Source organism: Streptococcus sp. LMAG:39 (genome assembly GCF_008680485.1).
GTDB lineage: Bacteria > Bacillota > Bacilli > Lactobacillales > Streptococcaceae > Streptococcus > Streptococcus pasteurianus.
This window is the reverse complement of sequence record NZ_NALE01000001.1, coordinates 1,415,001-1,472,671: the sequence shown is the minus strand read 5'-3', so window position 1 is coordinate 1,472,671 and position 57,671 is coordinate 1,415,001. Positions and strand designations below refer to the sequence as shown.

The 57,671-nt window shown below is 38.8% G+C and carries 49 protein-coding genes, 4 tRNA genes and 3 rRNA genes (1 of these 56 only partly in view); 7 read left to right on the top strand and 49 right to left on the bottom strand.

Translation table 11 applies throughout. The features are described from left to right. Positions 1-168 carry the 3' portion of a hypothetical protein gene (locus tag CCC20_RS07525; RefSeq protein ID WP_117479781.1) on the top strand. It extends 96 nt beyond the left edge of the window, so 168 of the gene's 264 nt are visible here — the last part of the coding sequence; the start codon falls outside the window, past its left edge; the stop codon is at positions 166-168. 878 nt (positions 169-1,046) lie between these two features. Here CCC20_RS07525 and CCC20_RS07520 read toward each other — a convergent pair. The 11 genes from CCC20_RS07520 to CCC20_RS07470 form a co-directional block, all read right to left on the bottom strand. Further along, the gene (locus CCC20_RS07520) at positions 1,047-1,532 is read right to left on the bottom strand and encodes a sigma-70 RNA polymerase sigma factor region 4 domain-containing protein (protein WP_043910355.1); all 486 of its coding nucleotides are present in this window, start codon (positions 1,530-1,532) and stop codon (positions 1,047-1,049) included. Positions 1,533-1,691: 159 nt separating this feature from the next. Beyond that, a tRNA-Asn gene (locus CCC20_RS07515) sits at positions 1,692-1,765 on the bottom strand. A 5-nt stretch (positions 1,766-1,770) separates the two neighbouring features. Then, positions 1,771-1,886 (bottom strand): 5S ribosomal RNA (gene rrf, locus CCC20_RS07510). An 82-nt stretch (positions 1,887-1,968) separates the two neighbouring features. Further along, a 23S ribosomal RNA gene (locus CCC20_RS07505) occupies positions 1,969-4,869 on the bottom strand. Positions 4,870-5,013: 144 nt separating this feature from the next. Beyond that, a tRNA-Ala gene (locus tag CCC20_RS07500) sits at positions 5,014-5,086 on the bottom strand. A gap of 55 nt (positions 5,087-5,141) precedes the next feature. Then, positions 5,142-6,690 (bottom strand): 16S ribosomal RNA (locus CCC20_RS07495). Together the 16S, 23S and 5S rRNA genes with 2 tRNA genes alongside form the textbook arrangement of a ribosomal RNA operon. A 499-nt stretch (positions 6,691-7,189) precedes the next feature. Continuing rightward, a complete protein-coding gene (locus CCC20_RS07490; protein ID WP_058692739.1) occupies positions 7,190-8,119 on the bottom strand; it encodes an ABC transporter ATP-binding protein in 930 nt (309 codons plus the stop codon). Continuing rightward, positions 8,119-9,165, bottom strand: coding sequence for an ABC transporter ATP-binding protein (locus CCC20_RS07485; protein ID WP_058692738.1), 1,047 nt, complete (start codon positions 9,163-9,165; stop codon positions 8,119-8,121). Before CCC20_RS07485 ends, CCC20_RS07490 begins: the two co-directional genes overlap by 1 nt. Positions 9,166-9,176: 11 nt before the next feature. Further along, the gene (locus tag CCC20_RS07480) at positions 9,177-10,208 is read right to left on the bottom strand and encodes an ABC transporter permease (protein WP_013851463.1); all 1,032 of its coding nucleotides are present in this window, start codon (positions 10,206-10,208) and stop codon (positions 9,177-9,179) included. Between the two features lie 10 nt (positions 10,209-10,218). Then, positions 10,219-11,133, bottom strand: a complete 915-nt coding sequence (locus tag CCC20_RS07475) for an ABC transporter permease (RefSeq protein WP_003063307.1) — start codon at positions 11,131-11,133, stop codon at positions 10,219-10,221. Positions 11,134-11,242: 109 nt separating this feature from the next. After that, complete coding sequence (locus tag CCC20_RS07470) at positions 11,243-12,898, bottom strand: peptide ABC transporter substrate-binding protein (RefSeq protein ID WP_287179814.1); 1,656 nt, start codon at positions 12,896-12,898, stop codon at positions 11,243-11,245. Between the two features lie 174 nt (positions 12,899-13,072). On the opposite strand from CCC20_RS07470, the gene pbp3 reads away from it, so the two are divergent. Next, positions 13,073-14,311: a D-alanyl-D-alanine carboxypeptidase PBP3 gene (pbp3, locus tag CCC20_RS07465; protein ID WP_058692737.1), complete on the top strand. Its 1,239-nt coding sequence runs from the start codon at positions 13,073-13,075 to the stop codon at positions 14,309-14,311. 48 nt (positions 14,312-14,359) lie between these two features. On the opposite strand, the gene sufB is transcribed toward pbp3, so the two are convergent. From sufB to CCC20_RS07420, 9 genes are all read right to left on the bottom strand, one after another. Then, positions 14,360-15,778 (bottom strand): Fe-S cluster assembly protein SufB, encoded by a 1,419-nt coding sequence (gene sufB, locus CCC20_RS07460; RefSeq protein WP_003063304.1) that lies wholly within the window; start codon positions 15,776-15,778, stop codon positions 14,360-14,362. A 12-nt stretch (positions 15,779-15,790) separates the two neighbouring features. Next, positions 15,791-16,228: a Fe-S cluster assembly sulfur transfer protein SufU gene (gene sufU, locus CCC20_RS07455; RefSeq protein ID WP_003063303.1), complete on the bottom strand. Its 438-nt coding sequence runs from the start codon at positions 16,226-16,228 to the stop codon at positions 15,791-15,793. Beyond that, positions 16,215-17,447, bottom strand: a complete 1,233-nt coding sequence (locus CCC20_RS07450) for a cysteine desulfurase (protein WP_285395020.1) — start codon at positions 17,445-17,447, stop codon at positions 16,215-16,217. Before CCC20_RS07450 ends, sufU begins: the two co-directional genes overlap by 14 nt. A gap of 1 nt (position 17,448) precedes the next feature. Beyond that, on the bottom strand, positions 17,449-18,711 hold the full coding sequence (sufD, locus tag CCC20_RS07445; protein WP_285395022.1) for a Fe-S cluster assembly protein SufD: 1,263 nt from the start codon (positions 18,709-18,711) through the stop codon (positions 17,449-17,451). 73 nt (positions 18,712-18,784) lie between these two features. Further along, positions 18,785-19,555: a Fe-S cluster assembly ATPase SufC gene (sufC, locus tag CCC20_RS07440; RefSeq protein ID WP_003063299.1), complete on the bottom strand. Its 771-nt coding sequence runs from the start codon at positions 19,553-19,555 to the stop codon at positions 18,785-18,787. Positions 19,556-19,668: 113 nt separating this feature from the next. Beyond that, a complete protein-coding gene (locus CCC20_RS07435; protein ID WP_003063296.1) occupies positions 19,669-20,832 on the bottom strand; it encodes a glycosyltransferase family 4 protein in 1,164 nt (387 codons plus the stop codon). A gap of 1 nt (position 20,833) precedes the next feature. Further along, entirely contained in the window at positions 20,834-21,589 is a 756-nt protein-coding gene (gene mecA / locus CCC20_RS07430; RefSeq protein WP_003063294.1) for an adaptor protein MecA, read from the bottom strand. Positions 21,590-21,689: 100 nt separating this feature from the next. Next, positions 21,690-22,529 (bottom strand): undecaprenyl-diphosphate phosphatase, encoded by an 840-nt coding sequence (locus tag CCC20_RS07425; protein WP_058692733.1) that lies wholly within the window; start codon positions 22,527-22,529, stop codon positions 21,690-21,692. Positions 22,530-22,580: 51 nt separating this feature from the next. Beyond that, positions 22,581-24,476, bottom strand: a complete 1,896-nt coding sequence (locus CCC20_RS07420) for a DUF2207 domain-containing protein (RefSeq protein ID WP_058692732.1) — start codon at positions 24,474-24,476, stop codon at positions 22,581-22,583. A 132-nt stretch (positions 24,477-24,608) separates the two neighbouring features. Here CCC20_RS07420 and CCC20_RS07415 point away from each other — a divergent pair, with 132 nt between their 5' ends. The 4 genes from CCC20_RS07415 to CCC20_RS07400 all read left to right on the top strand — a co-directional run bounded on the left by CCC20_RS07415 (position 24,609) and on the right by CCC20_RS07400 (position 27,918). Further along, the gene (locus tag CCC20_RS07415) at positions 24,609-26,180 is read left to right on the top strand and encodes an ABC transporter permease subunit (protein ID WP_270620163.1); all 1,572 of its coding nucleotides are present in this window, start codon (positions 24,609-24,611) and stop codon (positions 26,178-26,180) included. Then, positions 26,180-26,920, top strand: a complete 741-nt coding sequence (locus tag CCC20_RS07410; protein WP_003063284.1) for an amino acid ABC transporter ATP-binding protein — start codon at positions 26,180-26,182, stop codon at positions 26,918-26,920. Before CCC20_RS07415 ends, CCC20_RS07410 begins: the two co-directional genes overlap by 1 nt. A gap of 174 nt (positions 26,921-27,094) precedes the next feature. Further along, positions 27,095-27,703, top strand: coding sequence for a VanZ family protein (locus CCC20_RS07405; protein WP_013851458.1), 609 nt, complete (start codon positions 27,095-27,097; stop codon positions 27,701-27,703). A gap of 95 nt (positions 27,704-27,798) precedes the next feature. Continuing rightward, complete coding sequence (locus CCC20_RS07400) at positions 27,799-27,918, top strand: putative metal homeostasis protein (protein ID WP_003063277.1); 120 nt, start codon at positions 27,799-27,801, stop codon at positions 27,916-27,918. A gap of 89 nt (positions 27,919-28,007) precedes the next feature. Here CCC20_RS07400 and CCC20_RS07395 read toward each other — a convergent pair whose 3' ends face one another. The 16 genes from CCC20_RS07395 to tig form a co-directional block, all read right to left on the bottom strand. After that, a complete protein-coding gene (locus tag CCC20_RS07395) occupies positions 28,008-28,892 on the bottom strand; it encodes an SPFH domain-containing protein (protein ID WP_003063275.1) in 885 nt (294 codons plus the stop codon). 214 nt (positions 28,893-29,106) lie between these two features. Next, positions 29,107-30,357, bottom strand: coding sequence for a threonine ammonia-lyase IlvA (ilvA, locus tag CCC20_RS07390; RefSeq protein ID WP_013851457.1), 1,251 nt, complete (start codon positions 30,355-30,357; stop codon positions 29,107-29,109). A 132-nt stretch (positions 30,358-30,489) separates the two neighbouring features. Beyond that, on the bottom strand, positions 30,490-31,512 hold the full coding sequence (gene ilvC, locus CCC20_RS07385) for a ketol-acid reductoisomerase (RefSeq protein WP_013851456.1): 1,023 nt from the start codon (positions 31,510-31,512) through the stop codon (positions 30,490-30,492). Between the two features lie 69 nt (positions 31,513-31,581). Beyond that, the gene (gene ilvN / locus CCC20_RS07380) at positions 31,582-32,064 is read right to left on the bottom strand and encodes an acetolactate synthase small subunit (RefSeq protein WP_003063269.1); all 483 of its coding nucleotides are present in this window, start codon (positions 32,062-32,064) and stop codon (positions 31,582-31,584) included. Then, positions 32,057-33,760 carry an acetolactate synthase large subunit gene (locus CCC20_RS07375; protein WP_285395026.1) on the bottom strand — a complete coding sequence of 568 codons (1,704 nt, stop codon included), beginning with the start codon at positions 33,758-33,760 and terminating at the stop codon, positions 32,057-32,059. Before CCC20_RS07375 ends, ilvN begins: the two co-directional genes overlap by 8 nt. A 133-nt stretch (positions 33,761-33,893) precedes the next feature. Further along, on the bottom strand, positions 33,894-35,615 hold the full coding sequence (ilvD, locus tag CCC20_RS07370) for a dihydroxy-acid dehydratase (RefSeq protein ID WP_003063266.1): 1,722 nt from the start codon (positions 35,613-35,615) through the stop codon (positions 33,894-33,896). A gap of 265 nt (positions 35,616-35,880) precedes the next feature. Beyond that, positions 35,881-37,545, bottom strand: a complete 1,665-nt coding sequence (locus CCC20_RS07365; RefSeq protein WP_003063264.1) for a DAK2 domain-containing protein — start codon at positions 37,543-37,545, stop codon at positions 35,881-35,883. Then, entirely contained in the window at positions 37,545-37,910 is a 366-nt protein-coding gene (locus tag CCC20_RS07360) for an Asp23/Gls24 family envelope stress response protein (protein WP_003063261.1), read from the bottom strand. Before CCC20_RS07360 ends, CCC20_RS07365 begins: the two co-directional genes overlap by 1 nt. 116 nt (positions 37,911-38,026) lie before the next feature. Continuing rightward, on the bottom strand, positions 38,027-38,215 hold the full coding sequence (gene rpmB, locus CCC20_RS07355) for a 50S ribosomal protein L28 (RefSeq protein ID WP_003063259.1): 189 nt from the start codon (positions 38,213-38,215) through the stop codon (positions 38,027-38,029). Between the two features lie 219 nt (positions 38,216-38,434). Further along, a tRNA-Thr gene (locus CCC20_RS07350) sits at positions 38,435-38,507 on the bottom strand. A 103-nt stretch (positions 38,508-38,610) separates the two neighbouring features. After that, positions 38,611-39,492, bottom strand: a complete 882-nt coding sequence (locus CCC20_RS07345; RefSeq protein ID WP_003063246.1) for a class II fructose-bisphosphate aldolase — start codon at positions 39,490-39,492, stop codon at positions 38,611-38,613. A 213-nt stretch (positions 39,493-39,705) separates the two neighbouring features. Further along, positions 39,706-39,791 (bottom strand) — tRNA-Leu (locus CCC20_RS07340). A gap of 52 nt (positions 39,792-39,843) precedes the next feature. Beyond that, a complete protein-coding gene (locus CCC20_RS07335; protein WP_003063243.1) occupies positions 39,844-40,779 on the bottom strand; it encodes an alpha/beta hydrolase in 936 nt (311 codons plus the stop codon). Positions 40,780-40,896: 117 nt separating this feature from the next. Beyond that, positions 40,897-42,501, bottom strand: a complete 1,605-nt coding sequence (pyrG, locus tag CCC20_RS07330; protein ID WP_003063241.1) for a CTP synthase — start codon at positions 42,499-42,501, stop codon at positions 40,897-40,899. A gap of 272 nt (positions 42,502-42,773) precedes the next feature. Next, entirely contained in the window at positions 42,774-43,346 is a 573-nt protein-coding gene (rpoE, locus tag CCC20_RS07325; protein WP_003063238.1) for a DNA-directed RNA polymerase subunit delta, read from the bottom strand. A 191-nt stretch (positions 43,347-43,537) separates the two neighbouring features. Further along, complete coding sequence (gene tig / locus CCC20_RS07320) at positions 43,538-44,821, bottom strand: trigger factor (RefSeq protein WP_003063235.1); 1,284 nt, start codon at positions 44,819-44,821, stop codon at positions 43,538-43,540. 247 nt (positions 44,822-45,068) lie between these two features. On the opposite strand from tig, the gene CCC20_RS07315 reads away from it, so the two are divergent. Further along, positions 45,069-45,911, top strand: a complete 843-nt coding sequence (locus CCC20_RS07315; protein ID WP_285395029.1) for a mechanosensitive ion channel family protein — start codon at positions 45,069-45,071, stop codon at positions 45,909-45,911. 47 nt (positions 45,912-45,958) lie between these two features. On the opposite strand, the gene CCC20_RS07310 is transcribed toward CCC20_RS07315, so the two are convergent. The 13 genes from CCC20_RS07310 to CCC20_RS07250 form a co-directional block, all read right to left on the bottom strand. After that, positions 45,959-46,522 carry a TIGR01440 family protein gene (locus CCC20_RS07310; RefSeq protein ID WP_502705561.1) on the bottom strand — a complete coding sequence of 188 codons (564 nt, stop codon included), beginning with the start codon at positions 46,520-46,522 and terminating at the stop codon, positions 45,959-45,961. Positions 46,523-46,550: 28 nt separating this feature from the next. Next, entirely contained in the window at positions 46,551-47,018 is a 468-nt protein-coding gene (locus CCC20_RS07305) for an ECF transporter S component (RefSeq protein WP_285395030.1), read from the bottom strand. Then, complete coding sequence (locus tag CCC20_RS07300) at positions 47,005-47,772, bottom strand: bifunctional hydroxymethylpyrimidine kinase/phosphomethylpyrimidine kinase (protein ID WP_003063221.1); 768 nt, start codon at positions 47,770-47,772, stop codon at positions 47,005-47,007. Before CCC20_RS07300 ends, CCC20_RS07305 begins: the two co-directional genes overlap by 14 nt. Then, positions 47,762-48,511, bottom strand: a complete 750-nt coding sequence (truA, locus tag CCC20_RS07295) for a tRNA pseudouridine(38-40) synthase TruA (RefSeq protein ID WP_285395032.1) — start codon at positions 48,509-48,511, stop codon at positions 47,762-47,764. Before truA ends, CCC20_RS07300 begins: the two co-directional genes overlap by 11 nt. Before the next feature lie 118 nt (positions 48,512-48,629). Next, positions 48,630-49,769, bottom strand: a complete 1,140-nt coding sequence (gene dnaJ / locus CCC20_RS07290) for a molecular chaperone DnaJ (protein WP_117567478.1) — start codon at positions 49,767-49,769, stop codon at positions 48,630-48,632. Between the two features lie 340 nt (positions 49,770-50,109). After that, positions 50,110-51,939 (bottom strand): molecular chaperone DnaK, encoded by a 1,830-nt coding sequence (gene dnaK, locus CCC20_RS07285; RefSeq protein WP_144356641.1) that lies wholly within the window; start codon positions 51,937-51,939, stop codon positions 50,110-50,112. Between the two features lie 81 nt (positions 51,940-52,020). After that, the gene (grpE, locus tag CCC20_RS07280) at positions 52,021-52,560 is read right to left on the bottom strand and encodes a nucleotide exchange factor GrpE (RefSeq protein ID WP_003063213.1); all 540 of its coding nucleotides are present in this window, start codon (positions 52,558-52,560) and stop codon (positions 52,021-52,023) included. A 42-nt stretch (positions 52,561-52,602) separates the two neighbouring features. Further along, the gene (gene hrcA, locus CCC20_RS07275; protein WP_287179789.1) at positions 52,603-53,637 is read right to left on the bottom strand and encodes a heat-inducible transcriptional repressor HrcA; all 1,035 of its coding nucleotides are present in this window, start codon (positions 53,635-53,637) and stop codon (positions 52,603-52,605) included. Between the two features lie 134 nt (positions 53,638-53,771). Further along, positions 53,772-54,353 carry a glycoside hydrolase family 73 protein gene (locus tag CCC20_RS07270; protein ID WP_003063210.1) on the bottom strand — a complete coding sequence of 194 codons (582 nt, stop codon included), beginning with the start codon at positions 54,351-54,353 and terminating at the stop codon, positions 53,772-53,774. After that, positions 54,350-55,123: a M15 family metallopeptidase gene (locus CCC20_RS07265; RefSeq protein ID WP_058692717.1), complete on the bottom strand. Its 774-nt coding sequence runs from the start codon at positions 55,121-55,123 to the stop codon at positions 54,350-54,352. The genes CCC20_RS07270 and CCC20_RS07265 overlap by 4 nt, the downstream gene beginning before the upstream one ends. Beyond that, complete coding sequence (locus CCC20_RS07260) at positions 55,107-55,811, bottom strand: histidine phosphatase family protein (RefSeq protein WP_041973320.1); 705 nt, start codon at positions 55,809-55,811, stop codon at positions 55,107-55,109. Before CCC20_RS07260 ends, CCC20_RS07265 begins: the two co-directional genes overlap by 17 nt. 217 nt (positions 55,812-56,028) lie before the next feature. Continuing rightward, positions 56,029-57,366 (bottom strand): PFL family protein, encoded by a 1,338-nt coding sequence (locus CCC20_RS07255; RefSeq protein ID WP_058692716.1) that lies wholly within the window; start codon positions 57,364-57,366, stop codon positions 56,029-56,031. Positions 57,367-57,377: 11 nt separating this feature from the next. Next, entirely contained in the window at positions 57,378-57,644 is a 267-nt protein-coding gene (locus CCC20_RS07250; protein WP_003063199.1) for an ACT domain-containing protein, read from the bottom strand. Positions 57,645-57,671: the final 27 nt, after the last annotated feature.

Below are 57,671 nucleotides of genomic sequence, written 5' to 3'. Positions count from 1 at the left end.
AGCTCAACTGATGCTAGCAGTACTGGTGATAATTCTGGTTCAGAAAAAGACTATCCTTTGAACAATTTGTTTGCTGCCAATGGAGCAAGCTACCAATCACAAGAAATTCCTAATGCTCTAAACTACATTAACATTGAAGCTAACACTAATAAATATGGCTTTGTTTAGAAGAAATCTATTGCTAACTTCTCTCTTAAACTTCAAGAAACGATACGAAACACTTTGCAAAAGGGAAAGACAGCCATAAAGTGAAACATCGAAAACTGACGAATGATTTTTTAAAATATGAACAGCATCAAGAAACGTTTGTAGAACACAGTAGTTTTTCGAAGACCGATACAAACTCTACCTTTATGCAGATAAAAGAAAACAATATGGGGTTGGGACTTTTTTACTAAATGATTAACTCAAAGCAAGCGACAATCTTCAAATTAACACAGAAAATCAATTTGTTCTCCATTATAGTATTTTTAAAATCCAACTGATACCAAAACCCCATTTTCATTTTTAGAAACCTATCCGCATGTTTTAAAAGGATTATCGCTGAGGCAGGTGAATTTACAAATCTCCTGATGGCTAGGAGCATCCATTTTCACACACCTAGATTAGGAAAACAGCAACAGGTTTTGAACAAGAAATCAATATCGTAGTTTACAACCAAATGTTTCCCTCAAAAAGCTATTTATGTCAATGGCAGCTATCAAGAGTTGAAATACCAAGAAAGTCAAGCATTTCTATCTGAAGAAAGCAGTCAGATTTTCGCACAACACAAAGGTAATGTGAAACTGGTCTTCAGCCAGATAAAGGCTCTCAGGTTACAATGTTTGTAACCTGAGAGCAAAAAAACAAATAACCATTAATATAGGATTGGGGCTTACGCCCAATAACCACCTTAAATACAACAGAAACACGAAGAGAACTAAAAAATAGAGACTCATACAAAAGGTGACTCTCTATTTTTTAGTTCTCAATCCTTTTTATCTCAGGCTCTTTTTGCATCTATATTATTCTATAGCCTTGTACTCTCCAAATAATGTTTTCAATATTTAGAAATTATTTTTAAACTCGTTAAAGAAGGGCTCAATCTGGGCTAGAAAAGCCTTTTTTCCCTCAAAGCGTTCCCCACGCATCACCTTCGCCAATTTCTCTCGTGCCTCTATTCCCAGTCGCTGCTCAACCGCTTGCAGCCGCTCCTGATAAGCCACATAATCCGCCAGATCCAGAAAACTTGTTTGTGCTAAACAATGCCCCACATCACTAATTTCCTCATATGGTAGCTGATTAAACTTGCGTTTCAGGCTTTCCTGATGACGAATCACATCCTTGAGATAGTTGGAAAACTTTGTTTTAAAATAAGAATAAAGGGACAACTCATCCTGCAACACGTCTGGCTTTTCTTGTAAAAGGCGGAAAAGAACCACCCGTCCCTCTTGTAACCAATCATCGTAGTCCCACAATTTAACAAAATAGTGACGACGCAATTTAAGTACAATCGGTTTAACTTTTTCAAAATAGGCTTCAAATGCTTCCATCATTTTCAAATCTCCTTAGAACTTAATTTCCCTACTTAAAAGGTATCACCATTATAAAAAGAAAAGTACAAAAAGACCATGACATTTTTGTCATGGTCAAAAAACTATGAAGTAACATAAAAAAGCAACAGCCTAGAACTGTCACTACCGTTTTTCTTACTCCGCCAGTAGGACTCGAACCTACGACATCATGATTAACAGTCATGCGCTACTACCAACTGAGCTATGGCGGATAAAAGCTAAGCGACTACCATATCTAACAGGGGGCAACCCCCAACTACTTCAGGCGTTCTAGGGCTTAACTGCTGTGTTCGGCATGGGAACAGGTGTATCTCCTAGGCTATCATCACTTAACTCTGATTGATTATCCAATCAAAATTGAATACCTATATATTCTAACAAGTTTCCGACACGCTGTCAATTCTTCTCAGTTACTTTGGATAAGTCCTCGAGCTATTAGTATTAGTCCGCTACATGTGTCACCACACTTCCACTCCTAACCTATCTACCTGATCATCTCTCAGGGCTCTTACTGATATTAAATCATGGGAAATCTCATCTTGAGGTGGGCTTCACACTTAGATGCTTTCAGCGTTTATCCCTTCCCTACATAGCTACCCAGCGATGCCTTTGGCAAGACAACTGGTACACCAGCGGTAAGTCCACTCTGGTCCTCTCGTACTAGGAGCAGATCCTCTCAAATTTCCTACGCCCGCGACGGATAGGGACCGAACTGTCTCACGACGTTCTGAACCCAGCTCGCGTGCCGCTTTAATGGGCGAACAGCCCAACCCTTGGGACCGACTACAGCCCCAGGATGCGACGAGCCGACATCGAGGTGCCAAACCTCCCCGTCGATGTGAACTCTTGGGGGAGATAAGCCTGTTATCCCCAGGGTAGCTTTTATCCGTTGAGCGATGGCCCTTCCATGCGGAACCACCGGATCACTAAGCCCGACTTTCGTCCCTGCTCGAGTTGTAGCTCTCGCAGTCAAGCTCCCTTATACCTTTACACTCTGCGAATGATTTCCAACCATTCTGAGGGAACCTTTGGGCGCCTCCGTTACCTTTTAGGAGGCGACCGCCCCAGTCAAACTGCCCGTCAGACACTGTCTCCGATAGGGATCACCTATCTAGGTTAGAGTAGCCATAACACAAGGGTAGTATCCCAACAACGCCTCCACCGAAACTAGCGTCCCGATTTCATAGGCTCCTACCTATCCTGTACATGTGGTACAGATACTCAATATCAAACTGCAGTAAAGCTCCATGGGGTCTTTCCGTCCTGTCGCGGGTAACCTGCATCTTCACAGGTACTAAAATTTCACCGAGTCTCTCGTTGAGACAGTGCCCAAATCATTACGCCTTTCGTGCGGGTCGGAACTTACCCGACAAGGAATTTCGCTACCTTAGGACCGTTATAGTTACGGCCGCCGTTTACTGGGGCTTCAATTCACACCTTCGCTTACGCTAAGCGCTCCTCTTAACCTTCCAGCACCGGGCAGGCGTCACCCCCTATACATCATCTTACGATTTAGCAGAGAGCTGTGTTTTTGATAAACAGTTGCTTGGGCCTATTCACTGCGGCTGACTTAAAGCCAGCGCCCCTTCTCCCGAAGTTACGGGGCCATTTTGCCGAGTTCCTTAACGAGAGTTCTCTCGCTCACCTGAGGCTACTCGCCTCGACTACCTGTGTCGGTTTGCGGTACGGGTAGAGTATAATTAACGCTAGAAGCTTTTCTTGGCAGTGTGACATCACTAACTTCGCTACTTAACTTCGCTCCCCATCACAGCTCAATGTTAGAGATACAAGCATTTGACTCATATCACACCTCACTGCTTAGACGTGCTCTTCCAATCGCACGCTTTAGTTAGCCTACTGCGTCCCTCCTTCACTATATACTCTAGTACAGGAATATCAACCTGTTGGCCATCGGATACACCTTTCGGTCTCTCCTTAGGTCCCGACTAACCCAGGGCGGACGAGCCTTCCCCTGGAAACCTTAGTCTTACGGTGGACAGGATTCTCACCTGTCTTTCGCTACTCATACCGGCATTCTCACTTCTATGCGTTCCAGCGCTCCTCACGGTACACCTTCTTCACACATAGAACGCTCTCCTACCATACCTATAATAGGTATCCACAGCTTCGGTAATATGTTTTAGCCCCGGTACATTTTCGGCGCAGGGTCACTCGACTAGTGAGCTATTACGCACTCTTTGAATGAATAGCTGCTTCTAAGCTAACATCCTAGTTGTCTGTGCAACCCCACATCCTTTTCCACTTAACATATATTTTGGGACCTTAGCTGGTGGTCTGGGCTGTTTCCCTTTCGACTACGGATCTTAGCACTCGCAGTCTGACTGCCGATTATATCTCATTGGCATTCGGAGTTTATCTGATATTGGTAATCCGGGATGGACCCCTCAATCAAACAGTGCTCTACCTCCAAGAGACTTAACATCGACGCTAGCCCTAAAGCTATTTCGGAGAGAACCAGCTATCTCCAAGTTCGTTTGGAATTTCTCCGCTACCCACAAGTCATCCAAGCACTTTTCAACGTGCCCTGGTTCGGGCCTCCAGTGAGTTTTACCTCACCTTCACCCTGCTCATGGGTAGGTCACATGGTTTCGGGTCTACGACATGATACTAAAGCGCCCTATTAAGACTCGGTTTCCCTACGGCTCCGTCTCTTCAACTTAACCTCGCATCATATCGTAACTCGCCGGTTCATTCTACAAAAGGCACGCTCTCACCCATTAACGGGCTCGAACTTGTTGTAGGCACACGGTTTCAGGTTCTATTTCACTCCCCTCCCGGGGTGCTTTTCACCTTTCCCTCACGGTACTGGTTCACTATCGGTCACTAGAGAGTATTTAGGGTTGGGAGATGGTCCTCCCGGATTCCGACGAGATTTCTCGTGTCTCGCCGTACTCAGGATACTGCTAGGGTTTAAGATTATTTCGATTACGAGGCTATTACTCTCTTTGGCTTACCTTCCCAGGTAATTCTTCTATAATCTTGCGTCCCACAACGCAGTCCTACAACCCCGATGTGTAAACACATCGGTTTGCCCTCTTGCCGTTTCGCTCGCCGCTACTAAGGCAATCGCGTTTGCTTTCTCTTCCTGCAGCTACTTAGATGTTTCAGTTCACTGCGTCTTCCTCTTCATTACCTTAACAGTAATGAGTGACATGCTTCACATGCCGGGTTCCCCCATTCGGACATCTCTGGATCAATGTTTACTTACAACTCCCCAAAGCATTTCGTCGTTAGTCACGTCCTTCATCGGCTTCTAGTGCCAAGGCATCCACCGTGCACCCTTATTAACTTAACCTTATTTTGGTCTATTGACCTTAAACTCATTAAATCACAGCGTTTCGGTTTATTTCTTGTTACTTTCTACAATTATTTCTAATTGTGGAATTTGATATAGATATTCAATTTTCAATGGACAATCACTTTGAATCTTTCGATTCAATGGAGCCTAGCGGGATCGAACCGCTGACCTCCTGCGTGCAAAGCAGGCGCTCTCCCAGCTGAGCTAAGGCCCCACAAGACCTCTCAAAACTAAACAAGACTACCAAACGTGCTTCCGTTTTTCCTTAGAAAGGAGGTGATCCAGCCGCACCTTCCGATACGGCTACCTTGTTACGACTTCACCCCAATCATCTATCCCACCTTAGGCGGCTGGCTCCTAAATGGTTACCTCACCGACTTCGGGTGTTACAAACTCTCGTGGTGTGACGGGCGGTGTGTACAAGGCCCGGGAACGTATTCACCGCGGCGTGCTGATCCGCGATTACTAGCGATTCCGACTTCATGTAGGCGAGTTGCAGCCTACAATCCGAACTGAGATTGGCTTTAAGAGATTTGCTTGCCGTCACCGACTTGCGACTCGTTGTACCAACCATTGTAGCACGTGTGTAGCCCAGGTCATAAGGGGCATGATGATTTGACGTCATCCCCACCTTCCTCCGGTTTATTACCGGCAGTCTCGCTAGAGTGCCCAACTAAATGATGGCAACTAACAATAGGGGTTGCGCTCGTTGCGGGACTTAACCCAACATCTCACGACACGAGCTGACGACAACCATGCACCACCTGTCACCGATGTTCCGAAGAAACTTTCTATCTCTAGAAATAGCATCGGGATGTCAAGACCTGGTAAGGTTCTTCGCGTTGCTTCGAATTAAACCACATGCTCCACCGCTTGTGCGGGCCCCCGTCAATTCCTTTGAGTTTCAACCTTGCGGTCGTACTCCCCAGGCGGAGTGCTTAATGCGTTAGCTGCGGCACTAAGCCCCGGAAAGGGCCTAACACCTAGCACTCATCGTTTACGGCGTGGACTACCAGGGTATCTAATCCTGTTTGCTCCCCACGCTTTCGAGCCTCAGCGTCAGTTACAGACCAGAGAGCCGCTTTCGCCACCGGTGTTCCTCCATATATCTACGCATTTCACCGCTACACATGGAATTCCACTCTCCCCTTCTGCACTCAAGTTTAACAGTTTCCAAAGCGAACAATGGTTAAGCCACTGCCTTTAACTTCAGACTTATTAAACCGCCTGCGCTCGCTTTACGCCCAATAAATCCGGACAACGCTCGGGACCTACGTATTACCGCGGCTGCTGGCACGTAGTTAGCCGTCCCTTTCTGGTAAGTTACCGTCACTGTGTGAACTTTCCACTCTCACACACGTTCTTCTCTTACAACAGAGCTTTACGATCCGAAAACCTTCTTCACTCACGCGGCGTTGCTCGGTCAGGGTTGCCCCCATTGCCGAAGATTCCCTACTGCTGCCTCCCGTAGGAGTCTGGGCCGTGTCTCAGTCCCAGTGTGGCCGATCACCCTCTCAGGTCGGCTATGTATCGTCGCCTTGGTGGGCCGTTACCCCACCAACTAGCTAATACAACGCAGGTCCATCTACTAGTGATGCAATTGCATCTTTCAAGCATCTAACATGTGTTAAACACTGTTATGCGGTATTAGCTATCGTTTCCAATAGTTATCCCCCGCTAGTAGGCAGGTTACCTACGCGTTACTCACCCGTTCGCAACTCCTTCTACTCTAGCAAGCTAAAGTAGTCAGCGTTCTACTTGCATGTATTAGGCACGCCGCCAGCGTTCGTCCTGAGCCAGGATCAAACTCTCATTTAATCTTGTTCTCATTCTGTCACTGACAGATTTATTTCTTAACAGGTCGATTTCTCAACCCGCACGTTTGGTTCGTCTTGTTCAGTTTTCAAAGGTCTTTGTCTCTCGTGAGACAACTTCTATATTCTATCAAATCTAAAACAGCTTGTCAACTACTTTTTTAAAGTTTTTTTCAAATCTGTTTCAATCTGATTACTGCTGAACATCTCGGACAACAGCTATATTAGTGTATCATCTCAAACTTACTTTGTCAACTTCTTTTTTAGATTTTCTGTAAGCCTGACTCCTGCTCTCTTACGACAGCTCAACTAGTATACTAAACTTAAGATAAACTGTCAACTACTTCTATCAACTTTTTTAAGTGTGGCTTGTCCCCCTCACGGGATGTAGTAGAGAATATGACTAAGGAGATTGTGGAAAAGGTGTAGGGGAGGCGTAAAAAGGGCGATTGGAGGCTGAAATTTAGATATGCAAAAAAGAGAAGGAAAACCTTCTCTTTGTCTTATAATTCTTTTTTATAAGCTTCTGCTTCTGCTTCTGTACAAAGAACAAAGTGTCCAGGTGTAATTTCACGCATTTCACGTGGTTGGCCATCTAGTTCTACACTTGGATCGTACTCTTCATGGATACGATTTCTTTCAGACTCTGGGTCTGGTTCTGGAATTGCAGTCAACAAGCTCTTAGTATATGGGTGAATTGGATGATTATAAACATCATCAGATGTTCCAATTTCAAGCATTTTACCCCAGTGCATAACCCCAATACGATCTGAGATGTATTTAACCATTGACAAATCGTGAGCGATAAAGAGATATGTTAAACCCTGTTCTCTTTGAAGTTTTTGCATAAGGTTAACAACTTGAGCTTGGATTGACACGTCAAGGGCTGAAATTGGTTCATCGGCAATGATGAACTTTGGTTCAACGGCAAGAGCACGAGCGATACCAATACGTTGACGTTGTCCACCTGAAAATTCATGTGGATAGCGTGTTGAATGGTCTTTGTTAAGTCCAACTAAAGCAAGTAAATCTTGAACTTTTTGGTCACGCTCTTCTTTACTGCTAACTAATTTATGGATGTCAAGTCCTTCCGCAACAATGTCACGAATTTTCATACGACCATTAAGACTAGCTTGTGGGTCTTGGAAAATCATTTGAGCATTTTTACGGAATTCGTGCAATTCTTTCCCTTTAAGGTGAGAGATAGTTTCACCATCAAAATCAATTTCACCTTTATTAATGTCATACAATTTCAAAATAGCACGACCAACGGTTGTCTTACCAGAACCTGATTCTCCAACAAGACCGAAAACTTCACCTTCGTAAATATCAAAACTGATATTATCAATAGCTTTTACTTCGTTCTTTTTACCTTCGTTAAAAGTCAATGATACATTTTTAAGTTCAACAAGCTTTTTTCTATTTTCAGTCATCAAGCTTTTCTCCCTTCAAGTTCTTTCCATTTTGCCCAACGTTTTTGAATTGGTAATGGTGGTGTTACTTTAGGTGCACGTTCATCTAACAACCATGTAGCTGCAAAATGCGTATCACTAACTTTAAACATTGGTGGTTCTTCCTCGTAGTCAATATCTAAAGCAAACTCATTACGTGGTGCAAAAGCATCACCTTTTGGTGGATTGAGGAGATCTGGCGGTGTACCTGGGATAGATTGAAGACTTCCTGCTTCAGTATCTGTTGTTGGCATTGAATTCAAAAGCCCCCAAGTATATGGATGTTGTGGGTTATAGAATACTTCATCTACTGTTCCATATTCAATAATCTTACCAGCATACATAACGGCAACACGATCAGCCATGCCCGCAACAACACCAAGGTCATGTGTGATAAAGACGATTGACGAACCACGTTCTTTTTGAATTTGTTTCATCAAATTCAAAATTTGTGCTTGAATGGTTACGTCCAAGGCTGTTGTAGGTTCATCAGCAATCAAAATATCTGGGTTTGCTGCCAAGGCAATCGCAATAACAGCACGTTGACGCATACCACCTGACCATTGGTGCGGATAATCATTAATATGTTCTTCTGCGTTTGGAATACCAACATTTTTCATGAGTTCCAAAGCACGTTTTAAAGCTTCTTGTTTAGAAACTTTTTCATGAATCATAATTGGTTCAGCTATTTGTTGACCAATTTTCATTGTTGGGTCAAGACTTGTCATAGGGTCTTGGAAAATCATTGCAATTTCATTTCCACGAACCTTAATCCATTCATCTTCTTTTAATTCTATTAATTTTTTACCTTTAAAATCGATGTCTCCTGTAACTTCTGCATTTGAAGCTGACAAGCCCATCAACGTTTTTGTTGTTACAGATTTACCTGAACCTGACTCACCAACAATGGCAAGCGTTTCGCCTTCTTTTAAGTCAAAGCTGACATCACGAATAGCTTTAATTTCCCCAGCATAGGTATGGAAATCTACACGGAGGTTTTTAACTTGTAAAATTGTTTCTTCAGTCATAGTTTTTCCTCCTAACGATCACCAGATTTTGGATCGAATGCATCACGAAGTCCATCACCTAATAAGATGAAGGCAAGTGAGATCAATACCAAAGCAAGGGCTGGTAAAATAACTTGATAAGGGTAATATTGTAAATATTCTTGGGCATCAGTAATCAATGAACCAAGTGATGCTGTAGGTGGTTTCACCCCAAGGTTGATAGCTGAAAGAACAGCTTCGTACATGATGGCACTCGGAACTGTCATCATGATTTGAACAATAATAATCCCTGAAATATTTGGAAGAATATGTTTAAAAGCAATTTTTGGCGCACTTTCACCCAATGAACGAGCTGCAAGAACAAACTCTTGTTCACGATAAGAAAGTGTTAAGTTACGCACTTGACGAGCCATTGAAGTCCAACCGACAATAGCAATTGAAATGATGATTGATGTGACACCATTACCAAGCAAAAGCCCTAGCATTGTTACAATAACCAAGTTAGGAATTGATGAAATAACTTCAATGATACGTTGCATAATCATATCGACTTTACCGCCGACATAACCTGAAATTAAACCGTATGTTACACCAATCAAGAGGTCAATCAAAGTAGCTACGATTGCGATAAGAAGGGAAATACGAACACCGACAATAATACGTTTGGCGATACTACGTCCCAAATTATCAGTACCTAAAATGAATTTTGTTCCTTCTGGTACACCTTGGTCAGCATAAACATCTGTTGCTTCTGTACTCCCAGAATAAGTAATTGTCCCATTCCAGAATGGAAGATTATCGCTAATTTTGGGTGGAAGGTTACGATATGTTGTAACTTCTTTTGTGTTAAATGCATTAGCATCATCACGCGGAACTAACACGACTGAAATCATTGAAAAGACAATCAAGATAGCCAAGAACCACATTGAAACGACAGCTAATTTATTTTTTTTCAAACGACGCCAAGCATCTTGCATGAAAGAAAGAGCAGGCTTTTCGATTTTTTCTTGTGAGCTGGCTGAACCAACACCAACAAGTTTAAATTCTCTATTTTTTTCTGCCATATTATTCTCCTTACTGCAAGCGTACACGAGGGTCAACAATACTTGTTGCAATATCTGTTACCAAAATGGCAACCATCAACATCATTGCATATACAATAGTTGTCCCCATGATTACTGGGTAGTCTTTAGCTGGAATAGATGTGACAAATTGTTGACCAATTCCTGGAATTGAGAAAATTTGTTCAATCAATGCTGAACCTGTCAAAAGGTTTGCTGCCATAGGTCCAACCAAAGTTAAGACTGGAATCATTGAGTTACGGTAAGCGTGCTTACGAGTTACTTGACGTTTAGTCAACCCTTTAGCAGTTGCTAATTGGATATAATCTGAACTCAATGTTTCAATCATTTGTCCCCTGAAGAAACGTGTTACTTGAGCAAATACTGGAATTGCCAAGGCAAGTGATGGCATGACAGTCTGTGCAAATGTTCCCCAACCAGCAAGTGGGAATAGGCTCCATTTGAAACCAAGAAGTACCAAAAGGAAAAGACCGATAATGAATGAAGGCACAGAAATACCTAATGTTGAGATAACACTAAGGACGCCGTCAATCCAGTTATTTTTGTTACGTGCTGAAGCAGCACCAACCAAAATACCAGCAATAAACCCAATAACAAGCGCTTGAACACCAAGTTGGATAGAAACGCCCAAACGTTGTGAAATCAAACGTGATACCGGTTGGTTAATTGATTGGTAACTTGTACCAAAGTCACCGTGAAGAACATTCCAAAGATAAGTAAGGTATTGTTGCCATACTGGCTTATCCAAACCATATTGTTTGTTCATTAGAGCAATCATCTCATCAGTCAGTTTGGGATTATTGTAAGGTGTCCCAGGCATAACTTGCATGAGGAAAAACGATAGGGTGACCACGACCCAGAGTGTTATAAGCAGAATCGCAACACGTTTAAGAATGTATTTTACCATAATATTTCCTTCTCTTTATTGCTTTTGTTGGCAGGAGAAAAAATTTCCTGTCAACAAAAGCAAGAATTGGTCGCAACCAATTCTTGCCCAATATAGTCACTATTAAAGATTAATCCTCTTTATAAGCGTATGTAAAGTCAACTTGTAATCCAGTAGAATTACGAACAAGTCCCTTGATTGATGGGTTTTGAAGTGATTTTGTACTGCGGAAGTAAAGTGGGTTATAGTGAGCATTGTTATAAAGCTCTGCTTCCGCTGTCTTATAATCTTCAGCTGCTGCTGCTGGATCTAAAGCATCTGTTGTAAGAGCTTTTTGATAGGCAGCGTCATAAGTAGCATCAGAAATTTTACCATAGTTATATGAAGAAGTTGAAGTAAATAATCCGTAGAAAGTAGATCCTTCTGGGTAATCACCAGTCCAAAGTGTCATTACAATATCAAAGTTTTGATTTTTTGAATCTTGTAGACGTTGTTTGAAAGTCACAAGTTTTTCTTCAACTGTTAAACCAGGTAGAGCATCTTCCCAAGTTTGCTTGATATAGTCTACTGTCGCTTTAGCAACTGGCGAATCAGAATCTGCTGTAATCGTTAAAGTAACTGAGTCAGTTCCAAGTTCAGCTAAACCTTCTTTAAAAAGCTTATCAGCTTCTTTTTCATCATAACTATAATCAGCGGCCACATATTTAGACAAATCAGTTCCATCTGGTAACGTTTCTAACCCCGTAGGAGCTAGTGCATTAGCCACTGTAGAACCTGTATCAATAGCTGCTTTGACAATACCTTCACGGTCAGTTGCTAAATTAAGCGCTTGACGAATTTTTGTATTTGTCAAGGCTTCTGTTGAACCTGATTCATTGTAAACCATGTAAGCTGTTGTTGCTTCAGGAACATCTACAACATCATCACGGTTTTTATTAGCGTTGTAGATTGCATCTGTTCCTGAAATGCTAGCTGTATCAAGCTCACCGTCTTTATACATTTGTACGGCTGTGTCAGCTTTCTTAACAGTTTGAACGTTTACTTTCTTCGTTTTAACATTATCAGCATCCCAATAATATTTGTTTTTCACAAGTGTAAATGTCCCACTTGTTCCATTCCAATCTTCAACTGTATATGGACCAGAATACAACGCTTTTTCAGAAGTTGTTGCGTAATCATCTCCAGTTTTTTCAACAAATTCTTTGCTTTGTGGCATAAAGTTAGCGAACGAAAGTAGGCTCATAAACTGTGGCGATGGGCTAGATAGTGTAAAGATGACTTTATTCCCATCAGCTTTGACTCCTAGCTCGTCAACACCTTTTGTTCCAGCAATAACCTCATCAGCATTTAAGACATGTGCATCTGATACAAGATAAGCATACTCTGAAGCTGTTGATGGATCAACAATACGTTGCCATGTATAAACGAAATCTTCGGCTGTTAAGTCACTACCATCAGACCATTTTAAATTATCACGCAATGTTGCTGTATAAGTCAAACCATCATCAGATACCTCTACTTTTTCAGCCAAATCCGGCTGTAAGTCTCCGTCCTCATCACGACGAAGAAGGTTACTTCCTGAATTTCCGATAGCAATTGATGAATAAGCATCCGTAACTTTCGAAATATCCAAAGTGCTAATTTCTGTTGGTGTATACCAATTAATTTCATCACTACTTGATGATGACGATGAACTACTACCTCCACAGGCTGCTAAAGATGCTGCTGAAAATAGGGTAATCGCCCCCAATCCAATGCGCTTCCATGCTTTACGTTTTAATGACATGTGACGCTCCTCCTGATATTCTCTCTAAAATTATATTATTTGACAAATAGAATTATATCATAAACTTTTCTTAAAGAAAATACTTTTGTCAGAATTTTTTGTCAGATTATCTAACACGATAATTATATGGTATAATCATAATGATTAATTTTTTTACAAAGGATGGAACTTCTAATGAAGAAGATTTTTGCGTTTTTTGCAATTTTTCTGACTTTTCTTGCAGTAGGAAGCAAAGTTAGCGCAGATGATGATTTTGATGTATCTGCCGAACACGCTATTGCTGTTGAAGCTACCACAGGAAAAGTATTGTATGAAAAAGATGCAACCACACCTGACGGAATTGCATCTATGACCAAGATTTTAACTGTTTACTTAGTTTATAAGGCTATTGATGAAGGAAAAATTTCTTGGGATACCAAAGTTTCTATTTCAGATTATGCTTATAATTTGACAGCGAATTCTGATGCTAGTAATGTTCCTATGGAAGCACGCGAATATACGGTTGAACAACTTGTAAATGCAGCAATGGTCGCTAGTGCAAACAGCGCAGCTATTGCCCTTGCAGAACAAATCGGCGGTACTGAAAGTAAATTTGTCGATATGATGAAAGCACAATTGGAAGCATGGGGCATCACAGATGCCACAATTGTCAATGCCTCTGGTCTTAATAATAGTTATCTTGGTGATAATATCTACCCAGGTTCAAGTTCAACTGATGAAAATATGATGAGCGCTCGAGATGTTGCTATTATTGCTCAGCACTTAATCACTGAGTATCCCGATATTTTAAAAATCACAAGTCAAACAACTGCTGACTTTGATGGCACTACGATGAATACCTACAACTATATGTTAGAAGGTATGCCATATGAACGCTCAGGGGTTGACGGTCTTAAAACAGGTACGACAGAATTAGCTGGCGCTTCTTTTGTGGCTACTTCAACTGAAAATGGTATGCGTATTATTTCTGTTGTTATGAATGCAGATGGTTGGGAAGATGATGAATACGCTCGTTTTGAAGCAACAAATGACTTGCTAGATTATGTCAAATCAAACTATGAAATGGTGACACTTGTTAAAGCAGGGAAATCTTACCAAAGTAGTAAAGCTACGGTTAATGACGGTAAAGCAAAATCAGTTGCTGCTGTCGCTTCTGAAGATTTAAAAGTTGTCCGTCGTATTAATACTGATGTTTCTGCTGATTTTTCAACTAATGCAGACGGCTATGATGCTCCTATTACTAAAGGGCAAAAAGTTGGAACCATTACTTATAATGACACCCAAATTGTAGGAACTGGTTATCTTGATTCTGAACCAAGTGTAACTGCAGTTGCTAAGACAGATGTTGATAGAAGTATTTTCTTCAAGGTATGGTGGAATCACTTCGTCACTTTTGTTAATGAAAAACTTTAATTTTCATATATAAAAGAGGCAAGCCTTTGGCTTGTCTCTTTTAGTCTATTACCCAACAGAACCTTCCATTTCATAACTAATCAATCGATTAAGTTCAACGGCGTATTCCATTGGTAATTCTTTTGTGAATGGTTCAACAAATCCCATAACAATCATCTCTGTTGCTTCTTGTTCTGAAAGACCTCGGCTCATAAGATAATAAAGTTGTTCTTCTGAGATTTTTGAAACTTTAGCTTCATGCTCAAGTGCAACTTGTGAATTATGAATTTCGTTGAAAGGGATGGTATCTGAACGCGAAATATCATCCATGATAATGGTATCACATTCAATATGACTAACTGATTTTTTAGATTCCTTATTGAAAGTCACTTGACCACGATAGTCAACTTTTCCACCACCTTTGGCAATGGACTTTGAAACAATCGAAGATGAGGTGTGTGGTGCATTGTGAATCATTTTTGCACCTGTGTCTTGGTGTTGCCCTTTATTAGCAAAAGCAATTGACAACATTGTGCCACGCGCACCTTCGCCGTCAAGGTAAACAGATGGGTATTTCATGGTTGTTTTCGCACCAAGGTTACCGTCAATCCATTCAACAGTTGCATTTTTCTTGGCTGTGGCACGTTTTGTTACCAAGTTATACACGTTGTCCGACCAGTTTTGAATCGTTGAATAACGCATATAACTGCCTTCAAGTGCAAAAATTTCAACGATAGCGGCATGCAAACTTGCTGATGAATAATTTGGCGCGGTACATCCTTCGACATAATGAACACTTGCCCCCTCATCAACGATAATCAATGTTCGTTCGAATTGCCCTGTTGCTTCATTGTTAATACGGAAATAAGTTTGCAAAGGGATATCGACCTTAACCCCTTTTGGCACGTAGATGAATGTTCCACCTGACCAAAACGCTGAATTCAAAGCTGCTAATTTGTTATCCGTTGGCGGAACTAGCTTAGCAAAATATTTTTTAAAGAGGTCAGGATACTCTTTCAAAGCAGAATCCGTATCTGTGAAAATGATCCCTAACTTATCGTACTCATCTTTCATGTTATGATAAACGACTTCTGATTCGTACTGAGCTGACGCTCCTGCGAGGTAGGCACGTTCAGCTTCAGGAATTCCGATACGTTCAAACGTTTCTTTAATTTTATCTGGAACATCATCCCATGAACGCGCTGGTCTGTCAGAAGCTTTTTGATAATAATTAATCTCATCAAAATTAATATCTGACAAATCAGGTCCCCAATCTTGCATTGGCATTTTATTAAAAATTTCCAATGATTTCAAGCGGAACTCAAGCATCCATTCTGGTTCGCCTTTTTCTGCTGACATTTCACGAACAACAGCTTCGCTGATTCCTTTTCCTGTGGAAAAAATAGGTGTTACATCGTCATGAAAGCCAAATTGATAATCACCGATATCAATTGGCTTTGGAGTTATTTTTTCATTTTTTTCAGGCATCTAGTTACCTTTCTAATCCTTACTATCGTTTTCAATAGCTTTTTTCAGAGCATTCCAAGCAAGTGTTGAACACTTGATTCGCTGCGGAAATTTTGAAACCCCTGCCAAAAAACTAGCTTCGCCTAGTCTTTTTTGAGCATCATCTTTTTCACCTTGAACCATTTTTGAAAAAATCTCAGCCAGTTCAAGCGCTTCTTCTTTTGTTTTACCGATAACGGCATCTGTCATCATGCTTGATGAAGCTGTCGAAATGGTACAACCATCACCTGCAAAGGCGATATCCGAAATACGATCACCGTCAAACTTCACTGATAAAGAAATCACATCGCCACAAGTTGGATTGTTAAGATTGACTTGGTCAACATCTTCTAATTTTCCATGGTGATGTGGACTTTTGGAGTGGTCAGAAACTACCGCCATATAAAGACTATCTAATCTAGAAAGTGCCATTGAAAAACTCCTTTGTTTTAAGAATTGCTTCTACCAGTTTATCACAATCTTCTTTCGTATTATAGATATAAAAACTTGCACGCACAGCTGAATGAATACCAAGATAAGTAATCAATGGTTGTGCACAATGGTGTCCTGCACGCACAGCGACACCTTCATAATCTAATGCCGTTGCCACATCGTGTGGGTGTAAGCCATCTAAGTTAAAGGCAATTACTCCCATGTGTTGACTTGGGTCTTGTGGTCCGTAAACCGTCAAACCATCAATAGCTTGCAATTTCGGAAGGACGTAATTTACTAATTCTTGTTCGTGAGCATGTACGGCGTCCATACCAATATTGGTTAAGTAATCAATAGCTGCTCCCAAAGTAATAGCTCCCGCAATATTGGGTGTTCCTGCTTCAAACTTCCATGGTAATTCTTTCCATGTTGCCTCTTGTTCATAGACAAAATCAATCATTTCGCCACCAAATTCAACTGGTGACATTTGATTAAGCAATTCTTCTTTACCATAAAGGACACCAATACCCGTTGGTCCTAGCATTTTATGTCCCGAAAAAGCAAAGAAATCGCAGTCCAAATCTTGAATATCAATGCTCATGTGAGGTGCTGATTGCGCACCGTCAACAACCATATATGCCCCAACTTGGTGAGCTAGCTCTGCTATTTTTTTGACAGGTTGAATTGAACCAAGGACATTTGAAACGTGGGCAACACTAACAAATTTTGTTTTGGGTGACAATTTACTTTGCAAGTCTGCCATGTCAAGTTGTCCGTCTTTGAGGTAAGCGTAGACTAATTTTGCTCCCGTTTTACGGCAAGCTTCTTGCCATGGAATGACATTTGAATGGTGTTCCATGATTGAAATGAGAACTTCATCGTCTTTTTGGAGCACTTCTTCTGCAAAACCTGCTACCCAGTTTAGTCCAGTTGTAGTGCCTCGTGTGAAAAGAATTTCTTTTGTTGACTTGGCATTAATAAATTGGCGTGCCTTTTCACGACTAGCTTCGTAAGCAGCCGTTGCACGTTCAGCCAAAGTATGAACACCACGGTGAACATTGGCATTTGTCTTATGGTAATAGTCGTTAAGTGTATCAAGAACTTGTTGTGGTTTCTGTGTTGTTGCCGCATTGTCAAGGTAAACTAATGGTTCATCATTGACAATTTGGTCAAGAATAGGAAAGTCTTGATAAATGTTATGCGCATCTAATGCTGACATTCTAACGATTCTCCAATTTACGGTCTAATACCGCAATCATTTCATCACGGACTTCTTTTACAGGAATTTCCGTAATAACAGCGCCCAAGAAACCACGAATAACCAAGCGCTCTGCTGTATCCTTATCAAGTCCACGACTCATCAAATAATACATATCTTCGGGGTCAACTTGTCCAATTGAAGCCGCATGACCTGCCGTTACATCATTTTCATCAATTAACAAAATTGGATTGGCGTCAGAACGTGCTTTATCAGAAAGCATTAAAACATGGCTTTCTTGTTGTGCATCTGCTCCTTTTGCTCCCTTGATAATATGTCCAATACCGTTAAATGTCAGTGTTCCACGTTCTAAAATAACACCATGTTGTAAAATATGACCAATTGAATTGCAGCCGTAGTTTGTCACACGTGTATCCACACCTTGGACTTGACGTCCTGATGATGCTGCAACAACTTTAAGATTGGCATGGCTACCATTTCCATACAAATCTGAATCGAAATCAGCGATAACATTGCCTTCATTCATGATACCGAGTGCCCAATCGACACTAGCATCTTTACCGTGGCGAGCACGACGACTAATGTATGTTGTGACATTCTCACCCAGACGGTCAATAGCTGAAAATTTTATTTGGCTATCATCAAGTGCAATAACCTCGACGCTGATATTCGCTGTTGCTTGAGCATCACCCTCGCCAATTGTTTCAAAGCGTTCCAAATAATTAATGCGACTATTGCGCCCTGCAATGATTAAAATATGCTTGTTAAACGGCACATCACTAGCTTTATCTTGATAAAATAAGCCTTCGATTGGCTCTTCAATCTCAATATTATCAGGAACGTAAAGAACAGCTGCGCTATTAAAATAAGCGGTGTGATAAGCAGCTAACTTATCTTCTTTAAAATCACGCGCTGCTCCAAAATACTTTTCAATAATATCAGGAATTTCTTCCAAAGCTGTATAGAAATCGGTGAAAATAACACCTTTATTAATCAAATCAGTTGGTAATTGTTCTAAAACGGTTTGTGTACCGACTTGAACAAGTTTTGGATTGTCTCCAAGTGCTGTGAAATCAGGGACATTAGCAAGTGCTTGGTCCTCTGAAATCGTCCCATCACCTAAGTTCCAGCGGTGAAATTTAACACGGTTGATTTCAGGTAATGTCAATTTATCTATATTATCAAAGGCAGTCAAACGACGTTCTTGTAGCCATAAAGGTTCTGCCTTTGTTTGTGAAAAATTTAGGATAGATTCTTTCGTCATAATTTGATGTTTACTCCTTTTCATAGTCATCATACGAGTATCGTCTGCCAAAAGCAGACTTTGACATCATCAATTACACTTCTTCTTCGTATTTTAGTCCAAGTTCTTCTGCAATTTTTGCATAGCCTTCTTTTTCAAGACGGGCAGCAAGTTCAGCATCACCTGAAAGAACAACACGTCCATCCATCATAATATGCACCACATCTGGTGTAATATAGTTGAGAAGTCGTTGATAGTGAGTGATAATCATAGCTCCAAAATTATCGCCACGCATAGCGTTAACACCTTTTGAAACAATTTTAAGAGCATCGATATCAAGTCCTGAATCAATTTCGTCAAGAAGTGCAAATTTAGGTTCGAGCATTAGCAATTGAAGAATTTCATTACGTTTTTTCTCACCACCTGAGAAACCTTCGTTAAGGTAACGTTCTGCCATTTCTTCTTTCATGCCAAGAAATTCCATTTTTTCATCAAGCTTTGTGATGAAATCCATAACTGAAATTTTATCGTCATCTTCTTTTCCAGCATTCATAGCTGCACGGATAAATTCAGCATTGGTAATTCCTGGAATTTCAGATGGGTATTGCATAGCAAGAAAAAGCCCAAGACGTGCACGTTCGTCAACTTCGAGTTCAAGGATATTTTCACCGTCAAGCAAAATTTCGCCTTGAGTAACCTCATAATTTGGATTTCCCATAATAGCTGCTGATAAAGTTGATTTACCAGTACCATTAGGTCCCATAATCGCAGCAATCTCTCCAGTCTTAAGGGTTAGATTGACACCTTTTAAAATTTCTTTATCTTCAATAGAAACATGAAGATCTTTTATTTCAAGTACAGACATGTGTACATTCCTCCAATTAATCAAATACGACAGTAACTTTTTTCTGAAAATTACCGCAGTTCTATAGGGTTACTAGTCATTATATCAAAAAAAAGCCATAATAGGCTTTTCAATCACTTATTATTTTTGCGATTTTTCCATTTTAGCATGGTTGCTTGGCGATAATCGCTATTTCCGATAAATTTAAGCGTATCAAAGAGTGGTGTACGCCCTACTCCCCAAATTTCTAGCCCTTCAATAAAGACTTCTAAAGCAAAGGCAACACCAACCATTAAAAGCACACCGCCAAGACGGCTAGAGACATTTAGCAACAAGGCGATAAGTGAAAAGAGAATGGCAATACCATAAACCACTAAAACTGCTCCACGATGCGTGAATCCCATTGCCAAAAGGCGGTGATGCAAGTGCATCTTGTCTGCTTCCGTCGCTGGACGCCCTGACAATTTACGACGAATAATCGCCACAGTAGTATCTAGTATTGGTACACCAAGAATGATAACTGGCGTTACCACGGCAACAGCTGTTGAATTTTTCAACCCTTGTAATGATAAAACACCAATCATAAAACCTATAAACAGAGCACCCGTGTCTCCCAGATAAATAATCGCAGGGTTGTAGTTATAAGGGAAGAAACCTGCAATACAAGCAATCAAAAGTAAGATTGTCAACGTTAGGTAAAAATCAGTTTGCGGTAAAAAGAAATACGAAACCAAAGCCATTGTAACAAGGCTAATGATTGATACACCACTAACCAAACCATCTAAACCGTCAATCAAATTCATTGCATTGGTAATCGAAATAATCCAAAAGACGGTTAAAAAGAAAGTAATTACTGAATTAAACTCGAGCAAAGGACCGCCAAACGGTATTTTAAAACTATCAAATCGGAAATCTGTAAATGCCCAGACAACAACAGCTCCAAGAATAATGCCTGCCATTTTTGTCTTAGGTTTCAATTCGTAAATATCATCGATAAAACCAATCGTTGTGATAATCAATCCACCAATAACGACTGGCAAAATATAATCAAAATAAGATGTTGTCCATATCGGCTCTTTCAAAACCCTTGGCATTAGAATTAAGGCTGAAATCAAGAAAGAGATAAAAATTGCTAATCCACCGCTGCTTGGCATAGGTACTTCGTTGACACGTCTAGCATTTGGATTATCAACAGCTCCAACACGAAATGCAATAAAACGAACAATCGGTGTCAAAAATAATGATAGTAAGAAAGCGCCGATTAAAACAAGAACATATTCAATTGTAAAGGGTGCCATATTATACCAACTCAATCATTTTTAATTTTACAACAGCGTCATCTGCTAACATTTCAAGACCGTGCTCTTGCAAATAAGCACGCGTTTTTGTACCTGTGCTAGCATATTCCAACAAACGAGCATACATCAAATTCGCATAGTATGACGGATGATTTTGTAAATCAAGTAAAATGGTCATGTGGTAAAGACCACCATCTTTGTAGAGTTCTGATGCTTCAACCGGAAAATCAATTGCTTTAGCAAAGGCTACTACAGCTTCAAGCGTTTGAAAATCAAAGACATAATGAACATAGTCAGATGGATTAATGTCATCTTCTGATGGTTCTGTTTGAGCTTGTTCTGTGAGAACCTCCTCAACAGCACTTTCCATCATTTCTTCAATTTTTCCTAATTTTTCATGCGCTTCAGTATCACCTTTAGAAAGCATTGTTTGTTCCAATGTTTTGAAAAATTCCTCAGGTGACATGTTTGACACGTCGTCAAATGCAGCTAAATCTTCAAAATTAATTTCTTTATTAATTTCAGATTTTGTAACAAAGACATCAATACGGTCTTTTCTTGGTGTCACACGGAAACTAAGCATTCCGCTATCTTTGAAATTATCTGGTAAATCTAATTCGTCCATTACTGAGTAGAAGAACTCCTCTGTCTTTTCTTGTGGAATCAAAAAATCTTTCAACTCCATGCCACGTTCTTCCAAATCTTCCATACTAATCGTTATTTTTAGCGTTGTCTCGCTAATCTGTTTCATTTCCATACTAATTACCTCGCACGAGTAGTCATTTTATTATACAAGAAAAGTCGGACTTTTTCAATTTTTACGCTATAAAAGCAGCCCTTGAGAGGCTGCTTAGTTATTAAAAGATAGCTTTCAAGATACTATAAACAATAAGAATCGAACCTAAAACGATACGATATTTACCGAAAATAGTGAAATCATGTTTTTTAACATAATCAGTCAAGAAGCGGATAACGTAAAGGCTGACAAGGAATGCTGTTACACTAGCAACCATTAAAATTAAAAATTGACTGAAACTAAGAACATTTCCATCTAGGAAGAACTTAACTGCCTTCAAGCCACTATAACCAAACATTGTTGGGATAGCAAGGAAGAAAGTAAAGTCAGCAGCAACTGAACGACTTGTTCCCACAATAATTGCCCCTAGAATTGTAGCACCTGAGCGACTTGTCCCTGGAATAATACTAAGAACTTGGAAGCAACCAATCCAAAAAGCGGTTAAATAAGGCATACGAGCAAGTTCAGTAACCTGCGGTTCAACATTAGCATTGCGTTTTTCAATCCAGATAAAAGCAATCCCATAAACAATCAAAGCAATGGCGATTGGAACCATGTGATTAAAATGTGCTTCAAACCAATCATCAAGCGGCAACGCAATCAAAATTGATGGAATACAAGCAATAACAACTTTTAACCATAATTGCCATGTTAATTGGACTTCACGCGCTGTTTTACCAGGTTGAAATGGGTTCAAACGTTTAAAGTAAATTACGATAACAGCCAATATTGCTCCCAATTGGATAACAATATTGAACATATCCAAAAACGCTTTGCTTTGGTTCAAACTGATAAATTCTTGAACCAAAATCAAGTGTCCTGTACTTGAAACAGGTAACCACTCTGTAATTCCCTCAACTATCCCTAAAAAGATAGCCTTTAGTAGTTCGAAAAATAACATAAGTTCTCCTTAAATTTATATCTCTTCAATTATAGCAGATTTGAAGCGTTTTTAAAACGCTCCGCCTCCACCGCCGCCTCCGCCGCCAGAAAATCCTCCACCGCCACCTGAGCCGGAGCTACCAGAGGAAACGGAAAAATGAGCAGCCATGTTCGCATTGTGACTAGCTAGACCTAGCTGATGAGTATGCATACCAATCATATAACCTAGTTCTTGATTGGTTAAAATAACTGATTCATTTGCAAGCTTGATAGCATTAAAATCAAGGTATTTTTGCACCCGTTTAGCATAACCAAATAAAGTAGCATAAACCAAGATACGATTCCAAACAACGACACCTTGAATATCAACTTTATCAAATTTATCAATGTCACGCATCATATTGGTAAAGCTAACCCATGCTTGCACACGTTGTTGACCCTCAGCTGTTATCGTTCCATGTTCGGTAGAATAATGCGTTTTTCGGTTAATGTAAAACAGCATGAAAATCACAATTGCTAGTAAAGTACCGTATATGAGAAAAATCCAATGCTCCTGCATAAATGAGTAGACACCGCTTAAAGTTACTACGAGCATTGCTACCAGTAGGAAGCGACGTGCCAACGAAATGGTACTCTTAGTTCCTTCAGATAATTCTTGACGAATAGCTGGTAAGTTTTGACTCGTCACCTCTTTTTCCACTAACTTATTAATGCTATTCAATTTAGCATTGTATCGGCGATTAAAATCATTTCCTATCTTATTAAGCTTGCTTTCTAGTGTTTTACCTTTATATTGTTTTTTATACTTATTCAGCAAAGTATCATCAAAATGGTAATCAGCAAAAAGATCATCAATAATTATTTTCTCTTTTCCACCAAATGCCATATCAATCACTTCGGCTTCATAATCCATCATCGGCATATCAAGATGACAGAACAACTCCTTATTATCAACGCTAATAACCTTACGGTCAATCAAATCAAGCAAGGTTGCTTGCATAGCTGTCTCAAAATTAAACTTTTGTGGAATTGAACTGCCTTTAGTATCCAAATGTTGCAGATCCACATCATAAATGTATTTCAATACTAAAAGTGGCGACCAGTCCTCTGGCGCTTCGTAAGAACGTATTTTTCTATCAAAATGTTCATATTGTCCAGCAAGTCTGAATGCTCTGAAAAATACCACTAAAGCACCCACTATCAATATAATAACAATTGCTGGCAAGATATAAAATAACAACATCTGTAAAACTTGACTTCTATGAACAATTTTAGCCTCTTGTTTGATAATAGCTGACTTTCGATTCTTAGATGATAAGCTAACATTTTCAAAAATTGAATGGTCCCAATAAGCGTGTAGCTCCAATTTACCACTAACATTTTTAGCTGAAATTTGATAACCATTCGACATTTTGGTAACTGTTGTTGAATTCAGATAACCTGTATGTGCCCACAATTGGCGATTGGAAGTGGACTTATCCGTGGTTACCGTAAAATTCACATTATGCAAGGTTTCATCCCAATCACTGATTGGTACCCAGTTTAATTCGACAACATCTGAATACGGAAACAACAATTGCGATAATTGCCAGTGCACAGTAACCACAACAGTATCACCACTCGAACCAGCATTATAAACTTTCACTTCATAACCATCACCAAGATTAGAAATTCTAGTGTCAACTTCTCTGCTAGTTCCATTAACTTCTGCCGAAATTTCAGGTTGACTATTTACCGAAAAACCAGCTGGCATATTACCAGCTTCTCCCAATGTTACAATTTGCCCATTATAAGACGAATCAAACTGATACGTAATCTTCTGAATAAAATCAGCTGAATTATCGTTATGTATTTCTAAGACACCGTCATAATGGCTAATACTGTAGTCAACTTCAGCATTAACCTGAACGGACAATCCCAAAAATGTAATAATAGCAAGCAAAAATAATGTTAATTTTTTCATCATCTCCTACTCCTTTCCTCTCCCTTATTTTACCATATTTCATTGTATAAATATTCTATTTTTAGGATGATTATATTGAAATCAAAATCTATTTCTTGTAAAATGGTAGGGTATAAGAATAGACAGGAGTCTTAAATGAAAAAGTTACTTTTAAGTTGTTTTGCAGCTGTTCTTCTTCTCTTTGGAGGAATGACTAGCATACACGCTGACGAATACCTTCGTATCGGTATGGAGGCTGCCTACGCTCCCTTCAACTGGACACAAGATGATGATTCTAACGGAGCTGTTCCTATCGAAGGAACAAACCAATATGCTAACGGATATGATGTCCAAATTGCTAAGAAAATTGCAGACAGTTTAGGCAAGGAACTTCTCGTTGTCAAAACAACTTGGACAGGGTTAATTCCTGCACTTACTTCTGGGAAAATCGATATGATTGCTGCCGGAATGAGCCCAACTGATGAACGCAAAAAAGAAATTGCCTTTTCAGATAGTTACTACACAAGTTATCCCGTAATCGTTGTTTCTAAAAAAGGCGATTATGCCAATGCAACATCTCTAGCTGACTTTTCAGGTGCAAAATTAACATCTCAACAAGGTGTTTACCTTTATAACCTCATTGACCAAATTAGCGGTGCAACTAAAGAAACTGCCATGGGTGACTTCAACCAAATGCGTCAAGCTCTTGAATCTGGTATCATTGACGGTTATGTTTCTGAACGTCCAGATGCCATCTCAGCCGAAAACGCTAATAGCGACTTCAAGATGATTTCATTTGAAGAAGGTCAAGGTTTTTCAACATCAGAATCTGATACAGCTATTGCCGTTGGGCTTCGCAAAGACGACACAGAAATGCTCGCTAAAGTCAACGCTGTTTTAGCTGGTATTTCAGAAGATGAACGTTTGGAACTCATGGATAAAATGATTGAAGAACAACCATCTGATAATTCTGAAGAAGATAAAAACAGCAGCTTCTTCACTGACATGTGGACAATTTTCAAAAATAACTGGAATCAATTCTTACGTGGTGCTGGAGTGACACTCTTCATCTCAATTATTGGTACAGTTGTCGGTCTCTTTATCGGACTTCTCATCGGTGTTTACCGTACCGCTCCAAAAGCTGCCAATAAATTATTAGCTGGACTTCAAAAAGCTTTCGGTTGGGTACTCAATGTCTATATTGAAGTCTTTCGTGGTACGCCAATGATTGTACAAGCGATGGTTATTTACTATGGTACTGCTCAAGCTTTTGGAATCTCAATTGACCGTACCTTAGCCGCTGTCCTTATCGTTTCAATCAATACTGGTGCTTACATGAGCGAAATCGTCCGCGGTGGTATCTTCGCCGTTGATAAAGGTCAATTCGAAGCCGCAACAGCACTCGGATTTACCCACGGACAAACCATGCGCAAAATCGTTCTTCCACAAGTTGTCCGCAATATTTTGCCAGCAACAGGTAACGAATTTGTCATCAATATCAAAGATACTTCTGTATTGAACGTTATTTCCGTTGTCGAACTTTACTTCTCAGGTAACACCGTTGCGACACAAACTTATCAATATTTCCAAACATTTACTATTATCGCGATTATTTACTTTATCCTCACCTTTACTGTGACACGTATCCTACGATTTATTGAACGTCGTTTCGATGCGGACACCTACACAACTGGTGCTAACCAAAACCAAACGAAAGAGGTGAAATAATGACACAAGCTATCATTGATATTAAACATTTAAAAAAATCTTACGGACAAAATGAAGTCCTCAAAGATATTTCACTTTCAGTAACTAAAGGTGAAGTTATTTCGATTATCGGTTCATCAGGTTCAGGAAAATCGACATTTCTTCGTTCTATCAACCTTTTAGAAGAACCAACAGCTGGTGAAATCCTCTTTCACGGGCAAAATGTTCTTAAAAAAGATTATAATTTGACAGAATATCGTGAAAAATTGGGCATGGTTTTCCAATCATTTAACCTTTTTGAAAATCTTAACGTTTTAGAAAATGCCATCGTTGCCCAAACAACTGTTCTCAAACGTTCACGTGACGAAGCTGAAAAAATCGCCAAAGAAAATCTTACAAAAGTCGGTATGACAGAGCAATACTGGAAAGCAAAACCAAAACAACTCTCTGGCGGTCAAAAACAACGTGTGGCTATCGCACGCGCCCTCTCTGTCAATCCTGAAGCAATGCTCTTTGACGAACCAACTTCAGCCCTTGACCCAGAAATGGTCGGAGAAGTTTTAAAAACAATGCAAGACCTTGCCAAATCTGGTTTAACAATGATTATCGTTACTCACGAAATGGAATTCGCCAAAGAAGTTTCTGACCGTGTGATTTTCATGGATAAAGGCGTTATCGCCGAAGAGGGAACACCTGAACAAATCTTTGAACATCCACAACAAGAACGTACAAAAGTTTTCTTACAACGTTTCTTAAAATAAAGTTTAAATACAAAGCTGGAGACAACAACATCCCAGCTTTTTTTAGTTTCTAAATAGCATAAAATTGCTAACATTTTTCAAAAAATCTTTTTAATATAATTATAAGTTTCCTAGCTTATACTAACGATAATAAAAATTAACCCGACTATTAATCACTAGAAGGAGGAAATCAAAATGGCAACTTTAAAAAGAAGTATCATCAATATCGCATTAACTCTTGTATCTTTTGCTTTTTCAAGTTGGTTTTATGAACACTATCTGATGACTTATACCCATTACATTTCCTCTTATGGTGTCTCATTTACCCTTGCCTTAAATACTATTATTACACTGATTTTAACTTATTTCACGTTCATTCTAATACACTTAGTTTATACTAAGAAGATTACAAGTTTGACAGTCGCTGTCTCTTACTTCATTTATTTTATGATTTTGATTTACGTGATTTTGCTGAAAAATATCGGTATCCAAGGCTATTCTTTTAATCCATTATCGTTTATTTCTGACTTTACAAGTGGTAGCCGCTTTGTTCCTATTATGAACCTTGTTATGTTTATACCTTTGGGCTTTCTTTTCCGACCTTCCAAAGAAAATTTTATCCTAGCTTTCTTTGGTTTACTGACGATTGAAACAGCCCAATACGTTTTCCACCTTGGTATTTTTGATTTAGGAGATGTCACCCTTAACCTCTTGAGCATTAGTATTGGCACTCTGCTACATCAAACTGCTTTAAGAAAATGGTTAAGTCAACATATCACACAAAAAATAATCAAATTCTCTTAAAAAATTTAGTATAACACAAAATGCTTTACTGGTTAAGTAATTTGTGTTATACTATTTTTTGTTAACGTTAATAAATCTATCACAAGGAGGTTGATATGGCTGAAAAAGTCGATTTAGCATCTGCTTATCGTAGATTAAAAAGTCCCAATATAAAAACACGGAAACGTGCGTTGAAAATCATTCATGATTATAAACGCTTCAAAAAAGCAAATTAATTCCTTACATTATTAATCCCTAATATTGCCAGATTAAAAGACCTATTGCAAGGCTTCCTTCCGCCTGCAATAGGTCTTTTTTTTGGTTATTATTTTGCCTTTAAGGATGACAAAATTTGGGTACGAATGTCTTCGATTCCCTCTGGGTGATTTGGCAAGAAAAGTGTTTGATTCCCCTTAGCTGCAAAGGTATTTAGCGTATCAAGGTATTGGTTAGTCAAAAGGATAGACATGATTTGTTCTTCTGTCATTCCAACATTAGCATTTTTCAATTCTTGGATTGATTCAGCAAGACCATCCACGATAGCTTTACGTTGTTGCGCAATACCAACACCATGCAAACGATCTTTTTCTGCTTCAGCTTCGGCAGCTGTGACGATTTTAATCTTATCAGCATTAGCCAATTCTTGAGCTGCCACACGTTTACGCTGTGCCGCATTGATTTCATTCATTGATTGTTTAACTTCAGCATCTGGTTCAACTTTAGTAATTAATGTTTTAACAATAACGTAACCATAAGTTGACATTTCTTCAGCCACTTGATGTTGCACTTCAAGTGCAATTTCATCTTTTTTCTCAAATAATTCATCCAAAGTCAATTTTGGTACTGATGAACGTAGAGCATCCTCAATGTATGACTTAATTTGAGCTTCTGGGCGCATGAGTTTGTAATAAGCGTCGGTAACATTCTGTTCATTAACACGGTACTGCGTAGCAACATTCAAAGTCACAAAAACATTATCCTTAGTTTTCGTTTCCACAACGATTTCAGATTGCAAAAGGCGCAACTGAATACGCGCAGCAATTTTATCAATCCCAAACGGCAGACGCACATGTATACCACTACCAGATGTCGTTTGGTATTTCCCAAAACGTTCGATAATAACAACGGTTTGTTGACGTACCACATAAAGTGTGCTAGCAACAACACTCAAAAGAACCATAAGAAAAATAACTAAAACAATTAAAATCATGATAAATCTCCTTTAAAACTATTTCTTTTTACTACTAGAAATCGCACATCCGATAGTAATAAGAGAACAAAAAATAATAAACCACACAGTATTCATAAAATCCCCTCTTGTACCCATCAATTAATACAATTATATTGTATTTCTCTAAAAAGTCAAGCAAAAAGACATAAAAAAACCTAGTCAGGATATAAACCACAACTAGGTTTCATTGTTATCAAACAAGTAAATTATAGAGACTTTCATTCCCATGTAAATTGATGTAGGATGAGTCAAATGCTGACAAACGATTAATTAAATCATTGTAATCATTTTTATCACCTAAAGTAATACCAATCAGAACTGGTCCTCTTCCTTTATTGGCGCGTTTAATGTACTCAAAACGCGTAATATCATCATTTGGTCCAAGAATATTATTTACAAATTCACGTAACGCACCTGGACGTTGTGGGAAATTGACTACAAAGTAGTGTTTGACACCGTCATAAATAAGTGCACGTTCTTCCATTTCTTGCATACGATTAATGTCATTGTTCCCTCCAGAAATGATGCAAACAATTGTTTTTCCTTTGATGTCATCTTTCATCACTTCAAGTGCTGCAATTGACGCTGCTCCAGCAGGTTCTGCGATAATCCCTTGTTTAGAGTACATATCAATCAATGTTTCAGAAATCAAACCTTCGTCCACACCGACCAATTTATCAACATACTTGCGAGCTGTTTCAAATGTTTTATCTCCGACTTTTTGCACGGCAATACCGTCTGCAAATTTATCGATTTCTTCTAATTTGACAGGATGCCCTTTATCAAAGGCAGCACGCATACTACGAGCACCTGAAGCTTCCACACCAACGACCTCAATTTCAGGTGCCACATCTTTAATGTAAGTGGCTACTCCTGAAATCAAACCTCCTCCACCAACTGGAACATAAATTTGATCAAAGACAACACCCTCTTCTTGGGCTTGCTCATAGATTTCATAAGCGACCGTTCCTTGACCAGCTTGAACAGCTTCGTCATCAAACGGATCAATAAAGGTCATCCCTTCCGACTTAGTGAATTCTTGTGCAGCTTGTGCGGAAGCATCAAAAGTATCACCAACAAGCTTAATAGTGACGTAAGGTCCACCAAAAAATTTAACTTGTCCAATTTTCTGTTGCGGCGTCGTAACAGGCATAAAAATTGTTGCAGGAATTTTCATTTCGTGACAAGTAAAAGCAACACCTTGTGCATGGTTTCCAGCAGAAGCACAAACCACACCACGTTTTTTCTCCTCATCAGACAACTCATGGATAGCATAATATGCCCCACGAATTTTAAACGAACGCACTTTTTGCATATTTTCACGTTTTAAATAAACTGTTGCACCATATTTTTCTGACAAATAGCGGTCAAAATCAAGCGGTGTACGCTCAACAACACCCTTTAAAACGTCATAGGCATTGACAACATCCTTAGCTAAAATCATAAACCAACCTTCTTATATTCAAAAATTTCGATTTTTCTATGCACACATAGAAAACTTAAAACCATTTAGTCAACTAATAGATAAAAAACCGATGACAAACATCGGTATTTTATCAGTAAGTCTCTTCAAAAATTAATTATAAATTTTGAATGCATCGTCATCATTTTGTCCAACAAATGGCATTGCCTTACGAAGTTCACTACCTACTTTTTCGATTTCAAGGTCTGCAGCTTCTTTACGGTAAGCTTCAAGTTTTGGACGACCTGATTTATAGTCATTAACAAAGTCTTCTGCAAATTGACCAGATTGGATATCTGCAAGAACAGCTTTCATGTTTTCTTTAACGTCTTTAGTGATAACACGTGGTCCTGATACATAGTCACCAAATTCAGCTGTATTCGAAATTGATTGACGCATTTTCTTAAAGCCACCTTCATAAATAAGGTCAACGATAAGTTTCATTTCATGAAGAACTTCAAAGTATGCCAATTCAGGAGCATAACCAGCTTCTGTAAGAACTTCAAAACCAGCTTCGATAAGGGCAGTTAAACCACCACAGAGAACTGCTTGTTCACCGAAAAGATCTTCTTCAGTTTCTTCTTTAAATGTTGTTTCAAGAAGTCCAACACGCGCAGCACCAACACCTTTAGCCCAGTCCATAGCAATATCTTTAGCATTACCAGTAGCATCTTGGTAAACAGCGTAAAGTGCTGGTACACCAAATCCTTCAGTGTAAGTACGGCGTACAAGGTGACCAGGTCCTTTAGGAGCACACATAAAGACATCTACAGTTTCTGGAGCTTTAATGTATTCAAAGCGGATATTGAAACCATGGGCAAATCCAAGAGCATTACCAGCTTCAAGGTTAGGAGCAATTTCTTTGGCATAAAGGTCCGCTTGAATTTCATCTGGTGCCAAAATCATGATAACATCTGCAAGTTTAGTTGCTTCTGCTACTTCATAAGTATCAAAACCATCTTCTTTTGCTTTATCAAATGATTTACCATGGCGAACACCAATGATAACATCATGACCTGAATCACGCAAGTTTTGTGCATGGGCATGACCTTGTGAGCCATAACCAATAATAGCAATTTTTTTACCATCAAGAGCTGCTACTTTTACATCTTTTTCGTATTCCATTGTTACTGCCATAATAAATATCTCTTTTCTATTTTTTATTTTAAATGCCCAAGGCATCAGAGTTAACTAGATTAATGTTTATCAAGAAAAATCTCTTGAAAATCCTGTCGCACCTGTACGAGCAAGATTTTGAATACCATACGGTTTTACTACACGAAGAAGCGCTTCAATTTTATCTGCATCACCTGTCACCTGAATCGTAATAGATTTTGGAGCAACATCAACAACACTAGCACGAAATGGCTGAACAACAGCCAGAATTTCAGCACGTTTGCTTGTTGGTGCCGTTAACTTAACCAAAATGACTTCACGCTCTAAGTGAGGAATATCCGTAATATCACGGACACGTAAAACATCAATCAAACGATTTAACTGTTTAATAATCTGTTCAACTTCTTCCAAATTCTCAACATCAATGATAATTGTAATTCGGGAAATATTTGGTTCCATAGTATGCCCGACTGAAATAGACTCAATATTAACCTGACGTCGCGAAAGAACACCTGTAAAACGGTTAAGAACACCTGTTGAATTTTGAAGCTTAGCTGTCAACATTCTACGCATTAAACTTCACCCCCAACATCTCACTATTTGATTTACCAGTTGGAACCATCGGATAAACGTGTTCACGATTAGAAATCGCAACCTCAACTAACATTGGCTTATTCTCAGTAATAACTTTCAAATCTTCTTCCAAAGTGTTAGGATTTGTAAACTTATAATGAGCAATGCCGTAAGCTTCTGCCATTAATTGGAAATTTGGTTCATCATCAAATGTTGATTCGCTACGGTGTTCATCATAGAATGATTCTTGCCACTGACGAACCATACCAAGTGAATGATTGTTAATCAAGACTACCTTAATTGGAACACCATAACCATTTAGCAATGCCAACTCTTGGTTAGTCATTTGGAAACCACCATCACCAACAAAGACGATAACTTCTTTATCAGGATTAGCTAGTTTAGCACCAATAGCAGCAGGAATTCCAAATCCCATTGTTCCTAGTCCACCAGATGTAATGAGTTGACGTGCATTTTTATATGGGTAGAATTGTGCTGCCCACATTTGATGTTGACCAACGTCGGTAACAACGATAGCATCCCCATTTGTTATCTTACCAATTGCTGCAATAGCATGCTGTGGTTTGATAATCGTTTCATCGAAATCATAGCTAAATGGTGCTTTTGCTTTATTAGCAAGAACTGATTCTGTCCAATCATCGTGACGTGTCTTAACTCCATCTGCTTCAAGGAGAATTTCCAAAGCACGTTTGGCATCACCTACGATAGGAATCTGTGTTTTTACAACTTTCCCAATTTCTGCAGGGTCAATATCAACGTGAGCTACAACTGCTTTTTTCGCAAATGTCTTTGGATTTCCTGTTAAGCGGTCCGCAAAACGGCAACCAAAGTTAATCATAAAATCACACTGCGTTAACGCCATATTAGACGCGTATGAACCATGCATTCCTCCCATACCCAAAGATAAGGGATGATCAATTGGTATAGCTCCCAAACTTAATAACGTAGAGACAACTGGAATATTGTAACGTTCGGCAAAGGCAATTAATTCTTGCGAAGCCCCTGCATAGTTAACGCCGCCACCAGCAATAATCAATGGTCTTTTAGCCTTTTTCAATTGAGTTAAAATTTTCTTCACTTGAAGTGCATTGGGTTCAACCGTCGGCTGATAGCTAGGAAGATTAACTGTTGGGTCATGATAAAAGCTTGTTTTCGTCTCTGAAACATCTTTTGGCAAATCAATAACAACTGGACCTGTACGCCCTGTTGTTGCGATATGAACGGCTTCTGTTATAATACGAGGCACATCAGCAACATCACGAATTTGATAGTTGTATTTTGTAATTGGCATTGTGATACCGATAATATCAGCTTCCTGAAAAGCATCTTTCCCAATACCTGACATTCCAACTTGTCCAGTAAAGACAAGCATTGGAACACTGTCACTCATCCCGTCAGCAATACCAGTAATGGCGTTAGTTGCACCTGGACCACTGGTCACAATGGCAACCCCAAGTTTTCCTGTTGATTTAGCATATCCTTCTGCTTCGTGGAGGGCTCCTTGCTCATGACGTGCCAAAATATGGCGAATACCATCAAAATTATATATAGCGTCATAAAGCGGTAAAACAGCTCCACCAGGATAGCCAAAAATTGTATCTATTCCCAGACTAGCTAAGGTTTCCAATAGCAATTCTGATCCGTTTTTGGATTCTTTTAATCTAATCTGTTTCACAAAGTCCTCCTTTGCATGTAAATTCCGAATTATCTAAAAATTCCAACATCTTGTTACTATAATAACATTTAAAAAAAATAAAGCAAGTGAAAGTTAAAAATAATTTGTCCACTTTCACAAATTATTTTTAACTTTATTCTTTATCCTGACTTTCACGTTCAGCTTTACGTTCTTCAAATTCTTCTTGGGTCATCATTGAACCGCCAAAATTCGCAGATGAGGCGAAAGCCGTGTAACGACGTAACCAACCGCTTGAAATTTTTGATTTGAATGGTTTTAAGTGTTTACGACGTTCTGCTAGTGTTGCATCATCAACAATCAAGTCAATTGTACGATTAGTCAAATCAATATAGATTTCATCACCGTCTTCGATAAGGGCGATATTACCACCTTCTGCCGCTTCTGGTGAAACGTGACCAATCGCAATACCACGTGTTGCCCCAGAGAAACGACCGTCTGTAATCAATGCTACATCTTTACCAAGTCCACGTCCGACGATTTTAGAGGTTGGCGCGAGCATTTCTGGCATACCTGGACCACCTTGAGGTCCTTCGTAACGAATAACGACAACGTGACCCTTTTTAACCGTTCCATTATCAATTAATTCAAGGGCTTCATCCTGTGAATCACAACAGATAGCCTTACCACGGAAGGTTTTAACAGATGAATCAACCCCACCGACCTTGATAACAGCGCCATCTTGGGCAATGTTTCCATAAAGAATTGACAAACCACCTACTGGTGAAATTGGACTTTCAAGTGGGTGAATGATTTCCTCATTTTTGATTTCTGCGCCAGCTACATTTTCCTTCAATGTTTTACCTGTAACTGTAATGCGATCACCCTTAATCGTTCCTTTTTTAATCAATTGATTGATAATCGCTGAAATACCGCCAGCTTCTTGAACATCATGCATGGTATAAACGCTTGATGGTGCAATTTTAGACAGGTATGGCGTTTTCTTAGCAATTTCATTAATATCTTTTAGATTGTACTCAATACCTGCTTCACGCGCAATCGCAAGGGTATGAAGAACCGTATTGGTTGAACCACCCATAGCCATATCAAGGGCAAAAGCATCATCAATAGCTTCTTTTGTGATAATATCACGTGGACGCAAATTATTTTTGACATTGTCCATCAAATATTTTGCTGCTTGGCGTACCAATTCACGACGTTTGTCAGAAACAGCAAGAACCGTACCGTTTCCAGGAAGAGCAAGACCAAGCACTTCCATAAGAGAGTTCATCGAATTAGCTGTGAACATTCCCGCACAAGAACCACAAGTTGGGCAAGCATTTTGTTCTAGATAATCTAATTCTGTTTTTGACATATCGCCAGCTTGATATGTTCCGACCGCTTCAAAAAGGCTTGATAAAGTCGCTTGATGTCCAGTCATATCAACGCCACCTTTCATTGGTCCACCTGAACAGAAAACTGCAGGAACATTTGTACGAAGGGCAGCTAGAATCATCCCTGGCGTAATTTTATCACAGTTTGGAATGTAGAAAACACCGTCAAACCAATGCGCATTAATAACTGTCTCAGCAGCATCCGCAATAATTTCACGTGATGGAAGGCTATAACGCATCCCAATATGCCCCATAGCAATCCCGTCGTCAACACCAATTGTATTAAATTCAAAAGGAATACCACCCATTTCACGAATAGCTTCCTTGGCGACATCTGCCAACTCACGCAAATGAACATGTCCAGGAACAATATCAATGTAAGAATTACAAATTGCGATAAATGGTTTTTGCATGTCTTTAGCAGATTTTACTTGCCCGGTTGCATAAAGAAGACCACGGGCTGGTGCTTTATCCACACCTACCTTAATCATGTCACTTCTCATCTGTTTTCTCCTATCAATTAAATCTTACACTCCATGTTAACACTTTATAAAATAAAGTCAAGATAATTTTCAGAAAATTTTGTTAGTTTAAAATTTTTTCTCTTTTCAAAATATAAGCACCGTTTTCTATTATATAATAGGATAAATTGATTCTATTATATATAAAACCATTTTCCTATAAAAACAACACATTTCTTACATAGGTATTGCTCTTTGAGGGCAGAAAAAAAGAGCCTGAATTGTTCAGACTCTCTTTATTATGTTTTTATTCAACACTCATCAAGTATGGATAAACTGGTTGTTTACCATCATGAATTTCAACTTCAACATCTTCGTAAGTTGATTCAAGATATTCAGAAATTTCTTCTGCTAATTCTTTATTTCCTTCTTCACCAACATAGATAGTGATGATTTCACTATCTTCGTCAATCATTTTAGCAAATATTTCTTTCAATGTAGTTGTCATATCTGGATTTGAAACCACGATTTTACCATCAACCATACCAAGGTTGTCATCTTTGTGGATTTCAAGACCATCTATAGAAGTATCGCGAACAGCAAGTGTCACACTACCGCTAACAACATCAGAAAGGCTGGCTGTCATTGCTTCAACGTTCTCTTCCAATGATTGTGCTGGGTTAAAAGCTAACAAGCTTGCAAACCCTTGAGGTACAGTGCGTGTTTCAACAACTGCCGCTGGCACTTCAGATACTTCTGCTGCTGATTGTGCAGCCATGAAAATATTTTTATTATTTGGCAAGATAATAACATTTTTAGCATTAACAGCATCAATCGCTTTAACAATATCTTCTGTAGACGGGTTCATTGTTTGACCGCCAGAAATAACGTAGTCAACGCCTTGTGATTTGAAGATATCAGCTAAACCGTCACCAGCACATACTGCAACAATAGCAAAGTCTTTTTCTTCTTGGCTAATAGCTACTGCTTGGTCTTTTTCAAGAACAGCGTCGTGTTGGTTACGCATGTTATCAACTTTAACTTTTTTAAGCGCACCATATTTAAGCCCTTCTTGAAGAACAAGACCTGGATCTTCAGTATGGACGTGAACTTTAGCAATTTCATCGTCGTTAACAAGGATAAGTGAGTCACCTAAACCACTCAAATAACCTTGGAACTCTTCATAGTTAAATTCTTTAACATAAGTAGGACCTTGTTTAAGTGCAACCATGATTTCAGTACAATAACCGTATTTAATGTCTTCAGTTGCAACGTGTTCAGCTACTGATTTGTGGTGTTCAGCGTTAATCATTTCAGTCATTACCGCTGGAGTTGCTTTGAAATCTTCAGAAGCGATGTACTCACCAGTCAAAGCAGCTAAAAATCCTTCATAAATAAAGACTAAACCTTGGCCACCTGAGTCGACAACACCAACTTCTTTCAAAACAGGAAGCATTTCTGGTGTTTTAGCCAAAGCACGTTTAGCACCATCAAGTGCAGCACGCATTACTTCAACAGCATCGTCAGTTTCTTCTGCTTTCTTAAGAGCGGCAGTTGCTGCTCCACGAGAAACAGTTAAAATAGTACCTTCAACAGGTTTCATAACAGCTTTATAAGCTACCTCTACACCTGATTGGAAAGCATGAGCTAAATCTTGACCAGTTAACTCTTCTTTATCTTTGATTGCTTGACCGAAACCACGGAATAATTGAGATGTGATAACACCTGAATTACCACGTGCTCCCATCAAAAGACCTTTTGATAGAATTTGTCCAACTTCTCCAACAGTACTTGCAGGCTTATCTGCAACTTCTTTGGCACCATTTTCAATTGTCATTCCCATATTTGTTCCTGTATCACCGTCTGGGACAGGGAAAACATTAAGGGAGTTTACATATTCTGCTTGATTTCCAAGACGTGTGCTAGCAGCTTGAACCATTTCTTGGAATAAACTGGTTGTAATATTTGACACTAATCTTCTCCTACAACTTTAATATTTTGTACGTAAACATTCACCATATCTGCTGAAAGGCCAAGTTGGTTTTCAAGGTTGAACTTGACACGTTCCTGAATGTTTTTTGACACCTCAGAAATCTTTACACCATACGACATTACAGTGTAAACATCGACTGAAATACCACTTTCTGTTGATTTGACAACAACACCTTTTGCGTAGTTTTCTTTACGCAGAAGCGCTTGAAAATTATCCTTAAGAGCACTTTTACTTGCCATACCAACAACACCAAAAATTTCTGTTGCGGAACCTCCAACAACAGTTGCAATAACGTCGTCAGATAACTCAATTTGGCCATCTTTTGTATTAATTTTCACAGTCATATTTACTACCTCAAAAGTTTTTATCAGTTTATTTTACCATATATTAGCCGTCTTGTAAAAAATAATAAAAGATTACCGGCTACAAAACAAAGAAAAAAGCCTTTCGGCTTTTCATTTTATACGCGTTCTACTTTACCAGATTTAAGCGCACGAGCTGATGCCCAAACTTTTTTAGGTTTTCCATTAACAAGAATAGTAACTTTTTGAAGATTTGGTTTAACTGCACGTTTTGTTTTGTTCATTGCGTGTGAACGGTTGTTTCCTGATACAGTCTTACGACCTGTGAAATAACAAACCTTAGCCATATTTATCTGCGTCCTCCTACTTAGATTCTAGGTGCTTTACACCACATACCATAAAATAATATCATATTCAGCATGTTTTCGCAAGCTTTTTAGCAAATAATCAGCAAAAAATAATTATGAAAGCACGTATGATTTTCTAACCTCAAACTGATTTCTACTAAAAACTCTAAAAGATTTTGCAAACAAAAATCCTGATAACTATCAGGATTTAAAACTATTTGCCGATTGCAGGAATCGAACCTACGACCTACGCGTTACGAGTGCGTTGCTCTACCGACTGAGCTAAATCGGCTAACAAAGACATTATATCACTCAACTAAAATTTGTCAATTAAATAGTAACGATTAACACAAAAAAACTCCCCAAATGGGAAGTTTTTTCTAAACGAAGTTTGATTAAGCTTTGTTAGCTGAACCAAATACGTCGATACGTTCTTCAACAGCTTCTGTAATAGCTTCGAAACCTGGTTTCAAGAATTTACGTGGGTCGAAGAGTTTTTTCTTATCGTATTCTTCTTCGTTTGCTTCGTATTCAGCAACAAATTCACGAGTAGCTTTAGCGAATGCAAGTTGACATTCAGTGTTAACGTTAACTTTAGCTACACCAAGCTTGATAGCTTCTTGAATTTGCTCATCAGGAATACCTGAACCACCGTGCAATACGATTGGGAATCCAGGAACAGCAGCAGTTAATTTTTCAAGGTGATCAAGGTGAAGACCTTTCCAATCTGCTGGGTATGGACCGTGGATGTTACCGATACCTGCTGCAAGGAAGTCAATTCCTGTAGCAACCATAGCTTTAGCATCTTCGATTGGAGCAAGTTCACCATCACCGATGATACCGTCTTCTTCACCACCGATAGTACCAACTTCAGCTTCAACTGAGATACCTTTAGCATGTGCTTTAGCAACAACTTCTTTAGCTTTTTCAAGGTTTTCTTCAAGTGGAAGGTGTGAACCGTCAAACATAACTGAAGTGTATCCAGCTTCGATACATTCTAATGCATCTTCAAAATGACCATGGTCAAGGTGAATAGCAACTGGTACAGTGATACCCATTGATTCTACAAGGTTTTCAATGAGTGCTTTACAAAGTTTGTAACCACCCATGTATTTTGCAGCACCCATTGAAGTTTGGATAAGAATTGGAGCTTTTTTAGCTTCTGCCGCACGTAAAATTGCTTGAGTCCATTCAAGGTTGTTTGTGTTAAATCCACCAACTGCATATCCGTTATCACGGGCTGCTTTGACAAATTTTTCCGCTGAAACGATTGCCATTATATAGGCCTCCTATTTATTTTTTGGGATAAACCCTTTTACACGTACATTTTATCACAAATCTTATCAGATTGCTAGCGTTACTTGAAATTTGACTGATTTTCTATGAAAAAACACTCACAAATAACAAAATTTACTGAAAATAAAAGTCTTATTTCATACTATTATTTTCTATTAAATAATAAAAAAAGACAAGCTCTAGCTCGTCTACTCTGCGGAAAGAGGGACTTGAACCCTCACGATCTAAAGCGATCACAGGATCCTTAGTCCTGCGCGTCTGCCAATTCCGCCATTTCCGCTGTTCCTTAACAACATATAAAATTATATCAACTTATCTTTTTGCTGTCAATACTATTTTTCATATTTTTTCAAGAAAGTTGAAATTTTTTCAATGTATGCTTGAGGATCAGTTTCAAAGGATTTGGCATGTCCCGCACCTTTAACGATATACAATTCTTTCTCGCCTTGTGTGGCTTGATAATTCTTGTAAACCATACTTGTTGGCACAAAAGTATCATCACTGCCATGGATAAAAAGAACTGGACGTGTGTTATTTTTTAACTGATTCACACTACTTGCTTGACCGTAAGAAAAGCCTGCACGAATTTTTGAAATGGCAGATACTTCATAAAGAATTGGGAAAGCTGGGAGATTATACATTTCTTTAGCTTGATATTTCAACTCATCCCAGACACTACTATAACCACAATCTTCAATAATATTAACAACTTGGTCAGGCAAACTTTCCTCACCAGAAGCCATCATAACCGTTGCTGCTCCCATAGAAACACCAAACAAGGTAATTTCGCTGTCTGAATTTTGTTCAACTAGCATCTCCGCCCATTTTATGACGTTTAAGCGGTCGTTCCAGCCATATCCAATGATTTGCCCTTCACTGTCACCATGCGACATATTATCGGGCATAAGGACATTGTAGCCTAGCTCATGAAACATCCATGCATAAGGCTTCATATCTTCCTTATCGTTTGTAAATCCATGAACAACAATAACCGTTTTATTTGTTGCTGTTTCTGCAGGAACATACCAAGCATCTTGTTTTAAACCTTGGTTGGTCATCCAAAGCGTTTCTTTTGTCAGTTGGTCAAAACTCTGCTCATAGGCGTAGATAGGGGTGCCTTTTGAACGACCATTATTATTAATGAATGATTTTTCTTCACGAATTTGTGCTACATGGAAAAAATAAAAACTTGCTCCGACACTTACTACAAAAAGTAGAGCAATAATTCCTAATAAAACACGATGTTTTCTAATTCTTATTTTTCTCATGCTCACTATTATACTATTTTTTCCTAAAAATAAAAGGGGTACAGATTCATTAGAATTGTATTATCAAAAAAACACTCCCAAGCTTTTAGCTTGAAGAGTGTTAATCTGTTTTAATGATTATTTGCTATTTTCAATCGCTGCTGTCACAAAGGCTGTGTAAAGCTCTTCTGGACGGTTTGGACGACTTTGAAGTTCTGGGTGATATTGAGCAGCCACGAAGAATTTTTTCTCTGGCAATTCAACAACTTCCATCAAGCGGTTATCTGGCGATACACCTGAGAAAACAAAACCTGCTTCTTCAAATTGGTCACGGAATTTAGTATTGAATTCGTAACGGTGACGGTGACGACGTTGAACAACTTCTTGATTGTTATAAGCTTGTGCTGCACGTGAACCTGGTTTTAATTTACATGGGTAAAGCCCAAGGCGAAGTGTTCCACCCATATCTTCGATATCAATTTGGTCACGCATAATATCAATAATTGGGTATTTAGTATCCGGAGCAAGCTCAGCTGAATTTGCACCTTCCAAGTTCAATACGTTACGAGCGAATTCCACACAAGTCAATTGCATACCAAGACAGATACCAAGCATTGGCACGTCTTTTTCACGCGCATAGCGGATTGCTTCAATTTTACCTTCTGTCCCACGTTGACCAAATCCACCTGGGACAATGATACCATCAGCATCACCAAGCATTTCTTCAACATTGTCAGCCGTAAGATCATTGGCATTAACCCATTTAAGATCAACAGCCACATCATTAACATAACCTGAATGTTTAAGAGCTTCGACAACTGAAAGGTAAGCGTCTGGCAATTCAACATATTTACCAACAAGAGCAATCTTAGTTGATTTTTTAAGATTCATAATCTTATCAACCATTGTAGACCATTCTGACATATCCGCTTTTGGCACATCCAATTTCAAGTGGTCACAAACGATTTGATCCATGTTTTGAGCTTGCATGTTAAGTGGAATTTGATAAATATGATCCACGTCAAGTGACTCAATAACAGCTTCTGGAGCAACATCACAGAATTGTGCCAACTTATTTTTAATGTTTTGACCAGCTGGTTTTTCTGTACGGATAACCAACATATTAGGTTGAATACCAAGACCACGCAATTCTTTAACAGAATGTTGTGTGGGTTTAGTTTTCATTTCACCAGCAGCTTTAAGGTATGGAAGAAGCGTTGTGTGGATGTACATAACATTATCAGCACCAACATCTGCTTTCATTTGACGAAGGGCTTCAAGGAATGGAAGACTTTCAATATCACCAACTGTACCACCAACTTCTGTGATGATAACGTCAGAATCAGTTGTTGTCGCGGCACGTTTGATTTTTTCTTTCAAAGCGTCTGTGATGTGTGGAATAACTTGGACAGTTGCACCAAGATATTCACCTTTACGTTCTTTACGAAGAACTTCGCTATAAATTTTACCAGTTGTTACGTTAGAATATTTGTTAAGGTTGATGTCAATAAAACGTTCATAGTGACCAAGGTCAAGGTCAGTTTCAGCACCATCGTCTGTCACGTAAACTTCACCGTGTTGATAGGGGCTCATTGTACCTGGGTCAATGTTAATATAAGGGTCAAATTTTTGGATAGTTACTTTAAGACCGCGATTTTTCAAAAGACGACCAAGACTTGCAGCCACGATTCCCTTACCGATAGAAGAAACAACACCACCAGTAACAAAAATATACTTAGTCATTAAATAAAACTCCTTTTAAATAAAATGATAGCAAACGATAAGTGCTTGAAGATTAAGAATAACAACAAATCAAAACATCCGTAAGATATTTGATAAAAAAGTAAATAAACATTTACTTTTAGGAAAACAAAAATAGCTCCCTAAAAAGTTAGGGAGCTTTCATACGACCTCTAAAAAAGAGGTGCCCGAATAATAATATAAACTATCCTGTGGCGTTTGTCAAATGATAATTGACAACTTTTTTTAATTTAGTAAAAAACTAATGCTGGTGACTACTCTTCGTCTAAATCATCGTCTTCGTCGTCTTCTTCGTTGATGTCAACTTCTTCATCCAAATCTTCATCTGGAATAATTTCGTTGATTTCTGAATCGTATGACTCAACTTCTGATTTTTCGTCATCTGGATTTTCTTCATCGTATTCTAAATCAGATGATTCAGGTGTGAAATCTTCATCTTCTGGATCATCATCTGAATAATCAATGGCATCTTCATCACCATCCATGAAGGCATTAACACGTTTTGGTTTGCGTTTTGGTGCTCCATTTTCATCTTCTTCAAGAGTGATGATTTCTTCGTCAATTTCATCAATAGCATACCATGAACGGAGCCCCCATTTGTTATCCCCAAGTGGAATAAAACTTCCGTCAACGTTCAATGCAGAATAAAAATATGGCAATGCTTCACGAATTTCTGCATCTGATTTTTCAAGGTAGTTTTGGATCTCATTCACAAGATCGCTGAAATACATTTCATGATCACGTCCACGTTCTTCTAAAATCGCACGGGCAACTTCAATCATTGAAAGTTCGCTTTTTTCTTGTCCAGCAAATACTTCTAATTCCAAGGTAGTTCTCCTTATTATTTAGGATATGAGCAAATAGCCACAAAAACCCTATTGTCTTAATTTTCGTCATTCTCTATTTTACGCTAATTTTATCAATTCGTCAAAAGATTTATAAGAATTTCTGATAAAGGGCATAAAAAGCCAAGTAATCTATTGATTACCTGACTTTATAACTATTTATCTAAGATAAATTATTTTACTTTAGCAGTGCTTGTGACAACGTCAACAGCTTTCTTCATAGCGATGTCGTGTTTAAGCATGTCAGCTGAAAGAAGATTACGAACTTGTTCAACTTCCATGTTGTATTCTGAAGCAAGGTCGTTGATTTCTTTTTCGATTTCTTCGTCAGAAGCTTCAAATCCTTCAGCTTTAGCGATAGCTTCGATAACAAGGTTAGTTTTAACACGTTTGTCAGCGTCAGCTTCGTATTGTTTGTGAAGGTCTTCTTCAGTTGTACCAGTCAATTGGAAGTACATTTCTGGAGAGATACCTTGACGTTGCATGTTGCCCATGAATTCGTTCATAGCACGGTGCACTTCGTCATGTACCATTTCTTCTGGCAATTCAACGATTTCAGCGTTAGCAACTGCTAATTCAAGCGCAGCACCTTCAACAGCATCATCATATGCAATTTCTTTAGCTGCTTCAAGCTCTTTACGGTATTTAGCTTTCAATTCGTCAAGAGTTTCAACTTCTTCGTCGATGTCTTTAGCTAATTCGTCGTCAAGAGCTGGAACTTCTTTAGCTTTAACTTCATGAACAGTTGTTACAAATTTAGCGTCTTTACCAGCGAGATCTTCTGCTTGGTAGTCTTCTGGGAATGTTACGTTAACATCAACAGTTTCACCAGCTTTAGCACCTACTAATTGGTCTTCGAAACCAGGGATGAATTGACCTGAACCAAGTTCAAGCGAGAAGTTATCACCTTTACCACCATCAAATTCAACACCGTCAACTGAACCTACGAAGTCAATAACAACTGTATCGCCAAGTTCTGCAGCATCTTCTTTGATGATAAGTTCAGCAAGGTTGTTGCGTTCGCGTTCAACTTTTTCGTCAACTTCAGCATCAGTTACTTCTTTTGTAGCTTCAACTGAAACTTCAAGGTCTTTATAGACACCAAGTTTTACTTCTGGTTTTGTAACAACTTCTGCAGTCAATGTCCATTCTTGACCTTTTTCCATTGATTGGATGTCAATTTTTGGTTGAGCAACAACATCAAGGCTAAGTTCAGCAACTGCTGCTTCGTATGCTGCTGGAAGAATAGCGTTCAAAGCATCTTCGTAAAGTGCTTCTTCACCAAATTTTTGGTTAAATACGGCACGTGGCATGTGTCCTTTACGGAATCCAGGTGCGTTTAAATTTTTCTTAACTTTGTTGAAAGCTTGATCAAGAGCTGGTTGGATTTTATCTTGATCAATTGTGAATGTAATCACGCCACGGTTAGTAGCTTTGTTTTCAAATGATACCGACATGAAGTCATTTCTCCTTAAAATTTTATATACAGTTTAGTTTACCATATTTTACAGGCTTTTAAAAGTTTTTTGTGTAAAAATCCTAGGTCAATCGCCACTCTATTTGCGAAATGGCTACGTATTAAACCGGATCTTAATGACACTGCGGTCAACTTTTCTCATTTTACTGTCCTACATAAAAATTTTGGAAATTCTTAATTTAGATTAAACACTTGCTTGCTATTCGTTTTTTTAATAAACTAAGGGTATGAATATTATCTCTAAATATCTCGAACAATTACAAATCGAACAAATCGCTGTGGATCTTATTTCTAAGGCGGTTTCATTGATACTTCTTTTTCTATTTTTCTTAATTATAAAGCGTGTTGCTGATTTTATTTTTAAACATGCGGTAGAAAAATCAATTACGCTTTCGCGCCAAACGGAAGCTCGCCAAAAGACAATCAGCAAACTTTTGCACAACATCATGAGCTACACCATCTACTTTTTCCTACTTTATTGGGTGTTGAGTATTCTTGGTGTTCCAGTTTCTAGTTTATTGGCTGGTGCTGGTCTTGCTGGGGTCGCTATTGGGCTTGGTGCACAAGGCTTTTTAACTGACGTGGTTAACGGATTCTTTATTCTTCTTGAAAATCAATTTGAAGTCGGTGATTCTGTCGTTATTGGAACAGTTGAAGGAAATATTTCAAGCGTCGGTATTCGTACCACACAAATTCGCGGTTTCGACGGAACACTTCATTTCATTCCTAATCGTAATATTACTGTTGTTTCTAACAAATCACGTGGTGATATGCGTGTTCAGATTGATATTCCAATCTACGCTCACACAGACTTAGAAAAAATCTCAAATATCATTAAGACGATCAACAAAGAACAGCTACCATCTTATCCTGAAATCGTTGGTAGTCCAACCATTTTAGGACCATGTACAAATAGCACTGCACAACTTGTTTTCCGTGTTGATATTTTCGTGCAAAACGGCAAACAAAGTTACATTTATTCTAACTTTTACCGTCTTTACCAAGAAGCGCTTTTGGAAAATGACATTGCATTGCCAACGATGTATGCCAACCCGACACTTACAAAATAGACTATTATATCATAAAAGAGGACGCCAACCGTCCTCTTTATTTATTTTTAAAATTTTCGAATTGGGTCTGATGTATAAGTTGCACGCACGCCACCAATTAATTTTGGTCGGCTCGCTAAAGCAGTCACATGAGCGCCGCCCAATTCTCGTTGGACTGGGATTAACGGTACTTGTACGCGCTTGACATGCATACCAATAAAGGTATCTCCAATGTCTAGCCCAGCATGTGCCACGATTTCTTCAACCTCGACAGGATCTTGCATGAACTTGAAAGCAGCAACTTGTCCACTTCCGCCCGCATGCAGATTTGGAATGACATTAACGATTTCTAATTCTTTTTTCTCAGCTAATTCGCGTTCGACCGTCAAAGCACGATTTAAATGTTCACAACCTTGTACAGCTAGATAAATCCCACGCTCCTTCAACACCTCTAAAATCATCTTAACAATCACTTCACCGATTTCAGCACTGCTATTTTTCCCAATCAAACCACCTGCAACCTCGCTTGAGGACAAGCCAAGAACAAAAATTTGACCTTTTTTAATAGCAGAGCGTTCAACAATATCAATCACAATAGCACGTGTTTGCTTTTCTAATTCTTGTAGGTTCATGTCAATCCTCCTTTTACTTCATTATACACTAATGTTTTTCAAAACGCAGATAAGCAAGATAGACAAGGTAACCAACAAACATTCCAAAGAAATTTTGTAAAACATTTCCTAAAATACCTGCCCAAGCAGCACCCAAGCCATACCCCAACAGCAAGGCGGCTACAAAATACCAGCCAATCATTGAAACACTAGCTAGTACAAGACCGAGAATACGTTTTTTCCCATTCCAACCTGCAAAAAATCCTTGTGCCCCATGTGCAATCAGACTATGAAACATATATTGTGGATAGCCCAGCAAAAGGTCAATAAGAAAGCCAGATAAGCCACCGACAATTGCTCCAGATTTTGAACCTAAATAATAAGCAGTAAAATAAATTCCAACATCTAACAAGGTCAAATAACCTGTTGAGGTTGGAACATGAATGTAAGCCAAAACAACACTCAAAGCTGTCAAAACAGCCATTAAGGTTAAGTCACGCGTATTAGTTTTCTTCATAATTTTGTTTCACTCCATATTGGTCTGAATGACGAATCGCTTGATAAACGAACTCTTTAGATTGTTCAACAGCAGCTTTGGCAGACTTTCCAAGTACTAATTGGCTTGCAATGCTTGAAGCAAATGTACAACCAGCACCGATATTATTATTTTCAAGGACAGGCGTCTCAAAAACAGTCACGTTTTCACCGTCGTAAAAAACGTCAATCGCTTTTTCCTTACTTAATCGGTTACCACCTTTAACAACCACGTTTTTCGCTCCTAACTGGTGCAATTTTTTCGCCGCAGCTTTCATATCATCCAAAGTTTTGATTGAGGTTTGGGTCAACAGCTCAGCTTCTACCAAATTCGGCGTGATAATGGTCACATATGGAAAAAATTTCAAGAGTTCATCACGAAGCGCTGAAACTTCAACATCATGTTTTTCTTTACAAACCAAAACTGGGTCAAGAACAATTGGAATTCCAACGTGCGATTCAACGAATTCAAGTGCTAAATCAGCAACTTTCACGTTTGGCAACAAACCAAGTTTTATCCCTGAAAAAGGAACATCTTTGAGACTATTTAATTGGTGAGAAAAAACTGTTTCATCTGTCGCAAAAACATCAAATCCATTTTCTGTCAATGCCGTTAAGCAAGTTACCGCTAGAAAACCATGCAAGTGATTGGTTGTATAGGTCGCCAAATCAGCATAAAGACCACCGCCACTAAAAATATCATTTCCTGAAATGGCTAAAATGTACTTATTCGTCATAATTAATCTCCTTTAAATAAAGACCATTCCCCGCTGCCGTAGGGCCTGCTAAATCACGATTTTTCGACTCTAAAACCGTCTTAATCTGACTAACTGGCATACGACCATTACCGATTTTCAACAAGGTTCCAACCATATTGCGTACTTGCTTGTAAAGAAAGCCATTGCCACTGAATGTAAACACAAAGAAACCTGTTTTGTCATCAATAGCAACTGTTGCTCGCGTAATCGTGCGAACTTTATTTTCAACAGAAGTCCCAGAAGCCGTGAAACCTGTAAAATCATGCGTCCCTACCAAATCATTAATGGCTTCTTGCATACTTGTCAAATCTAGGGGATAAGGATAATGCGTCGCATAATGTCGCATCATTGGATTTTTTGGTCGCCCAGCATCTACTAAAAACTCATAAGTCTTACTGTGCTTATTGTAACGGGCATGAAACTCATCACTGACTTGCTCGACTTTCACCACATCTATATCTTCTGGAGACTGCGTATCCAAACCAAATCGTAATTTTTCCACATCACGCGCCTGTGGCAAATCAAAATGTACGACCTGTCCATAAGCATGCACCCCTGAATCTGTACGACCAGCACCATGCACTTTAACTGGATTACCACTATTTAATTTCTGTAATGTTTTTTCTAATTCTTCCTGAACAGAACGCTCACTCGGCTGTCGTTGAAAGCCAGCAAAAAGCCTACCGTCATAGGAAATCGTTGCTTTATATCTTACCATGAGTGTATTTTATCATCTTAACAAAAGACTTTCCAGAAAATTTAGAACAAACTGTCCCCATACAGAATTTTACATAAAAAAGAGATTGGAAATGTTAGTTTCCAATCTCTTTGAGAGTTTATTCACCGTCAAAGGCGTCTTTCATTTTGTTAAAGAATCCTTTTTTCTTAGGATTAACAACTTTATCACCACCTGCTGCTGCGAAGTTTTTAAGCGCTTCGACTTGAGCATCATTAAGTTTGGTTGGTGTTACGATATTGACGGTTACATGTTGGTCTCCTTGACCTCCACCACGCAATTTCGGAGCACCTTTACCTTTAAGGCGGAATGTCTTACCAGTTTGTGTTCCAGCTGGGATTGTCATTTCAACATCACCATGCACCGTTGGCACTTCAACAGTATCACCAAGAGCTGCTTGAACAAAGCTAATATTCATGTTGTAGTAAATGGTTGAGCCATTACGTTCAAATTGCTTACTTGGTAAAACATTGATAATAACGAAGAGGTCACCATAAGGCCCGCCGTTAAAGCCTGCTTCACCTTGACCTTGCAAGCGAATTTGTTGACCAGTTTCAACACCTGCTGGAATCTTAACAGATACTTTATGAGTTTTCCTTTCATGACCAGTACCATGACAAGTGTGACAAGGTTCTTTAATTTCTTTACCTGTACCATGGCAGACATCACAAGTTACTTGACGACGCATCATACCAAGAGGTGTCTGTGTATCAACATTAATAACTCCTGAACCATGACAACGACTACATGTTACGGGACTAGTTCCAGATTTAGCGCCTGTACCAGAACATGTTGAACAAGTTGATTCACGGTTATAAGCCACTTCTTTTTTAACACCAAAAACAGCCTCTTCAAAACTCAAATTCACACGATATTGAAGGTCATCACCTTGACGTGGTGCATTGGGATTGCGCATACCCCCGCCACCACCGAAAAAGCTTGAGAAGATATCTTCAAAACCACCAAAGCCAGCACCGTCGAAACCGCCAAATCCACCAGCTCCGCCACCGAATCCGCCATTAGCTCCCGCAGCACCATATTGGTCATAAGCGGCACGTTTTTGCTCATCACCTAGCGTTTCATAAGCCTCTTGAACTTCTTTGTACTTTTCTTCAGCACCAGGTTCTTTGTTAATATCTGGGTGGTACTTCTTCGACATTTTTCGATAAGCTTTTTTAATCTCATCTTGCGAAGCGTCTTTAGAAACACCCAAACGATCGTAAAATTCTGTATTGTTCATAATTATGATATTAAGCCGTTAAGCGACTCAAAGAAAAATAGGAAACTTTCCCGACGATGCTTGCATCTAGGTAAAGTTTATCTTTTTTCATAGAGTCGTAGGCGTATTCAAATATATAAAATAACTTTTACGCCTTTTCAGCCCGTGTTCATTTCTGAACACTTTCCTTTCTTTATCATTAAAAAGGTTATTCAAAATAATTCTATGGTTTCTCTATTTATCCAAAAACAGAGGTTGATATTTTCGCAACCTCTGAATTTTATAATTTACCAAGAAAAAATCACACTAAACTTACCAAAATAAGTAAATAGTCAAATCTATTCTTGATAATCATGATGAATTATTTTTCAGTAAACTCGCCGTCAACAACGTCATCACCATTGTTTGATGAATCAGTTGATTGTGTACCTTCAGCACCTGCTTGGGCTTGTTGTGCAGCTGCAGCTTGTTCGTACAATTTCACAGCAAGAGCTTGAGCTTTTTCGTTAAGAGCTTCAAGTTTAGATTTCATATCTTCAAGATTGTTAGCTTCTTGAGCAGCTTTCAATTCATCAAGAGCAGATTGAGCAGCATCACGTTCTGTATCAAAGCCTTTGCCTTCTGTTTCTTTGAGTGTCTTTTCTGTTGCAAAGATAGCTTGATCAACTTCGTTACGAAGGTCAACTTCTTCTTTACGTTTAGCATCAGCTTCTGCGTTAGCTTCTGCATCTTTCATCATTTTTTCAATTTCTTCATCAGTCAAACCAGAGTTAGATTGAATAACGATGTGTTGTTCTTTTTGAGTACCAAGGTCTTTAGCTTTAACAGACACGATACCGTTTTTGTCAATATCAAATGTTACTTCGATTTGAGGGATACCACGAGGTGCAGCTGGAATATCAGTCAATTGGAAACGACCAAGAGTTTTGTTATCAGCAGCCATTGGACGTTCACCTTGAAGAACGTGGATATCTACGGCTGGTTGGTTATCAGCAGCCGTTGAGAACACTTGTGATTTAGATGTCGGGATAGTTGTGTTACGGTCAATAAGTTTTGTAAATACACCACCCATAGTTTCAATACCAAGTGACAATGGAGTAACGTCAAGAAGAACGACATCTTTAACATCACCAGTGATAACACCACCTTGGATAGCAGCACCCATAGCAACTACTTCGTCAGGGTTAACAGATTTGTTTGGTTCTTTACCAGTTTCAGCTTTAACAGCTTCGACAACGGCAGGAATACGTGTTGAACCACCAACAAGGATAACTTCATCGATTTCAGAGATTGAAAGACCAGCATCTGACAAAGCTTGACGAACTGGAGTTTTAGTACGTTCAACAAGGTCACGAGTCAAATCATCAAATTTAGCACGAGTAAGGCTTGTTTCCAAGTGAAGGGGTCCAGCAGATCCAGCAGTGATGAATGGAAGTGAAATTTGTGTTTGAGTCACACCTGAAAGGTCTTTTTTAGCTTTTTCAGCAGCATCTTTCAAACGTTGAAGAGCCATTTTATCTTGGCTAAGGTCTACGCCATTTTCGTTCTTGAAGTCAGCAACTAACCAATCAATAATTTTTTGGTCGAAGTCGTCACCACCAAGTTTGTTATCACCTGCCGTTGCAAGTACGTCAAAGACACCATCACCAAGTTCAAGAATAGAAACGTCAAATGTACCACCACCAAGGTCAAATACTAAGATTTTTTCATCTTTATCAGTTTTATCAAGACCGTATGCAAGAGCGGCTGCAGTTGGTTCGTTAACAATACGTTCTACTTCAAGACCAGCGATTTTACCAGCATCTTTTGTTGCTTGACGTTGAGCATCGTTGAAGTATGCAGGAACTGTGATAACAGCTTTTGTTACTTTTTCACCAAGGTAATCTTCAGCATAACCTTTAAGGTATTGAAGAATCATTGCTGAGATTTCTTGTGGAGTGTATTCTTTACCATTTGCAGATACTTTTTCAGAAGTACCCATTTTAGATTTGATAGAAATAACTGTATCTGGGTTGGTTACTGCTTGACGTTTAGCAGCGTCACCAACGATGATTTCACCGTTTTTGAATGAAACAACTGAAGGAGTTGTACGGTTACCTTCTGGATTTGCAATAATTTTTGATTCAGTTCCTTCAAGAACTGCAACGGCTGAGTTTGTTGTACCTAAGTCAATACCAATAATTTTAGACATATTTTATCCCTCTTTTTATGATTTATCTTTTTTACTTTCAGTTATAGTTTTACGACATTGCGGTCAAGTCTTTGCTAACGATTAGCTGTAAACAACAACCATAGCTGGACGCAATAGACGTTCATGAAGTTTGTAACCCTTTTGAAGCACTTGAGCAATGCTATCTGCAGGATGTTCTTCATCAGCTGGAAGAGTTTGAACTGCCATATGTAAGTTGTGGTCAAAATTTTCAACAACCACTTCTTCAACACCTTCTTCGTTAAGCGCACGAATCAAGCTGTCACGTGTCATTTCAAGACCTTTTTTCACATCATCTGTCAATCCTTCAACAGCAAGTGCTCTTTCCAAATTATCCAAACTTGGTAAGATTGCTTTGGCTAAATCTTGTGAACGATATTTTTGCAATTGCTGACGTTCTTCATTAGCGCGACGTTGAATGTTTTGCATTTCAGCATGAGCACGAAGGTATTTATTTTCAAAATCTTCCGCACGCTCAAGTGCTTTTTGCAATTCTTCATTTTGAGCATCTTCTTGAGGCTGCTCTTCTACTTTTTCTTCAGTCACAACATCAGTGGCTTCAACTTCTTCTTGAAGTTCTTCGTTTTTAGTTTCTTCTGACACTGTGTCCCTCCCCTATCTTTTTTATCAATTTAATTACTAAACTTAGTTGACCTCGTAATGATTACTATTGAGGTAACGATAATAATCACCAAGTTTCATCGCCAAAACACGCCCGATAACATTTACCAAGCTAACGCTTCTGCGATAATCCATATCAATCGGACCAATCAAGCTAAGAAGCCCAAATCCACGATAAGGAATCAGAAACTTATGTGTCAAAACAGTCACATTAGCTAGTGCTACTTCTTGACTATCTGCAACCTGAACAGTCGCAATCTCATCTTCTTTCATTGAGGAACGAAGAGCAAATGCGACCCTTTGGTCATTATCTAAGAAACGATATGTTTCCAGATTAGCATAATCAAGTGAATTAACCTTACCAGCCACAAAAACCAAGTCTTTAAACAATTCTGCGAAAATATAGTCGAACAAACCTAATACATTGTCTGTCACCGTAAAATATTTTTGTAAAATCTGCGGAATCTCTGTTCGTAACTTATAATGAATATCCAGCACCGTTCGTCCAAGCAAACGTTCATCGACGATTTCTTTCAAAGTTACCAAGTCTTTCAACATGAAATTTTTAGGAATGGCAAATTGAATTGTCGCAGGTTTGGATTCATCCAAGGTTAAAACAGCTAGAGCATCATGACTCGATAATTGAACAATATCGAAAGCTGTAAGTTTTTGACACGCTGGTTCGACATCCAAAATCACTGACGTGTAAGCAGTCATATCAGCCAAAACCTGACTTGCTTTTTGTAGAATATCATCAAGCTTAAAAGCTTCAAAATCAAAAGCTTTGACGACCTGATAAATATCACGTTCATTGATACTATCAAGACTCAATGAATGCTCAACAAAATATTTGAAACCAGCAGTACTTGGCATTCGTCCACTTGACGTATGAGCCTTTTCAAGTAATCCCAACTTTTCTAGCTTCGCCATATCGTTACGAATCGTTGCACTACTCGAGTCAATGCTTTCCTGTAAAGTCCTAGAGCCGACAGGTTCATGCGTCTGCGTAAATAATTCGATAATCAAATTCAAAATATCACTTTGACGTTGAGTAATCATAACCTCGCTCCTTTCTACATTTAGCACTCATATACTTCGACTGCTAATTTATGATTTTATTATACTCCTTTAAAAACGAGTGTCAAGAGAAAAGCTCAAAAAATTAGCACTCTTTTTATAAGAGTGCTAATTTTTTATTTATCATACGATGTTAAGTTGTTTTTTTCAATAATAGCAATCAATTTCGTAGCATAGTCAGGGTCTGTGCTAAATCCTATATCTTGCAACGATTGTGCTGGTTTTTTATAGCCCGTATTAGATACTAAAATATCATACGCTCCATCGCTTAATGTGCCAGATTGTAATAAATCAAAATAGTCATAAATAGCAGCTGTCCAAGATTTATAAACCGCAAAGCAACCTGTCTCAGTCTGCCACTCATTGACAAAATAACTCTTATAAGTTAATTCTATCGACATTTGACCATCCTGTGCCTGCACCGCAAATAAATTATGATATTTTACTGCCAGTAAATTCGTTCCATAATTTGATTCCAAAACAGCTTGAGCAATGATAATCGAAGGACGTACGCCATATGACGCTGCTACTTTTTGAATCGTCGGAGCAATTTCTTCAATAAACTCTGTTTGCGTATAAGAAACACTCTGCTTCTTCGTAGCATTTGGCGTTGCATGATGCAAGCAAAGCAAAAGAATTCCAACAAAAAAAATAAAAACAAAAGTCAAAAATTGTTTCAGAGAAAAGCGAGATTTCATCGATTATTCTCCTTCAACAAAGACACATATTCTTCTAAGGTTAAGTTGTTTTCTGTCATGTATTTAGCAGATTCAACGCCAACATAGCGGAAATGCCAATCTTCGTAATCGACTCCCGTTGAATCACTCTTTCCTTCAGGAAAACGTAGAACAAAACCATATTCAGGAGCAATAGCTACGACTTGCGCAACAACATCTGCATCACTCTCATTCAAAGAATTTACCGTACTCATATCAATAGCAAGTCCAGTCTGATGTTCACTAGCGCCAGCAGGCTGTGAATACGTCTTAACCAAATCCTCCGCCGCTTCTTGCGTTAAACTTGGATTAGTTGCCATTTCTTGTGACACATAGGAATTAAACAATTCTTCTTGATAAGCCACACTTCGGTAGCCAGAAATCAAATGTTCACTGCTATCAATAGCTTGCGCTGCTGCCAAAAAATTTCGAACATTATCAGTAATACGTGAATCCACATAGATATTATCAATTTGCGTTAAATCAGGATTCATCTCAGCTGTAATATTATCACGATTAACTAAAACAAGCTCCCAATCACTCGATGAAACATCTGGCAAATCCGTCGCTGATGCTGTTGAACTCGTTGAAGACTCAGAGCTCACCAAGCTTGAACTATCCGTTGATGACTTTTGAGCATTTCCACTCAATGACAATTTGTCACCTTGGACAAAAACAAAAATACCGACTATAAAAATTACAATAACTAACAACCCTAAGATAAGAGTTGGTAAACTACGCTTTTTTCTCATTTTTTCTTTCTTCTAATATTTGCCTACCACGCAAACGATAACTAACATCGCCGATAGACTCTATTGTAAATTTTCCATTTTCAAAACTAACAACGGAAATACTACCGTTGTCCAATCCCAAACTTCTCGGTGTTGCACGATCAACTAGCCACAAAAACGTTCCAATAGTCATTCCATGGCTAACAACAATAGCATTTCCACCACCCAAAGCCTCGATTTTTTCAGCAATAGCAGTAAACCCCTCTAAAATACGGCCACTCAAAACTTCCCAAGTCTCAGCCCAACCAGCTGTATCGACTTGATAAATACCTGCCGCCATTTCTTGATAAGTCAACTTAGTCATATCCTTATCAAATACACGTGGCAACACACCATTAAAGAGCTCACCATCGTATCCGCCATCTAGGCTACCAAAACACCATTCACGAATACGTTTGTCACGAGTATATGGGATATTTTCCTGTTGACATTCACGTAAAATAATCTCCATTGTCTGTAAAGTACGTCCACTATCACTCGAAAATGCCTCTTTAAAAACAATTCCTGCATCTTTCAAACCTAGACCAAGCTCTTGAATTCCACGCTCACCATCAACAGTTAAAGGGCTATCACTCCAGCCTTGAGCACGACCAATCGTATTGAACATCGTTTTTCCATGACGAGCAATATACAATTTTGTTTTAACCATAACAGTTCCTCCCATACTTGATTCCTATAAAAAATAGAGGTGTACGACAATAAAAATAATGAATTTTACTTTTTCAGCTCTTTTATTATATCATATTTTTCAAAAGCTTCGTCAGTTAACACATAGCTTTGATAACCTGAAATCTTTTTTTAATTTAGACAAAAAATACCTAGGATAGCAATCTTTGCTTATTCTAGGTAAATATCGAACAAAATAATTAGTTTTTAAAGCTATGAACGGGAGCAGGAATTTGACCACCACGTTTGATAAAATCAGCAGATGAATTATGATTAACACTCATTACAGGCGCTGTACCAAGAAGACCACCAAATTCAATCATATCGCCTTCTTTACCTTTTGGAATAATACGAACAGCTGTTGTTTTTTGATTAATCACACCAATAGCTGCTTCATCAGCAATCATAGCAGCGATTGTTTCGTAAGGAGTATCTTCAGGAATAGCAATCATATCCAAACCAACAGAACAAATAGCTGTCATTGCTTCAAGTTTTTCCAAGTTAAGTGAACCATTTTGAACAGCAGCAATCATACCTTCATCTTCAGATACAGGAATAAAAGCACCAGACAGACCCCCAACTTGGTTACAAGCCATGATACCACCTTTTTTAACTTGGTCATTTAAAAGAGCAAGCGCTGCAGTTGTTCCATGAGTTCCAACTGTTTCAAGTCCCATTTCTTCAAGGACACGAGCTACAGAATCCCCAACCGCTGGTGTAGGCGCAAGAGAAAGGTCAACAATACCAAATTTAACACCTAAACGTTCACTCGCCATTTGACCAACCAATTGACCAATACGTGTAATCTTAAAGGCTGTTTTCTTAACCGTTTCAGCAACAACGTCAAAACTCTCACCGCGAACTTTTTCAAGAGCGCGTTTTACAACACCAGGACCAGAAACCCCGACATTGATGACAACATCAGCTTCACCAACACCATGGAAAGCACCCGCCATAAATGGATTATCTTCAACCGCATTTGCAAACACGACTAATTTTGCTGCACCCAAATCAGACAATTCAGCCGTTTCCTTAATAATGCGCCCCATATCAGCAACTGCTGTCATATTAATCCCTGATTTTGTCGAACCAATATTAACAGATGAACAAACTTTTGAAGTTTCTGCAAGCGCACGAGGAATAGAGTTGATAAGGACTTTATCTCCTTTTTGGTAACCCTTTTGAACCAAAGCAGAAAAACCACCAATAAAGTCAATTCCAATGTCATTCGCAGCCTTATCCAAGGCATGAGCCAAAGGAAGGTAGTCGGTCGCATCAGTCGCTGCTCCAATAATAGAAATTGGTGTTACAGAAACACGTTTATTAACAATTGGAATACCCAATTCGGCCGCAATCTCATCGCCAACAGCTACCAAAGAACCAGCTTTTTCGACAACTTTCTTATAAATCTTATCTGCAGCCTTATTAATATCTGGATCAATACAATCAAGAAGAGAAATTCCCATTGTAATGGTACGAACATCAAAATTTTGTTCCTCAATCATCGCAATGGTTTCAGTAACTTGTTTAATATCCACGTCTTTCCTCCTTAAATATTGTACATAGCATCAAAAATAGCTTCACTTTGAATATTAATTTTAACATTCAACGTTTCACCATAAGCTTCAAATTCTGAACGTAAATAAGTAAAATCTTGCGTTTCATCAGATGAAACAACAGCCATCATTGTAAAGAAATCATCCAAAACTGTTTGAGAAATATCATCAATATTTAAACCTAATTCAGCAATTTTTGCTGAAACCCCAGCTACAATACCTGTTTTATCCTTGCCAACAACAGTAATAATTGCTTTCATGAGAAGCCTCCAAAATAGTATTTTTTC

Bases quoted from the DNA above. Each gene is read 5' to 3' on its own strand.
- CCC20_RS07435 (WP_003063296.1), bottom strand. From the start codon at position 20,832: ATGGCACCCTTTACAATTGAATATGTTCTTGTTTTAATCGGCGCTTTC.
- tig (WP_003063235.1), bottom strand. From the start codon at position 44,821: ATGTCGGTATCATTTGAAAACAAAGCTACTAACCGTGGCGTGATTACA.
- CCC20_RS07485 (WP_058692738.1), bottom strand. From the start codon at position 9,165: ATGACTGAAGAAACAATTTTACAAGTTAAAAACCTCCGTGTAGATTTC.
- hrcA (WP_287179789.1), bottom strand. From the start codon at position 53,637: ATGATTACTCAACGTCAAAGTGATATTTTGAATTTGATTATCGAATTA.
- CCC20_RS07480 (WP_013851463.1), bottom strand. From the start codon at position 10,208: ATGGCAGAAAAAAATAGAGAATTTAAACTTGTTGGTGTTGGTTCAGCC.
- CCC20_RS07335 (WP_003063243.1), bottom strand. From the start codon at position 40,779: ATGAGAAAAATAAGAATTAGAAAACATCGTGTTTTATTAGGAATTATT.
- sufD (WP_285395022.1), bottom strand. From the start codon at position 18,711: ATGACGAAAGAATCTATCCTAAATTTTTCACAAACAAAGGCAGAACCT.
- CCC20_RS07415 (WP_270620163.1), top strand. From the start codon at position 24,609: ATGAAAAAGTTACTTTTAAGTTGTTTTGCAGCTGTTCTTCTTCTCTTT.
- CCC20_RS07260 (WP_041973320.1), bottom strand. From the start codon at position 55,811: ATGGTTAAAACAAAATTGTATATTGCTCGTCATGGAAAAACGATGTTC.
- CCC20_RS07410 (WP_003063284.1), top strand. From the start codon at position 26,180: ATGACACAAGCTATCATTGATATTAAACATTTAAAAAAATCTTACGGA.
- CCC20_RS07475 (WP_003063307.1), bottom strand. From the start codon at position 11,133: ATGGTAAAATACATTCTTAAACGTGTTGCGATTCTGCTTATAACACTC.
- truA (WP_285395032.1), bottom strand. From the start codon at position 48,511: ATGGTAAGATATAAAGCAACGATTTCCTATGACGGTAGGCTTTTTGCT.
- dnaJ (WP_117567478.1), bottom strand. From the start codon at position 49,769: ATGAACAATACAGAATTTTACGATCGTTTGGGTGTTTCTAAAGACGCT.
- CCC20_RS07470 (WP_287179814.1), bottom strand. From the start codon at position 12,898: ATGTCATTAAAACGTAAAGCATGGAAGCGCATTGGATTGGGGGCGATT.
- ilvC (WP_013851456.1), bottom strand. From the start codon at position 31,512: ATGGCAGTAACAATGGAATACGAAAAAGATGTAAAAGTAGCAGCTCTT.
- CCC20_RS07490 (WP_058692739.1), bottom strand. From the start codon at position 8,119: ATGACTGAAAATAGAAAAAAGCTTGTTGAACTTAAAAATGTATCATTG.
- pyrG (WP_003063241.1), bottom strand. From the start codon at position 42,501: ATGACTAAGTATATTTTTGTTACTGGTGGTGTTGTTTCTTCTATCGGT.
- CCC20_RS07300 (WP_003063221.1), bottom strand. From the start codon at position 47,772: ATGACGAATAAGTACATTTTAGCCATTTCAGGAAATGATATTTTTAGT.
- CCC20_RS07395 (WP_003063275.1), bottom strand. From the start codon at position 28,892: ATGATTTTAATTGTTTTAGTTATTTTTCTTATGGTTCTTTTGAGTGTT.
- rpmB (WP_003063259.1), bottom strand. From the start codon at position 38,215: ATGGCTAAGGTTTGTTATTTCACAGGTCGTAAGACTGTATCAGGAAAC.
- ilvN (WP_003063269.1), bottom strand. From the start codon at position 32,064: ATGCGTAGAATGTTGACAGCTAAGCTTCAAAATTCAACAGGTGTTCTT.
- sufC (WP_003063299.1), bottom strand. From the start codon at position 19,555: ATGTCTGTACTTGAAATAAAAGATCTTCATGTTTCTATTGAAGATAAA.
- CCC20_RS07405 (WP_013851458.1), top strand. From the start codon at position 27,095: ATGGCAACTTTAAAAAGAAGTATCATCAATATCGCATTAACTCTTGTA.
- CCC20_RS07270 (WP_003063210.1), bottom strand. From the start codon at position 54,353: ATGAAATCTCGCTTTTCTCTGAAACAATTTTTGACTTTTGTTTTTATT.
- pbp3 (WP_058692737.1), top strand. From the start codon at position 13,073: ATGAAGAAGATTTTTGCGTTTTTTGCAATTTTTCTGACTTTTCTTGCA.
- CCC20_RS07360 (WP_003063261.1), bottom strand. From the start codon at position 37,910: ATGACTGTGAAAATTAATACAAAAGATGGCCAAATTGAGTTATCTGAC.
- CCC20_RS07420 (WP_058692732.1), bottom strand. From the start codon at position 24,476: ATGATGAAAAAATTAACATTATTTTTGCTTGCTATTATTACATTTTTG.
- CCC20_RS07425 (WP_058692733.1), bottom strand. From the start codon at position 22,529: ATGTTATTTTTCGAACTACTAAAGGCTATCTTTTTAGGGATAGTTGAG.
- ilvD (WP_003063266.1), bottom strand. From the start codon at position 35,615: ATGAGAAGTGACATGATTAAGGTAGGTGTGGATAAAGCACCAGCCCGT.
- CCC20_RS07520 (WP_043910355.1), bottom strand. From the start codon at position 1,532: ATGGAAGCATTTGAAGCCTATTTTGAAAAAGTTAAACCGATTGTACTT.
- sufU (WP_003063303.1), bottom strand. From the start codon at position 16,228: ATGGCACTTTCTAGATTAGATAGTCTTTATATGGCGGTAGTTTCTGAC.
- mecA (WP_003063294.1), bottom strand. From the start codon at position 21,589: ATGGAAATGAAACAGATTAGCGAGACAACGCTAAAAATAACGATTAGT.
- sufB (WP_003063304.1), bottom strand. From the start codon at position 15,778: ATGCCTGAAAAAAATGAAAAAATAACTCCAAAGCCAATTGATATCGGT.
- CCC20_RS07345 (WP_003063246.1), bottom strand. From the start codon at position 39,492: ATGGCAATCGTTTCAGCGGAAAAATTTGTCAAAGCAGCCCGTGATAAC.
- CCC20_RS07250 (WP_003063199.1), bottom strand. From the start codon at position 57,644: ATGAAAGCAATTATTACTGTTGTTGGCAAGGATAAAACAGGTATTGTA.
- CCC20_RS07305 (WP_285395030.1), bottom strand. From the start codon at position 47,018: ATGAAGAAAACTAATACGCGTGACTTAACCTTAATGGCTGTTTTGACA.
- ilvA (WP_013851457.1), bottom strand. From the start codon at position 30,357: ATGATTTTAGCTAAGGATGTTGTCAATGCCTATGACGTTTTAAAGGGT.
- CCC20_RS07265 (WP_058692717.1), bottom strand. From the start codon at position 55,123: ATGAGAAAAAAGCGTAGTTTACCAACTCTTATCTTAGGGTTGTTAGTT.
- CCC20_RS07310 (WP_502705561.1), bottom strand. From the start codon at position 46,522: ATGAACCTACAAGAATTAGAAAAGCAAACACGTGCTATTGTGATTGAT.
- CCC20_RS07450 (WP_285395020.1), bottom strand. From the start codon at position 17,447: ATGTCAGCATTAGATGCGCATAACATTTATCAAGACTTTCCTATTCTT.
- CCC20_RS07315 (WP_285395029.1), top strand. From the start codon at position 45,069: ATGAATATTATCTCTAAATATCTCGAACAATTACAAATCGAACAAATC.
- dnaK (WP_144356641.1), bottom strand. From the start codon at position 51,939: ATGTCTAAAATTATTGGTATTGACTTAGGTACAACAAACTCAGCCGTT.
- CCC20_RS07400 (WP_003063277.1), top strand. From the start codon at position 27,799: ATGGCTGAAAAAGTCGATTTAGCATCTGCTTATCGTAGATTAAAAAGT.